Origin of the sequence: Variovorax paradoxus, assembly GCF_000834655.1 — a bacterium.
GTDB classification, from domain to species: Bacteria; Pseudomonadota; Gammaproteobacteria; order Burkholderiales; family Burkholderiaceae_C; genus Variovorax; species Variovorax paradoxus_F.
On record NZ_JXQQ01000030.1, the window covers coordinates 55,120 to 109,179 of the forward strand.

Genomic DNA, 54,060 nt, shown 5'->3' on the forward strand with positions numbered 1-54,060 from the left:
GAGATCGTTGCCGATGAAGTTCTTGCCGCGCGCACCGCCTTGGGCGTGGAGCAGCATCTCGCGGGCTTCGTCGTCGCCCACGCCGTAGTCGGCGAAGCGGGTCTTCACGCCCAGCGATTCGATGAAGGCCGCCAGTTGCTGCGGCGCCTCTGCGAGCGGCATGCCGAGCGCTTCGCGCAGCACCGCATCGCGGTCGGCGCGCCGGCCGATGGCGCGCTCCAGCACCATCGGCAAGAGGAACGAGCAGGCGATGCCGTGCGGCAGGCCGTAGCGCAAGGTCATCTCGTAGGAGATCGAATGCGCGAGCGCCGTCTTGGTGTTGGAGAACGCCATGCCGGCCTTGAGCGCGGCGAGCGCCATGCGGCCCCGCAGCTCCACGTTGTCGAGCTGGCCCATCAGCTGCGGCAGCACCTGGAGCGTGTCGCGCACGGCCGAGACGGCGAAGGTGTCGGACAGCGGGTTCGCATTCACGTTCCAAATGGCTTCGAGCGCATGCGACAGCGCATCGAGCCCGCTCTGCAGCGTGACGGCCGCGGGCAACGACAACATCAGCTCCGGATCGACCACCGCATAGCGCGGCCAGGTCTCTGGCAGGTGCAGCGAATACTTCTTCTGCCGCCCGCGGTCCCATACCGTGGCCCATGGCGTGACCTCGCTGCCGGTGCCGGCTGTCGTGGGCACGGCGATCAGCATCTTGCTGCGCGTGGGCACGAAGGGCCGCTCGCCGGCAAGGCCCGCCACGAGATCGGCAAAACTCGCCGCATCGTTCGCCACCATGAGCGCCTTCGCGGTGTCGATGGCGCTGCCGCCGCCGACCGCGATGAGCACCTCCACATCCGCATGCTTCTGCCAGAACCACTCGTAGAGACCTGCCAGTTCGGCGACGTCCGGGTTAGGCCGTGTCTGGTCGATGGTGCAGGCCAATGCGCCCTGCAGCACCGACTCCAGCCGGCCGAGCAGGCCGATGGCGCGGGCCTCCGGAAAGGTCACCAGCGCAGCGCGGCGGCCGTCGAGCAGTTTCGGCAGGGACGACAGGACCCCTGCCCCGTACACGCTCTGTACGGGGTTGTGATAGTTGGCGCTCATGGATGTCTCGTCAGGTAGCGGCGGGTGCCGCGGGGATTGCGTGGTTCAGTGCCAGGTCGAAGATGTCGAAGTTGCGCAATCGCCGCTTCGGATCGAGCCCCTGCAGCTTCCGGTTGAACAGCAGCGGCACCTTCTGCTCGGAAAGCCCGCCGTGCGAGCGCAGCGGCACCGTGAGGCCGCTCAGGTCGTGCTCCGAGGCGCGCGTGCCGATCACGGCGAGGTGGTCCGACACCACCACGAGATCGCCGATGCGGTCGGGCGGCAGCTCGAAACGCTGCGCGGCCTCTTCGCGTGTGAGCACCTGCTCGATGCCGTCGGTGGCCTGCAGCGCCTCGACCAGCGCGGTCGCATCGACACCCGCTTCGAGATAGACGGTCGCGAACGAACCGAGCGCGCCGTGATGCACGACGTATGGATCGGTGATCGGCAGGATCACCCGGCCGCGCCCCGCACCGAGGCGCGCGTCGAGCACTTCCTGCAGGAACACGATGCGCGGGTTGCCGGCCGCATCGGTCTTGGGGCTCATGCCGTGGTCGGCGGTGAGCGCGATGGTCGCGCCCAGCGCGTCGAGCTGCGCGAGGTAGCCGTCCATCATGGCGTAGAAGTCGTTGGCGCCGGCCGTGCCGGGCGCGCACTTGTGCTGCACGTAGTCGGTTGTCGAGAGGTACATGAGGTCGGGCCGCTCGGCCTCCAACAGCTTCACGCCGGCCGCGAACACGAACTCGCTCAGGTCCGCGCTGTAGACCGAGGGCACGGGCTTGCCGACCAGCGCCAGCACGTCGTCGATGCCGCCGTTCGCGCGCGTCGCCTGGTCGGCTTTCTCCGCCGAGAAGCAGATGCCTTCCATGCGGTGACCCAGGAGCGTGCGCAGCTTGTCCTTGGCGGTGACCACCGCGACCTTCGCGCCGGCCTTGGAGAACACCGCCAGCAGCGTCTCGGCGCGAAGGTAGGCGGGGTCGTTCATCATCACTTCCTTGCCTTGCGCCGTATCGAGGAAGTAGTTGCCGCAGATGCCATGCACCGAGGGCGGCGCGCCGGTCACGATCGAGAGGTTGTTCGGGTTCGTGAAGCTGGGCACCACGCAGTCGCCCACCAACGAGGTGCCCGAGCCGCCCGCGGCCAGCATCTTCTTCAGGAAGGGCGCGACGCCGGCCTGGATCGCCTGCGTGATGTAGTCGGGCTCGCAGCCATCGACGCACACCACGACGACGGGCTGCGAAGGCGACCTGTAGCTGCGGCCGTTCACCGAGATGCCCGAAAGGGCCGGCGTGTCTGTCATTGATGCGCTCCTTGTTGAATCCATGCGCGCAACTTGGTCGACAGGTAGTCGGCCGTCATCACCATGACGACGATCACCAGGATGCAGGTCGCGGTGTCCTGGTACTGGAAGAGCTTCATGCTCCCCACCAGTTCGAAGCCGATGCCGCCCGCGCCCACCATGCCCAGCACCGTGGCCTGGCGCAGGTTGGTCTCGAAGCGATAGACGATGACGCCGATCCACGCGGTCACCACCTGCGGGATCACGCCGAAGATGATGGTCTGGATCGGTCCCGCACCGGTGGCGCGCAGCGCCTCGAGCGGGCCCTGGTCGATCTCCTCGATCGACTCGGCGAAGAACTTGCCGAGCATGCCCGCGCCATGCAGCGCCAGGGCCAGCACGCCGGGGAACGGCCCGAGGCCCACGGCCGCCACGAAGATCAGCGCGAGGATGATCTCGTTGATGCCGCGCGTGATGTTCAGCACCTGCCGCATCGCATGGAACACCGCGATGTTCGGCGAGATGTTGCGCGCCGCGAAGAAGCACAGGGGCACCGCGAGAATCACCGACAGCAGCGTGCCCCAGAGCGCGATCTGCACCGTCTCGATGGCGGGCTTCACGAGGCGCTGCATGAACTCCCAGTTGGGCGGCAGCATGCGGCCGAGGAAGTCGGCGATCCACGGCATGCCCTTGGCCAGTTCGCTGAAGCTGACCTGGCTGCCGATGGCCGCCCACCACATGACGGACAGCAGGGCCAGTCCGGCAAGGGCGTACTTCCACCAGCCCGGGTTTCCGCCGCTCTTGGCGACCAGCAGGTTGTAGCGTCCGATGGCGATCATGATTGCTCCAGGGCGAGTTGCTGGGCGGGGCGTGCGGTGGCCACGGGCGTGGCTGCAGGCGATGCGACGGGTGCCGGTGGCTCGATCGGACCGTCTTCGAGGCCGCCCGGGTAGATGCGTTGCAGCACTTCCTCGGTCAGTTCGTCGGGCCGGCCTTCGAACACCACGCGGCCTGCAGCGACGCCGATCACGCGCTGCGCGAATTCACGGGCGTAGTCCACCTGGTGCAGGTTGCAGATGACGGTGATGCCCGCTTCGCTGCTGGCCTGCTTCAGGTAGTTGAGCACCTTGCGCGAGGTCTTCGGGTCGAGGCTCGCGACGGGCTCGTCGGCCAGGATCACCTTGGGCTGCTGCGCCAGCGCACGGGCGATGCCCACGCGCTGCTTCTGGCCGCCCGAGAGCGTGTCGGTGCGCAGGTCCGCCTTGTGGTCGAGCTCCACGCGGCGCAGGCATTCGCGGGCGATGGCGATGTCCTTGGCGGGAAAGATCTGGAACCACGAGGCGATGGCGGGCATCGAGCCGAGCCGCCCGGTCAGCACGTTCTTGAGCACCGACAGGCGCGGCACCACGTTGTAGTGCTGGAAGATCATCGCCACGTCGCGGCGCACCTTGCGAAGGCCGGCGCGGTCGCCGCGCGAGCGCTCGCCGTCCACGTGGATCTCGCCCTCGCTCGGCTCGGCAAGGTGGTTGATGCAGCGAAGCAGGGTGGACTTGCCCGCACCCGACGCGCCGAGGATGACGACGAACTCACCCTTGGCGACCGTGAGGTCGACACGGTGCAGCGCGGTGAAGTCGCCGTAGCGCTTGCACAGGCCCCGGATCTCGATCATTTCATCTTCCTCAGGTCGAGGTTCAGCACCTTGGCCGTGTCGCGGATGATGTTGTAGGCCGCGTCGTTGGTCGGGTGGAAACCGTTGAGCTCGCCCTGGTCGGACCAGGGGATGTTCTTCACCTGCAGGAAGGCGGCCTGCACGCGGGTCTTCAGGTCCGCGGGCAGGTCCTTGCGCCACACAGTGGGCGACTCGGGGATCGGGTCCGACTTCCACACCTCGACCAGGTCCTCGCGCTTGACGAGACCTTTGGAAACGGCGGCATCGAGAATGCGGTCGGCAATGGCCGCGGCGTCCACCTTCTTGTTCTGCACCGCGATTGCGCTCGAGTCGTGCGAGCCCGAGAAGATCACGCGGCCGAAGTCCTTGTCGGTGGCGAAGCCCAGCTTCATCAGCCCGGCCTTGGGGAACAGGTGGCCCGAGGTCGAGCTCGGATCGACGAACGCGAAGGTCTTGCCCTTGAGGTCGTTCACCGTCTTGATGCCGGTGTCCTTGTGCGTGACGATCTGGCTGTAGTAGAAGGTGCGTCCGGCCTTCTTGGTTTCGGCGACCGCGAAGGCCTCGATGTCGGCGACGGTCGCGCCCAGCACGTACGAGAACGGGCCGAGGTAGGCCACGTCCAGACGCTTGGAACGCAGCGCCTCGATCACGCCGTTGTAGTCGGCCGCCACGAAGGGCTTGACCGCGAATCCGAGGGCCTTGGACAGCATGTCCATCATGGCCTGGCTGTTGGCGATCATGGCGCGCGAATCCTCGGAAGGAATCAGCCCGACAGTGAGAACCTGCTGTGCCCGTGCCATCGGCACGAAGGCGGACGCTGTGACGGCGGCAGTGCCGAACAGCAACTTTCTGCGCTTCATCATGGTTGTCTCCAGTGGTCTGTGTTGCATGAATTCCTCCTGGTGGTTTCGAAGGGCAAAAGCGCCCGTTCCGAGTCTTCCAGTGCTTCGTGTCGTGGTCATGACAACGAGAGGATTTCGGGACGTCCGGCGTATGTCTGTGGCTGCCTGGTCCGTCTTGAAGCGAAGTAAATCACCGAGGCATGTATCGAACAAATTCAATTTTTTTCGATGATCTATATACTGAACCTATAGATTCAAAGGGTCTTCCCCATGCGCCTCACGCAGTTGCGTTCCTTCTATGCCGTGGCCCGCGAGGGCAGCTTCACCAAGGCGGCCGACCACCTGCACGTGAGCCAGCCCACCATCACCACGCAGGTGCGGTTTCTCGAGGAGGCCTACCAGGTCGAACTCTTCCACCGGCGCGGCCGGCGCGTGCAGCTCACTGAAATCGGCGAGCAACTGATGCAGCTCGCCCAGCAGATCTTCAGTCTCGAAGGCGATGCGGTCGCGCTGCTCGGCGATGCCGGCACGCTGCGCACCGGCCACCTGCGCGTGGCGGCCGTGGGGCCGTACCACGTGACCAAGATGCTGGTCGACTTCAGCCTGCGCTACCCCGGCGTGAAGGTGACGGTGAGCACCGGGAATTCGCAGGACGTGCTCGACAGCCTGGTGGACTACAGCGCCGACGTCGGCGTGCTCGCGCAGATCGTGCGCGACGACCGCTTTCTCTCGGTGCCCTTCAGCCAGCACCCGGTCGTGATGTTCGTGCCGTCGACCCACCGCTTCGCGCGGCGGCGCAACATCCGGCTCGCGGAGCTGCAGGGCGAACGGCTCATCATGCGGGAAGAAGGATCGACCACGCGCAAGGCGCTCGAACTGGCGCTCGCCAAGGCGAAGGTCGAGGTCGATGTGGTCATGGAGATCAGCAGCCGCGAGGTGATCCGCGAAGCCGTGGCGCAGGGCCTGGGCATCGCGGCGGTGTCGAGCGTGGAGTTCGTGCCGAGCCCCGACCTGCGCATGGTCGGATTCAGCGACACCGAGATCTTCACGTACGCGCACGTGCTGTGCCTGGCCGAGCGGCGCGAGATGCGCATGGTGAGCGCCTTCTTCGACACGCTGGTGCCGGCCATCGAGGCCCGCAAGCGCAAGGCCTGAACGACCGCGCGTTCAGCCGCGCGGATGGTGCGCCGCGTGCAGTTGCTTCAGCCGCTCGCGCGCCACGTGCGTGTAGATGGTGGTCGTCGAGATGTCGGCATGGCCCAGCAGCAGCTGCACCGCGCGCAAGTCCACGCCGTGGTTCAACAGATGCGTGGCGAAGGCGTGCCGCAGCGTGTGCGGCGACAGCGGCACATGGATGCCCGCCGCCGCGGCCTGCTTCTTCACGATGATCCAGAACATCACGCGCGTCATGCCGGCGCCGCGTGCGGTCACGAAGAGGTCGGGCGTCTGCTGGCCATCGAGGATCGCGGGACGCGACTCATCCAGATAACGCTCGATCCAGCGCCGCGCCTCGCCGCCGAAGGGCACGAGGCGCTCCTTGTTGCCCTTGCCCAGCACGCGCAGCACGCCGTCGTTGAGGCTCATGTCGATGACCTTGAGCGCCACCAGTTCGCTCACGCGCAGGCCGCTCGCATACATCACCTCGAGCATCGCGCGGTCGCGCAGGCCCAGCGGCGTCTCGACGTCGGGTGCGGCCAGGAGGTCGTCGACCTGTTTTTCCGACAGCGTCTTGATGGCACGCGGCATCTGCCGCGCGGGTGCGAGCCGGATCGTCGGGTCCGCCGCGATGCGGCGCTCGCGCAGCGCCCAGCGGTAGTAGCGCTTGAACACGGTGAGCCGCCGGTTGGCCGAGGTGGCCTTGCCCTTGGTCGAGAGACGCACGCCCATGTAGGCCTGCACGTCGGACTCCCCTGCTGCATTCAGCGCGACGCCGCTGCGTTGCTTGCCCAGCCACTGGGAAAACAGTGCGAGGTCGCGGCGGTAGGCGGCCAGCGTGTTCTTCGAGAGGCCGTCTTCGAGCCAGAGGGCATCGATGAACTCGTCGATCTCGGGGGTGGGTGCGGCGGCGGCCTCGGTCATGCGGTGCAAGATAACAAAAAGAAAAAGCCGCCCGGAGCGCGGGCGGCTTTCGTGGGGCAGGAGCAGATCAGTCGAGCTTCAGGTTCTGCTTCTTCACGACCTGCTTGTAGACCTCGTACTCGGCCTTGATCTGCGCCGAGAACTGCTCGGGCGTGTTGGCCACGATCAGCGAGCCGGTGTCTTCGATGCGCTTCTTCACGGCCGGATCTTCCACCGCCTTCTTCACGCCGGCGGCGACCTTGTCGACCACGTCCTTGGGCAGGCCCTTGGGGCCGAGGATGCCGTAGTAGGCCATGCGGTTCACCGGCTCCAGGCCCACTTCCTTGAAGGTCGGCACGTTCGGCAGCGCAGCCAGGCGCTGGGGCGCCGACACCACGATCGGAATCAGCCGGCCGCTCGTGATGAAGGGCATGGCCGAGGGGATGTTGTCGAACATGATCGGCACCTGGCCGGCCACCACGTCGTTGAGCGCCGGGCCCGCGCCGCGGTAGGGGATGTGCGTGACGAAGGTGTTGGTCAGGCTCTTGTAGAGCTCCATCAGCAGGTGGCCGATGCCGCCGGTGCCCGACGAGGCGTACGAGTACTTGCCGGGGTTCTTCTTCAGCTCGGCGACGAACTCGGCGTAGTTCTTGGCCGGGAAGCTCGGGTTCACCGCGATGATGTTCGGCGTGGCCGCGATGTTGGTGATCGGCGTGAAGTCGTTGATCGGGTCGTACGGCGTCTTCGGGTTGATGGCCGGATTGGCGGCCGTGCTCGAGACGGTGGCCACGCCCAGCTTGTAGCCGTCGGGCGCCGCGCGTGCGGTTTCGGCCGCGCCGACGATGCCGCCGCCACCGGCGCGGTTGATCACCACCACCGGCTGGCCCAGGATCTTGCCCAGCGGATCGGAGATCACGCGAGCCACGATGTCCGTCGTGCCGCCCGGAGCGAACGGCACGCTCAGTTCGACAGGCTTGTTGGGATAGCCCTGTGCAAAGCTCTGGCCCGCGACTGCGGCCAGGGCGACTGCCCCCATCAGGGCGCTCCATTGACGACGTTGCATCGAATAACTCCTTGATTTGACTGACTCCGCCTGGCGGATGTCGAAAAAAGCGAAGCCCGGATGCTAGCGGCTCCGGCGTGCACCTCATGCTCTGGATTACCCATGGTCCGTGCGGTTTATGCTCGAAACGGTGAACTACGCGCAGCTGCTCTTCCCCGACTTCTCCCTCATCGCCATAGGCTGGCTCCTGTGCCGCTACACCGCCCTGGACCGCCGCGTGTGGGACCAGGTCGAGAGCCTGGTCTACTACTTTCTATTTCCGGTGCTGCTGTTCCATTCGATCGTGCGCAGCCCGCTCGACTTCGCCGCCACCTCGAGCCTGCTGACCGCGGGCGTGGGCATCGGCCTGTGCGGCATCGCGCTGGCCTACGCCCTGCCCTACGTGCCGGGCATCGGCCCGCACATCGACCGGCGCGACCATGCCGCGAGCGCGCAGGTCGCATTCCGCTTCAACTCCTTCATTTGCCTCGCGCTGGCCGACCGGCTCGCGGGCCCCGAGGGCCTCTTGCTCATCGCGGTGCTGATCGGCGTGTGCGTGCCGATGTTCAACATCGCGGCCGTGTGGCCGATGACGCGCCACGCGCAGACCGGCTTCGTGCGGCAACTGGTGCGCAACCCGCTCATCGTCGCGACGGTCGCGGGGCTGCTCGCGAACGTGCTGGGCCTCACGGTACCGAACTGGCTCACGCCCACGCTCACCCGCATCGGCGCCGCATCGCTCGCGCTCGGCCTCCTGGCCGCGGGCGCGGGCATGCAGTTCGCGACGCTCGGGCGCGGCAAGGTGCTGGCGGTGTCGGTGCTGGCGATACGGCACCTGATCCTTCCGCTGGTCGCATGGGGCCTGGCGCGCGCATTACGTCTCGATGGCGTGCAGGCGTCGGTGCTGATGGCGTTCTCTGCCGTGCCGACGGCGTCGAGCGCCTATGTGCTCGCGGCGCGCATGGGCTACAACGGGCCGTATGTGGCGGGGCTGGTGACGCTGTCGACGGTGCTGGGGGTGGCGAGCCTGCCGTTCGCACTGGCCTTGCCGCGATGACTCAGCGCTGCAGCAGCGCTGGCACCGCCGAGGCCAGCATCGCCACGCCCGACAACGTCAACAGGCCGAGCACGAGCTTGCGAAACGCCACCTCGCTGATCCCGATGTAGAGCCGTGCGCCGAGCAGCACCGGCACGGCGACGGCGACCGCCACCAGCCCCAGCAGCGGCACCATCGACGCCGCGATGCTCCCGCTGGACAGGTGAATCGCGAACGCCACGATCAGCATCGAGAGATTGAAGTTCTGGATCACCGCGCGTTGCGTGTCGCGCTGGAAGCCGCGCAATGTGCACCAGAGCGTCGGGATCGTTCCCGAGAAGCCTCCGATGCCCGCCATCGCCCCGCCGATGGCGCCGACGATGCCATCGGCCACGCGGCCGCCGAAGGTGATCTTCGGCAGGTGCTGCGACATCAGCATCGCCGGGCACCACAGCACCAGCAGCGCACCCAGGCACACCTTGAAGACCACGAGATCGAGGTGCGGCAGCAGCCACACGCCGAACGGCACGCCGACGAGGCCGCCGAGCACGAACGGCCACAGCAAGGATTTGTCGAAGGATCGGCGCACGGTGACGGCTGCGATCACCTGCCCCGTCAGCGCGCCGAAGAGTGCGAGCACCGCGGCCAGCTGCGGCTCCAGGGTCCAGGCCCAGACCGACATCGCGACCAGCCCGAATGCAAAGCCCGACAGGCCCTGCACGAAACCCGCCAGCACGGCGCCGACGATCACATGGACATACAAGGCTTGCATGCGGCCGATGATAGAAGTCGCCGCATTGCGCCCGCCTCGGCGGACGCTCCCGCAAACGTCAGGCCGAGGCCGGCACCAGTGCCGTGCGGCGCACGCGCGTCACGTTGAACGCGCTTGCGATCAACACGCCCTGCACCAGCGCGAGGCCGACGATCACGCTCGTGTACTGGCCGTGGTCCATCAGGCGGCCGAACACCAGCGGCGCGAGCGCCTGGCCGATGTCGAGCCCCGCGTACACCACGCCGTAGACGCGGCCGGTGGCGTTCGGCGGGGTCGAGCGCTTGACCAGCAGGTCGCGCGACGGCCCGGCCACGCCAGAGACGAAGCCCATCGCGCCGAACAGCACCGGCACGAGGATCGGCGGGAACTGCGCGAAGGCCAGCACCAGCGCGAGCGCGGCCGCGATGCCGAAGCCCGCACCCACGATGCGTTCGCAGCGCGACGGATCGGACGCAAGGAAGCCGCCCACCACCATGCCGGCAGCGCTTGCCACCATGTAGACCGTGAGGCACACCGCCACCAGCGCCACCGGCACTGCGTGCAGATGGCCCGCTGCCACCGGCGCGAAGGTCTGCACCACGCTGATCACCGCGGCATAGAAGAAGAAGAAACCGAAGCACATCCACACGGCCGGGATGCGCAGGAAGTCGAACTCGCCGCCGATCGGCGCCGGCTCGCCCTGCCCCGTGGCCTTGTGCACGGCCGCAACGTCGAGCGACAGCACGCTGCGGTAGACCCACAGGACCAGCAGCACCACGATGGCCAGCACGCCGGCCGAGGCCAGCGCCACGCGCCACGAGAACGCGATGGCGATCGGCACCACGAACGCCGGCGCGAGCGCCCAGCCCAGGCTGCCGGTGATGCCGTGCACGCTGTAGGCGTGGCCCAGTCGCGTGGGCGCGACCTTGCGGTTGAAGAGCGTGTAGTCGACCGGGTGGAATACGCCGTTGCCGATGCCGCCGACCACGGCGCACACCAGCAGCATCCAGTAGCTCTGCGCCATCGCGTAGCCGAAGGCGGCCAGCCCGAGCGCGCCAAGGCCCACGAACAGCACCGGGCGCGGGCCCATCTTGTCGACGATGAAGCCCGAGGCCGCCTGCACGATGCACGAGACCACGAAGAACACCGTGAGCACTGCGCCCAGCTCGGTGTAGCTCACGTTGAACGCGTCCTTGAGCCAGGGAAACAGCGGCGCCAGGATGAGCTGGCTGAAGTGGCTGATCGCGTGCGCCAGGCCGACGAGGCCGATGAGCTTCGCGTCGGAGCCCAAGGAGTTGGCGGGGGACGAAGGGGGTGTGGTGGACGCGTGGGAAGACATGGATTGCTACAAAAAACCGGGGCAGGCCCCGATGCTATGCCCCCGGGGCGCGGCAGAATGGCGATACGGCGACAACATTTGTCGAAACCATGCCACGCGCCTCCTCCACCGTTTTCCAACCCTCCCCGGTCACCAGCGTCGCCTCGCTCACGCCGCACCTCTATGCGCCGGACGCGGTGCGCCCGCTGCGCGCCAAGGAGCACTTCCTGAGCGCCGACACCTTCGTCGAGCTGCACCAGCATCCGTGGCCGCAACTGACCTTCTCCACTCGGGGCGTGATCCGCCTGAGCACCGAGGACGGCAGCTACATCGTGCCGCCCTCGCGCGCGCTCTGGGTGCCGGCGAACATGCCGCACAGCATCATGCTCATCGAGGACGCCGAGCTGCGCACCATCTACCTGCACGCCTGGCTCGCGCCGGCCTGGGAGAAATGCGAGGTGCTCGAGATCAGCCCGCTGATGCGCGCCCTGATGCTCGCGCTGGACACCACGCCCGACGGCCTGCCGCCCACCGATCCCCAGGCGCCGCAGCGCGAACGCATGATCGCGCCGCTCCTGGTCGACGAGATCGAACGCGCCACGCAGATCCGCATCGACGTGCCGCTGCCCACCGACAAGCGGCTGCGCCAGCTGTGCGAGGCGCTGCTGCGCAACCCCGCCGACCGCTCCACGCTGGCCGAGCGCGCGGCCACTATCGGCGCGAGCGAGCGCACGGTGGCGCGGCTTTTTCGCGACCAGCTGGGCATGAGCTGGCAGCAATGGCGCCAGCAGGCGGTGATGGCGCATGCGCTGCCGCTGCTCGCGCGCGGCATGGCGGTGAGCCAGGTGGCGGCCGCCAGCGGCTATGCCACCGACAGCGCGTTCTGCGCGATGTTCAAGGCAGCCACGGGGCGCTCGCCGACCTCGTTCCAGCACAAGAAGCGGTCGGCCGTTCCTGCCTGAACTGCCGCCCCAACCGTTCGGCGCCCGGGGGCTTCACGACCCTCTGGCAAGATCGGCGGGCCCGAAAAACCACGGACCTCCCCTCGAACCGCCCATGTCATCGCCTCCCCGACCGCAGACCTGGACCGCCGACATCGGCCTGCGCATTCGCCGCCATTTCCTGCTGAAGGCGGTCGGGACCACGGTCTTCACCTGGCTGTTCTTCATCGGCTACTTCCACCTGCTGAGGAACCCCTCCTTCCCGGTCGCGGTGATGCCGCTCACGGCGCTGGACCACCTGATTCCGTTCCAGCCCTACACGCTGGGCGCCTACCTTTCGCTCTGGGTCTACGTGGGCGTCGCGCCGGGGCTGCAGCTCACCTTCCGGGAGCTGGTGGTCTACGGGTTGTGGATCGGCGGGCTGTGCCTCACGGGCCTGGCACTCTTCTATTTGTGGCCGACGCAGATCCCGCCGCTGCCCATCGACGCCTCGGGCTACCCCGGCTTCGCAATGCTGCAGGGCGTGGACGCGGCGGGCAACGCCTGTCCGTCGATGCACGTGGCCGTGGCGATCTTCACCGCGCTCTGGGTCGAGCACCTGCTGCGGCAGGCCGGCGCGCCCGTCGTGCTGCGCGTCATCAACTGGACATGGTTCGCCGCCATTGCCTACTCGACGCTGGCGGTCAAGCAGCACGTGGTGCTGGACGTGGTGGCGGGCGCGCTGCTGGGCATGGCGTTCGCCTGGCCCTCGCTGCGCTGGCGCCCGGGCAAGCGTTTGCGAGAGGATTCCCCTCCGGTCGGAGCGGATATCATTGGCCATCACTGACCAACACAGGCCGAGCGAGGAAGGGATCGACCCCATGGCACGCCCCGCAAGGATTGCCATCGATCGACGGCGGCACAAGACGACAGGCATCGCACGATGAGTTCGCTGAAGGAATTGCAGGACCTGATTCACGAGAAGTACGGCATCGAACCGTCCAAGCTCGACCCCCACGCCTCGATGCGCGAAACCGGCGGTCTCGATTCGCTGGCGCTGGCCGAATTCCTCTTTGCCATCGAAGACCACTTCGGCATCACCATGCCCGACGAGGACGCGAGCATCGACACCCTGGCCGAGCTCGCGCAGCTGGTCGACAAGGTTCGGGCCGCGAAGGTCGCGTGAACCACCACGAGGTTGCCGTCACCGGGCTGGGCGTCCTGGCGCCCCACGGCGACGAGCCCGGCGCGCTGTTCGATGCGCTGCTGCAGGCCCGCTCGGCCATCCAGCCCGTCTTTCCCGAATTGCCCAAGCCGGCCGCCGCCGCGACGGTGGCCTTCGACGAGACGCGCTGGTTCACCAAGCTGCAGCTGGCCGGCGTCGACCGCGTGAGCCAGCTCGCCGTGGCCGCGGCCGATCTCGCGCTGCACGATGCGAACCTGCCGCTGGCAGATGTCGACCTGGAACGCGTCGGCGTGTACGCCGGCTGCGGCATGGGCGGTGCAGCGGCGCTCGAGGCGGCCTACCGCGGCAACGGGCGCGTGTCGCCACTCACCATTCCGGCTTTCATGCCCAACGCGCCCGCGGCCCACGTGGCGATGCGCAACGGCGTGCTCGGCCCGGTGCTCACCTACTCCGTCGCCTGCGCGTCGTCGTCGGTCGCCATCGCCGAAGCGGCCAAGGCCATCCAGCGCGGCGAGGTCGACATCGCCATTGCCGGCGGCAGCGAGGCGCTGATCGTGCCGGGCGTCGTGCTGGCCTGGCAGGCGATGCAGACGCTGGCCACCTTCCAGCCCGGCGAGGCGGCCGGCGCGGTGCGGCCGTTCGCGAGCGACCGCAGCGGCTTCGCACTGGGCGAAGGCGCGGCCTTCCTGGTGCTCGAATCCGCCGAGCGCGCGCGCCGCCGCGGCGCCCGCAGCTACGCCACGCTGGCCGGCTGGGGCTTGAGCAGCGATGCCACCCACCTCACCAAGCCCGACGCACCGGGCCAAGCGCGCGCGCTGCGCCAGGCGCTGCGGCAGGCCGGCCTGCAGCCGCGCGACGTGGGCTACTGCAATGCGCACGGCACCGCCACGCGCATCGGCGACGTGGTCGAGCGCAATGCGCTGGCCGAGGTGTGGGGCGACCATTTCGAGGGCCTGCGCGTGAGCTCCACCAAGGCGCTGCACGGCCACATGCTTGGCGCGGCGGGTTCCATCGAAGCGCTCATCACGGTGCTCGCGCTGCACCGGCGGCAGTTGCCGCCCAATGCGAACTGCGGCGAGATCGATCCGGCCTGCCAGATGAACCTCGTCGCGCAGGACGACAGCGCCGCACCGGCGCTCGAGGCCGCCATGAGCAACTCCTTCGCCTTCGGCGGCACGAATTCGGTGCTGCTTTTCCGACGCGCCGATTAAGCCGCCGGCTGCGACGCGGCACCCGCCTCGCAAACCCATTCCACGAACGCCTCCGCCAGCGGATCGGCCGTGCGGTTGGGTGCCATGAACACGCTGTAGCCGCGGCTCGACGGCGCCCGGTGCGCACACGCGAGCAGCAGTTCGCCCGAGCGCAGCTCGCGCTCCACGTAGTACGCCGGCACCAGCCCCACGCCGAGATCGGCACGCACCGCCGCGACGAGCGAAGAAAAGAGATCGAAGCGATGCCCCGCGACCAGGTTCTCGGGCGGCCGCGCGTGCGGGGTCTGCGCGAACCATTCTTCCCACGCGCCCATGCGCGTGCGCAGCTGGAGCAGCGGCGCGGCGCGAAAGTCGCCGCGCGCCATGGCGGCCCGGCCCTTCGCGCGCGGAGCGCACACCGCCACGCAGAACTCGCCCATCAGCGGCCGCGCATCGGCGCCGGGCCACACTGCGTCGTCGTACTGCACGCCCACGTCGAACGGCATGTCGGCCATGTAGAGGTCGGTCGGAAACACCTGCAGGTGCAGGCTGCAGCCCGGGTTCTGCGCGATGAACTGCGGCAGCAGCGGCGTGAGCCAGCCCTCGGCCAGCACCGGCACCGCGCCCACGATCAACCGCAGACCGTCGACGCGCTGCGCCATGGCTTCGAGCGTGTGGTTCTGCAGCCGCATCAGGTCGCCCGCGATCTGGCCGTGGTAGCGGCGCCCGGCGTCGGTGAGCTCGGTGCCGCGCGCGGTGCGCTGCACCAGCCGCACGCCGATCTGCGCTTCGAGCAGCCGCAGCTGCTGGCTCACCGCGCTGTGCGTGAGGCACAGCTCTTCGGCTGCCTTGCCCACGCCATGGTGGCGCGCGACCGCATCGAAGATCAGCAGCGCTCGGGTGCTCGGAATATGGCGGCGCATGGCGGTGTTCGTAAGAAAAACTGACAACGCCAAAGATTAAACCAGAGCAGGCCGCTGGCTCGACCATAAGAATTGCTGACGGCGCCGCGCCGGCCGCGCTCTCTTCACCTTCAAGGACAACCCACCGCCATGCCCCGCCCTGCGACATTCCGCCTTGCCCCGATCGCCCTCGCCCTGGCCCTGGCCTGCACCGCCGCGCTCGCCCAGGCGCAGAACGCCGCCGTCGCTGCCACGCCCGCGCAGGTGCGCCCCGAGATCGACAAGGCCTACACCCAGCTGATGGCGGCGCCCGCGATCCAGAAACTGCTCGACGCGGTCAAGGCCGACCACGAGCGCTCGGTCGAAGACCTGAAGATGCTCACCGAGATCGAAGCGCCCCCCTTCAAGGAGCAAAAGCGCGCCGAGGCCTTCCTCGCGCGCATGAAGGCGCTGGGCCTGGCGGACGCGAAGATCGATGCCGAAGGCAATGTCGTCGGCCTGCGCAAGGGCACGGGCAACGGCCCGAAGCTGCTGATTTCCGCGCACCTCGATACGGTGTTTCCCGCCGGCACCGACGTGAAGGTGAAGGAGCGCGACGGCAAGCTGTACGCTCCCGGTATCTCCGACGACACACGCGGCCTCGCCGTGCTGCTGTCGTGGCTCAAGGTGCTCAACGACAACAAGATCCAGACCGTGGGCGACCTCCTGATCGTCGGCAACGTCGGCGAGGAAGAGCTCGGCAACCTGCGCGGCATCAAGGCGATCTTTCGAGACCACCTCGACATCGACGGCATGGTCGGCCTCGAGCCCGCACCCGACGGCACGGTGCTGATGCTGGGCACGGGCAGCCACCGCCACGAGGTCACCTTCAAGGGCCCGGGCGGCCACAGCTTCGGCGCCTTCGGCCAGGTGCCGAGCGCCATCCACGGCATGGGCCGTGCGATCGCCAAGATCGCCGAGGTGCGCACGCCGACTTTCCCCAAGACAACCTTCACCGTCGGCACCGTGGGCGGCGGCACGTCGGTCAACACCATCGCGCCGGACGCACGCATGGCCATCGACATCCGCTCCGACGAAATGGCGCCGCTGCTGGAGACCGAGAAGAAGATCCTCGCGGCCATCGACGAAGCTGTCGAGGAGGAGAACAAGCGCTGGAACGTGACGACCCTGAGCGTGAGCCGCAAGCTCATCGGCGACCGGCCGGGCGGCCGCACGCAATCGGACACGGTGATCGTCGAAGCGGCCACGCGCGCGAACAGCGCCTTCGGACACAAGACCCTGCTGACGGGCGCGAGCACCGATGCCAACGTGCCGATGTCGCTGGGCATCCCGGCCATCATTGTCGGCGCCGGCGGCAAGACGGGCGGCTTCCATGCGCTGTCGGAGTGGATCGATGTGACCGACGGCTGGAAGGGCGCGCAGAACTCGCTGGTCACGGTGCTCGGCCTCGTGGGCGTGCAGGGCACCAGCGCACCGCTGCTGGAAAAGCGAGCGCCGCGCAAGAACTAGGCGGGCACCGCGGGGCACCCTGCCCGGGACACTCCGGTATGCTGGTGGGCGCTTCCATCCATGCTCGCCAAGGAGACCATCATGCATGCCCGCTCCACACTCATTGCCATCGCCCTGCTCGCCGCAGGCGCCTCGGCGCAGGCCAACGACCTGCTCGACCAACTGAAGGAAAGGGCCGGCGCTGCCGCCAGTTCGCAAGGCGGCAATTCCTCCAGCTCCGGCCTCGGCAACCTCGGCTTCAAGATGCCCGCAATCGGCTCCAGCACCATCGGCAGCGCCGCCGGCGTGCTGCAGTACTGCGTGAAGAACAACTACCTCGGCGGCGATGCGGCCTCGGTCAAAGACAAGCTGCTGGCCAAGATCACCGGCCAGAAGCAGCAGGAAAAGAACTTCGAAAGCGGCGCGAAAGGCTTGTTGAAGGGCGGCGACGGCCAGACGCTCAACATGAAGATCCTGTCGTCGAAGGTGAAGGAAAAGGCCTGCGACTACGTCCTGAAGAACGCCACTTCGCTGATCTGACCTGACAGCGCCTTCGCATGGCCTCCGCGCGGCGCACCGCGCATGTGCTTGCTTGTTTCTCCCCGTGCGCGCGTAACGACTCCATGACCCCGGCTGCCTCCCCCACGTCCCTGCGCCAGCGCCTCGCGCGCTGGGTTCCTTGTCTCGCATGGCCCCGCCCTTCCGGGGCGCTGCTGCGCAGCGAGGCGATGGCCGGCATCACCGTGGCGCTGATGGTCATTCCGCAAGGCGTGGCCTATGCGGCGCTCGCCGGCATGCCGCTCGTGACCGGCGTGTACGCGGCGCTGTTCCCTGCCTTGATCGCGGTGATGTTCAGCTCGTCGCAGCGGCTGTCGGTCGGGCCCACGGCGCTCACCAGCCTTTTGGTCGGCGCCTCGCTCGCGCCGCTCGCCGTGGCGGGCAGCGCCGAGTGGGTGGCGATGGCGGTGTGGCTCACGCTGATGTCCGGCACCATCCAGATCGTGCTGGGCGCGGGGCGCTTCGGCTGGTTGCTGCGGCTGGTCAATTCGCCGGTGCTGATCGGCTTCACGCAAGGCGCGGCGGTGCTGATCGCGATCTCGCAGTTGCCGTCGCTGCTGGGCTTCACCGGTCGCACCATTCCGCAGGTGCTGCAGGGCGGGCCGCTGCCCGACCTAGTGGCGATCGCCTTCGGCCTCGGCAGCATCGCGGTGCTGTGGCTGGGCAAGCGATTCATGCCGCGCTTTCCGACCACGATGGCGCTGGTGGCCGGCGCCGCGGCCATCAGCTGGGGCATCAACTACGCGCTGCGCGGCGGCGCGGTGGTCGGCAGCCTTCCCTCGGGGCTGCCCTCTTTCTACTGGCCCGGCCTGCTCCCCCTGGGCACGTTCAGCGCACTGGTGCTGCCCGCCTTGATGATCACGCTGGTGAGCTTCCTGGAGACCGCCTCCAGCGCCAAGGTCGACAACGCGCGCGCCGGCACGCTGTGGAACGAAAACCAGGACCTGATCGGCCAGGGCCTGGCCAAGCTGGCCTCGGGCTTCACCGGCGCGTTCCCGACCAGCTCGTCGTTCTCGCGCTCGGCCATCACGCTCTATGCAGGCGCGCAGACCGGCTGGGCGACGCTCTTCAGCGTGGTGGTCGTGGCCGGTGCACTGCTGTGGCTGATGCCGCTGCTCTATCACGTGCCGCAGGCGGTGCTGGCGGCCGTGGTGGTCACGGCCATCCTCGGGCTAGTGAAGCCCGCGAGCTTCACGGCACTGTGGCGCGTCTCGCGCATCGAGGCGGGCATCGCCTTCGGCACCTTCGTGCTGACCATCGCGACCGCGCCCAGCATCTACTGGGGCGTGCTCGGCGGCCTGCTCGCGAGCATGGCGCACTACATGTACCGCCACCTGCATCCGCGCATCATCGAGGTGGGCCTGCACCCGGACGGGAGCCTGCGCGACCGCAACCTCTGGAAGCTGCCGCCGCTCGCGCCGCAGCTCTATGCGCTGCGCATGGACGCCGAACTCGACTTCGCCTCGGCCTCCACGCTGGAACGCGCGCTCACCGTGGCGCTGGCCGAGCGCCCCGACCTCACCGACGTGTGCCTCTTCGCGCAGCCCATCAACCGCATCGACATCACCGGTGCCGAGGTGTTCGGCTCGATCCGCAGGATGATGGAATCCAAGGGCGTGCGCCTGCACCTGAGCGGCATGAAGCTGCCCGCCATGCAGGTGCTCGAACGCGCGGGCCTGCTCGCGCCGGGGCCGATGCTCTTCAGCTACCGCACCGATGGCGAGGCGCTCGCGGCGCTGATGCCGCGCATCGAAGTGCCCATCGAGGCCGAGACCGCAGGCTGACGACAGAGGCACCGGCCCCATGAAGACCACCATCGAAGAACTCGTCGCGTTTCGGACGGTGGTGGACGCCGGCTCGATCACCGCCGCCGCCGAGCAGCTCGGCCACACGGTCTCGGGCATCAGCCGCGCGCTCAGCCGGCTCGAGCAGAAGCTGGACACCACGCTCCTGCGCCGCACCACGCGGCGCCTGGAACTCACCGAGGAAGGCGCCGCCTTCCTGCAGCGTACCCGCGCGATCCTCGATGCCATCGACGATGCCGAGGAGCAGATGGCCGCGCGCCGCGAACAACCGGCCGGCCGGCTGCGCGTGAACGCCGCCTCGCCCTTCATGCTGCACGCCATCGTGCCGCTGGTGCCCGAGTTCCGGAAGCTCTACCCGCAGATCAGCCTGGAACTGGACACCGACGACCTGCCCATCGACTTGCTGGAGCGCCGCACCGACATCGCGATCCGCATCGGCCCGCTGCGCGACTCCACGCTGCACGCGCGGCCGCTCGGCACGCACCGCCTGCGGGTGCTCGCAAGCCCGGCGTACCTGGAGGCGCACGGCAAGCCGCGCAAGGTGACGGATCTGGCCGATCACGCGCTGCTGGGTTTTACCCAACCCGAATCGCTCAACCGCTGGCCGCTGCGCGGAGAGAACGGCATCCACGGCGACGAATGGCCCATCGCGCCCACGCTCGCCGCATCGAGCGGCGAAACGCTGCGCCAGCTCGCGCTGGCCGGCGCGGGCATCGTGTGCCTGGCGGATTTCATGACCGCCGCCGACCGCGCGAGCGGCGCGCTGGTGCAGGTGCTGGCCAAGGAAACGGTGGACGTGCGCCAGCCGGTGAATGCGGTGTACTACCGCAACACGCAGCTGTCGGCGCGGATCACTTCGTTCTTGGATTTCCTCACGCAGCGCATGACTTGAGCGAAACGCTCACTTCGGCTGGGCCGGCACGAAGCGCTCCACCGCCGCCGACTTGATCTCGTACCCGCTCACGCCCATGTCCGCCGACGCATAGCGCGCGGCCTTCAGGATGCCGCTGACCTTGACCGTGTCCATCGCGTGCAGGCCCTTGAAGGCCTGGTCGGCGATCACGTGCACGATCTGGTTGGCGGGCGGGGGCGGGGTGTGGATGCAGGCGCCGAAATACGGCACGAGGAGGAATTCGCGGATGCCGTCCTGCGTGTTGTCCAGCGGGACGACGAAGCCCGAGAGCTTGGCCGCGGTGCCGTCGAGCGCCACGTTGACCGGCGCGTTGTCCCAGACGGCGCGCATCTCGTCGAGCATCTGGATGGCGCGCGGGTCGTTGTCGCGCAGGGCCTCCAGGCTGATGTTGCGGTAGCGCTTGGTGGGGTCCCAGCTCTTGGGGATGAGCTCGTCCCACTTGAGTTCCGGCGCCGCAGAGACGTTCGCACCTCCGGCGGTCGCGGAGCCGGGCCCGCAGCCGGCGAGCCCGAGGGCTGCGAGCGACAGGAACAGCGCCGTCAGGGCGCGCGAGAAGAAGGCTGTCATGGCGTCAATTGTGCTTGGAAGATGTTTCAGACCCATAACGCGGGGGCGAGTTGCCCCTTTTTCAGGCAAATGGCACAAATTCCGGCCGCCGCGCCAGAATGCCGCACCACGACAACGAGGAGATCCGCATGGCAGCTACTGGATGGCTGGGACTCACGTCCCTGGGTATTGTTCACACCGCGATCAGCCTGATCGCCGTCTTCGCGGGGATCGTCGCCCTGCTGCGCTACAAGGAAATCACCCTGCGCACCGGCTGGGGCCAGGTCTTCGTCTGGACCACGGTGCTCACCTGCCTCACCGGCTTCGGCATCTTCCAGCACGGCGGCTTCGGAAAGCCGCATGTGCTGGGCATCGTGACGCTGCTTGCGCTTGCGGCAGGTGCGCTGGCCGGCCGGGGGCGCCTTGGAAAGCACTCGCGCTACATCGAAGCCATCGCCTATTCGGCAAGCTTTCTCTTCCACTGGATACCGGCCTTCACCGAGACGCTGACGCGGCTCCCGCTGGGCGCGCCGCTGCTGAAGGATGCCGAGGCGCCCGAGCTCAAGGCGATCACCGGCGTGCTGTTCGTGCTGTACCTGATCGGCGTGGCGCTGCAGGTGCGGCGGCTGCGCGGCACTGCCGGCGCGAACCCGCTGGCGGCGACCACCGGCGCCTGAACCTCAGGTGCCGGTAAAGCGCGGCGGGCGCTTCTCGGCCCATGCGCGCTGGCCTTCGCGCAGGTCGGCGGAACCGGCCGCACGGGCCATGTCGCGCTGCAGCGCCTCTGCATCGAGCGTGCCGCGCGCGATGTGGTTCAGGTGCTTCTTCATGCCGACGAGCGGAATCGGCGCCATGCCCGCGAGGGTTGCGGCCAGGCGCTGCCCCGCCGCCGCCAGCTCGGCCGCGGGCACCAGGTGCGTGAGGAAGCCGATCGCCTTGAGTTCCTGCGCATCGATGCGCTCGGCCGTGAGGAACAACCGCTTCGCGTTGTCCAGCCCCAGCCGCGTGACGTAGCGCTCCAGCCCGCGCCGGTAGAAGTGCAGCCCGAGCCGCGCGGCCGGCATGAACATGTCCATGCCCGGCACGCCGAGCCGGAAATCGCAGGCAAGCGCGAAATCGGTGGCGCCGCCGTAGACGCTGCCCTGCATCAGGGCGAGCGTGACGGGGCGGGCGTCTTCGATCGCATTCACCACCTCGTCGAACGCCACGTCGCGTGCTGCGCCGATGCGCCCGATGTCGTAGCCGCTGCTGAAATACTTGCCCTCGGCCTGCAGCACGAGCACCAGCACCTCGGGTTTCGCATTCACTTCCTCGATGTATGCGTCGATGGCCGCGAGGTCGTCGGGCTCGAGCCGGTTGGCCTGCCCGGGGCGGCGCAGCGTGATGCGCGCGACCGCGCCGTCGATCGTCAGTTCGGGAATGCCCATGCTCAGCGTCCTTTGAAAACCGGTATGCGCTTGTCCATGAAGGCGCGGCGTCCCTCGCGGTAATCCTCGCTGTCGAAGCAACGATTGACCAGCACCTCGATCGCCTCGGCCTCGGGCGTGGCCGAGTAGCGCTCGAAGGCGCGCACCGCGGCCTTCGCCGCATGCACCGTGAGCGGCGCGTTGCCCGCGATGCCCTGCGCATAGGCGCGCACCTGCTGCAGCAACTGGCCCTCGCCGGCGATCGTGTTCACCAGGCCGATGCGCAACGCCTCGTCGGCCGCGAGAAAGCGCGCGCTGAACAGGATGTCCTTCGCCGCGGACGGCCCCACCAGCCGTGCGAGCGCCGCGATGCCCGCGTATTCGTAGCCCAGCCCGAGCTTGGCCGCCGGAATGCCGAAGCGCGAGCCGGCGGTGGCGATGCGCACATCCGCCGTGAGCGCCAGCGCAAGCCCGCCGCCGATGCAGAAGCCCTCGATCATCGCGACCAGCGGCTTGGTGAGCTGCACGAGCCCGAGCTGCCCGCGCGCGGCGATCTTCCCGTAGGCCTCCTTCTGTTCGGCGTTGGCACGGAACTGCTCGAACTCCGAGATGTCGGCGCCGGCCGCGAACGACTGGCCGCCGGCCCCGCGCATCACGACCACGCGCACCTGCGCATCGGCCTCGAAGGCTTCGGCCGCATCGGCGAGGCCCTGCCACATCTCGAGCGATACCGCGTTGCGCCGCTCGGGGTTGTTGAAGGTGAGCCAGCCCACGCCGCCTTCGACCTCGGCCACGATCTTCGAGGTCGACAGCGGCAGGCGGCGTGCGTCGGACGCGACAGGCGCGATGGGTGCCGTGCGATCGTTCATGCCACGGCTCCTTCGGCGCGCATCGCCTCGATGGCGCTGTCGTCGTAGCCCAGTTCCTGCAGCAGCACGTCGCTCTGTTCGCCGGGGTCGGGGCCGGCCAGGTGGAAGCGAACGGGATGCGGCACGGCCGAGAGGTTGATGGGCGAGCGCAGCAGCGCGATGTCGCCCAGCACCGGGTGCCGGGCGGGCCGCGTCATCGCGAGATGCCGAACCTGCGCATCCTCGAAGGCCTGCCCGATGTCGTAGATCGGCCCGCACGGCACACCCGCGGGGTTGAGCCGCGCCACGAGTTCCGCCGTATCGAGGCGCGAGGTGATCTCGTCGATGTCGGCGTCCAGCTGCGCGCGGTGCGCGAGCCGCGAGGCTGCCTCCTGGTAGTGGGGATTGGCCAGCAGCGAGCGCGCATCGAGCGCCTCGCAAAAGCCCGCCCACATGCGTGCCGTGGTTGCCGCGATGTTGACCATGCCGTCGCGCGCGCGGTAGGTGCCCATGGGTGCGAGCGTGGGGTGCGCGTTGCCCTGCTGCTGCGCCACCTCGCCCTCGACCGTGTAGCGCGCGCCCTGGAAGTCGAGCTTGTTGAGCATGCTCTCGATCAGCGAGGTGTGCACCCATTGCCCCTGACCCGTGTGCTCGCGGTGCAGCAGCGCGAGCAGGATGCCCTGCCCGAGGAACATGCCGGCCGTGGTGTCCGAGATGGCGATGCCCACGCGCACCGGCCCGCGCCCCGGCTCGCCGGTGACCGAACTCAGCCCGCACATGCCCTGCACGATCTGGTCGACGCCGGGCCGGTCGCTGTACGGTCCGTCCTGCCCGAAGCCCGAGATGCTCGCCAGGATGATGCGCGGGTTGATGCGCTGCAGCTGCGCGTAGGTCAGGCCCAGGCGCTCCTTCACGTCGGCGCGGAAGTTCTCCACCACCACGTCGCTGCGCGCGATCAGCCGCGCGAGCACCTCGGCGCCGCGCGGCGACTTCAGGTCCAGGCACAGGCTGCGCTTGTTGCGGTGCAGGTTCTGCTCGTCGGAGCCGCGGCGGCGTCCGGTGACGGAGCCGCGGTCCTGCGCGGGCGGCGGATCGACGCGCGTCACGTCCGCGCCCCAGTCGGCCAGGAGGCGCACGGCCACGGGGCCCGCGCGGGCGATGCTCAGGTCCAGCACCTTGTAGCGGGACAGCGGGAATTCGGTGGGCTCGATGTCGGTGTCAGGCATGGCGATGTGCTTTCGGTGTCGGTGTGGTTCCGCCCGCGCGTCAGCGCGCGGCCCAGTAGGTGCGGAAGGCCTGGCGCGGATCGTCCTGTGCGCGCGTGCGGCTGCTGTCTCCCTCGAAGACGAGCGTGCCGCGCCGCGCGGCGGTGTAGGCGGGCCACTGCGGCGTGCGCGGGTTGTTCGGGTCGCCGGTGGCTGCGAACGCGACCCACGCGCCGGCGAGCTGGTCGGCCAGCCGCACGCTCTCGGCGCTCGGGCCGTTCAGTCCGTTGCGGATGTCGTGCAGGCTCGGCCCGATGTCGGTGCCGTGGGGCGCGCCGTAGCGCCCGCCGTACGCCGGGCTCGGGATCTTCCAGAGGTACGCGTAGGCCGGCGCGGCACCCGCGGCCGACTTGCGCGCGGCCTGCACCTCGGCCGCCCGGCGGAAGGTCATGTCGGTGTCGATGCGCGCCTGCAGCACGTAGGGCGATGCGGCCGGGTCTTCGTCGCGGTACATCGCGACCAGCCGGCGCGCATCGGCGCCCACGCGGGCCTCGGCGAACTTCAGCAGGTCCGCCTCGCTGGCGCTGAAATCGATCCGCCGGTAGGCGCGCTCGTCGAGCGTGGTGCCCACGATCATCGGCACCTCGGCCGAGAGCGCGGGCGCGTCGGGGTCGAAGGGATGCCGCGCGATGGCCACGCCGTCGAGCGCCGGAGAAAAGGCGCGCGGCGCCTCCCCCTTGGCGCGGTCGGCGTTCTCCATCGTCACCTGCGCCGCGAGCAGCGTCTGCATCGGCAACGCCTGCAGGCGGGCGACCGGGTCCTTGCCGAGGCCCAGGGTTGCGACGAACGCATCCGTGGCCTGGCGCGAGGCTTCCTGCGGCGTCACGCGCAGGCCCGAGCCGCTCATCACGCCGGCGCGGTGGAAGAGCCCGCGCGCCGAGGGCATCGCCATCAGCACGCTGGTCTTGAGGCCGCCGCCGGACTGGCCGAACACCAGCACGCGCGAGGGGTCGCCGCCGAAAGCCGCGATGTTCTCCCTGATCCAGCCGAGCGCTGCGACGATGTCGAGCATGCCCACCGCGCCCGAGGGTGCCATCCGCGCATCGCCCAGCGCCGACAGGTCGAGAAAACCGAAAGCGCCGAGCCGGTGGTTGAGCGTGACCACCACCGCGTCGCCGAAGCGCGCCAGCATCTCGCCGTCGAACTGCGGCGAGTTGCCCGAGCCCGCGTAGTAGCCGCCGCCATGCAGGTGCACCATCACCGGCCGCTGGCCGCGGCCCGAGGGCGAAGCCGAGGGCGTCCAGATGTTCATCACCAGGCAGTCCTCGCCCATGCCGCCCGGTTGCAGGTCGTACATGATGAGGTCGGCATAGGCGCGGCGCCGGTCGGCCGGCATCTGCGGCGCGTAGTTGCCGTAGGCGGTGGCATCGCGCACGCCGGCCCAGCGCGCCACCGGCACGGGCGGCATGAAGCGGTTGGCACCCGAGGTGTCGGCGCCGTAGTGCATGCCCTTGAACACCGCGATGCCGCCGGACATGAGCCCGCGCAGGCGGCCGTTGGCGGTCTCGACGACGGGGAAGATCTCGCCCTCGGTCGTTGCGCGCGCGCCCTTGGCGCACCACAGCGCACCGGTGGCGGCGGCCGCGCCGAGAAGGCCGCGGCGGTTGAGGAAAGGCGTTGCCTGCGGTTGCTGCTGCTTCGTCACGTCGGTGGTCTTCCTGTTGTCGTTGGGTGGGTTCGCCATCAGCTCACGACGGCCACGCCGCGCGGGTCCAATGACAGCGCCGATTCGTGCCCGATCTCCAGCACGCTCGACGGCGGCGCGTGCACCTTGAGCGTGTCGCCGCCGCCCAGCGGCTGCACCACGTAGTCCCAGTACTCGCCCAAGTAGGTGCGCGAGACGACGGCCACCCGACCCATGGGCAGCGCGCCCAGCACGTCCGTGCCGAGGTAGAGCGACTGCGGGCGGATCGACACGCGTGCATCGGCGCGGTCGCGCGCGGCCTCGTCCTGCACCGGCACCTCGCCGTGCAACCCGTCCAGCGTGATGCGGCCCGCGCGCAGCGTCGCGCTCACGAGGTTGGTGCGGCCGATGAACCCGGCCACGAAGGGCGTGTGCGGGCGGTTGTAGAGGTTCCACGGCGTGTCGATCTGCTCGAGCCGCCCGAGGTTGAGCACCGCGATGCGGTCCGAGATGGTCATCGCCTCCGACTGGTCGTGCGTGACGTAGACCGTGGTGAAGCGGAATTCGTCGTGCAGCCGCCGGATCTCGTTGGCCATTTCCTCGCGCAGGTTGGCGTCCAGGTTCGACAGCGGCTCGTCGAGCAGCAGCACTTCGGGGCGCACCACCATCGCGCGCGCGAGCGCCACGCGCTGCTGCTGGCCGCCCGAGAGCTCGGCCGGATAGCGATGCGCCAGGTGCCCGAGGTGCACCACCTCGAGCATCTCGTCCACGCGCCGCCTGGCCTCGGCGGCGGGCGTGCGCCGCACCTCCAGGCCGAAGCCCACGTTCTGCGCGACGGTCATGTTCGGCCAGATCGCGTAACTCTGGAAGATCATCGACATGCCGCGGTGCTCGGGCGGCACCGTGCGGCCGGCGCCCGAGATCTGCTGCCCGTTCATCTCGATGGCCCCGGCCGTGAGCTCGATGAAGCCCGCGATCATGCGCAGCGTCGTGGTCTTGCCGCAGCCCGAGGGTCCCAGCAGCGTGACCAGCTCGCCCTGGCGCAGTTCGAGGCTCAGGTCGTTCACCACCGCGGTGGTGCCGTAGTTCTTGTGGATGTTCTTCAGTTGAAGCTTGGACATGGCGTCGGTCTTTCTTTCTCTCGGTCTTTCAGGGCCTGCGCAACATGAAGTCGCGCCCGGCGATGCGCATGCCCGCCGCCACCACGAGCGTGGTGATCACCACCAGCACCACCCCCATCGCGGCCAGCGTCTCGTAGTTGCCCTGCTCGCTCAGGTCGAGCGTGAGCACCGAGACCACGCGCGAGGCGGGGCCGGTGAGGAACACGGCCGTGGAAAGCTCCTTCGTGCAGATCACGAACACCAGGATGAAGACGCCCACCAGCGTGGTCTTGAGCAGCGGAAACACCACCCGCGCGAGCACCGTGATGCGCCCGCCGCCGAGCACGCGCACCGCCTCCTCCAGTTCGGGGTTGAGCGAGCGCACCGCCGCCGCGCATGCGGTCACCGCGATGGGCAGGAAGCGCGTGGTGAAGGCCACCACGATCAACGCGCCCGTGCCGTAGAGCGAGAACGGCGGCCCGGCGTACGCGGCGTAGAGGCCGATCGCCAGGATGAGCCCGGGCACCGCCACCGGCGCGAGCGCCAGGAACTGCACCACGCCGGGCCACGGCGTGATGCGCCGCTGCACCGCATAGGCCACGCACAGCCCCATGAGCACGCAGACCAGCGCGGTCGCGCCCGAATAGAGCACCGTGTTCACGATGGCCTCGCGCACCGTGAGCTGCTGGAAGAAGATGTCGTGGTAGTTGGCGAGGGTGAGGTTGCCCTTGGCCACGCCGCGGCCCCACGCCTTGGAGAGCGATGCGAGCACCAGGATGGCCAGGGGCATCACCACCGTGAGCAGCGACACCAGCGCGGCATAGGCGAGCAGCGGCCACTTCCACCAGCCGATGTCGAACGGCCGGCGCTCGCCGCCCTTGCCCGACACCGAGACGAACCCCTTGCGCGAGAGCAGCTTGCGCTGCACCCAGAGCATGACCACCGTGAGCACCAGGATCGGCATGGAGAACGCCGCCGCCTGCTCCACGCGCAGCGGGTATTCGAAGAACGACACGATCTGCGTGGTGGCGAGGTTGATGCCCGCCGGAATGGCGATGAGCGCGGGCGTGCCGTACAACGCCACCGACTCCAGGAAGATCAGAATCGCCGCGCCCACGATCGATGGCATCACCAGCGGCAGCGTGACGCGCGCGAGCGTGCGGAACTTGCCCGCGCCGTGGATCGATGCGGCGTCTTCCAGTTCGGTGGAGATGAGGTCCAGCGCCGACTTGGTGAACACGTAGATCAGCGGGAAGGTGTAGAGCGCGATGACGAACGCCAGGCCCCAGAAGCTGTAGATGTTGAACGGGCCCCTGTCGCCGCCGGTGCCGCCGAATGCCTCCAGCCACAGCCGGTTGAGCCAGCCCGCGTTCGGCCCCGCCAGCAGGATCCATGCGATGGCGCCGAGGAAGTTCGGCATGACGAACGCCGCCAGCACGCCCATGTGCGTGAGGTTGCGGCATGGCATGTTGGTGCGCGAGACGGCCAGTGCGAGCGGCACGCCCAGCGCGAGCGCGAGCGCCGTGACCGCGCCGCCGAGGTAGAGCGAATTGAGCAGCGCCTGGAGGTTGCGGCTGCGCCCGAGGGCGCTCGTGTAGTTGCGCAGCGTGGCGCCGCCGTCGGCGGCGCTGAAGCTGTCCCACACCAGCCGCAGTATCGGGTTGGCCACCAGCAGCACCAGCACGACGACCAGGATGCCGAAAAGCCAGAGCGCAGGGTCGGCCAGCCGCGAGGGCACGGCCGCGCGCACCGCCTGTGCCGATGGCGGCGCCACCGCCTCAGACGCCGAAAGCATCGCGCCACAGGTCGATGACTTCGGGCACGCCGTCCACCGACTCCTGCGGGTCGGGGCGCAACGCGGTCTTGCTGTCGTCCAGGCCCAGCACGCCGGGGCGCGGCTTGGCGCCCGCGCGCTTGGGCACGCCGAAGCGTTCGATCGAGAGCTTGTCGACGTCTTCGCTGCCGAGCAGCCACTCCATGAAGAGCTTGGAGGCGTTCGGATGCGGCGCGTTGGCCATGATGGCCGAGGGCGAGAGCATGAGCACCGGCCCCTCCTTGGGCGCGACGATCGCGAGCGGGTTGCCCTTGTCGGCCATCATGGCCGCGAGATTGATCGGGCCCGCGCCGATGGAGCGCTCGCCCGAGGTCACGGTGGTGACCGTGTCGATGATCGAGCGCCCCACTTGCGGCTTGTTGGCCGCGAGCTTCTTGAACCAGCCGTCGCCATAGAGCTTGCGCATCTCGATGGCCCAGACGCCCACGAAGCCGCTGAAGCCCGGATGGCCCACCGAGGCGAGGCCGCGCCATTTCGGATCGACGAGGTCGTTCCAGCTTTTCGGTGCGTCCGCCGCCTTGACCTTCTGCGTGTTGTAGACGAGCCCGACCATCGCGACGCTGGCCACGTGGTAGTAGCCGTCGGGGTCGAGGTTCTGCAGCCGCTTGTCCATGGTGGCGGAGGCCGCGGGCACGTACCTGGCGAGCAGCTTGCGCTTCTTCAGGTCCAGGTAGTGCGCGATGTCGGTGGAGGAGAAGACGTCGCAGTTGGCCGTCCTGGCCTTCAGGTCCTGGTTCAGACGCTGGAACGCAACCTGCGCGGTGGTGCGCACGACGTTCACCTTCACGCCGGGGTAGCGCGCGGTGAAGGTGCGCGACATGAGCTCGGCGTCTTCGGAGGGCAGGTAGACGATGTACCAGGTGAGCTCGCCCTCTTTCCTGGCTGCTTCGTGCAGCGCGTCGAGCGAAGCGGTCTGGGCCCGGGCGTCGAGCCACGGGGCGAGCGCGGCCGCCGAGGCGGCGGCGCCGGCCAGGGCATGGAAATGACGTCTGTTCAGTTGCATGAATGTCTCCATGGCCGGATCTGTGGATGAATGCGCCGGCTCTTCTTCAGTGTATTCATAGACCTTATAAAAATACATATCTCGTTTCTACGTATTTTTATAAACCGCTTGCGTGCACGATGATGTTTAGAATCCAGCGCATCGGAGACGCCTTTCATGCACCCATCGCCACGCATCAACCTCAGCGACAAGATTCGCGCCGCCCTCGAGGCGGAAATCACTTCCGGCCAGCTGACGGCCGGCTCCCGCATCGACGAGCAGGCGCTCATGGACCGCTTCGAGGTGTCGCGCACGCCGGCGCGCGAGGCGCTGCTGCAGCTCATGTCGGCCGGCCTGGTGACCACGGTGCCGCGGCAGGGCGCGGTGGTGGCGAGCCTGTCGCTGCCGGAGTACGTGGCGATGCTGGAGATCCTCATGGAGCTGGAAGGCCTGGCCGCCCGACTCTCGGCGCGGCGCATGCCCGCGGTGCAGCGCAAGCAGCTCGAGCAGGCCGACCAGGCCTGCCGCGACGCCGCCGCGAAAAACGACGCCGAGCTCTACGGCGCGGCCAACCGCAGCTTTCACGAGATCATTTACGACGGCAGCCTCAACGAGGTACTGGCCCGCCAGCTGCGCGCGATGCGGCTGCGCATGCGGCATCCGCAGCGCACCCTCTTCGACCGGCCGGGACGCATCCGCAATTCGCTGGTGGAGCACAAGCAGGTGGTCGAAGCCATCCTGAACGGAGACGAGGACGCCGCCTACCGCGCGATGACCGGCCACATATCCAGCGGCGGCAACGTGTATGCCGATGCCATCGCCAGCATGCCGCACGGCGTGCCGGTGGCGGCGCCCGTCGCCACGCCCGAGGTGGCCGCCGATGCGCTGGCCGTCACGCGGCGCGCCGCGGGCGGGCGCAAGCCGGCGGCCAAGTCGACCACCAAGGCCTGAGGCGCATGCGCACGCAGGCCATCCGCATCCAGGCCCACGGCGGGCCCGAGGTGCTCGAACAGGTGGAGGTCGAGGTGGGCGAGCCCGCAGCAGGCGAAGTCCGCATCCGGCAGTCGGCGATCGGGCTGAACTTCGCCGACATCTACCAGCGCCGCGGCTCGCACGGGCCGCATGCGGTCACGTCGTGTCCGGTCGTCCTCGGCGCGCAGGGCGCGGGCGTCATCGATGCAGTGGGGCCGGGCGTGGATGCAATCGATGCGGCGCTGCACGTGGGCCAGTCGGTGGCGTATTTCCACCCCGGCGCCTACCAGGCGGTGCGCAACATCCCGGCACACCGCGTGGTGCCGCTCCCGGCGGGCATCTCCGAGGAGGTCGCGGGCGCCACGCTGCTGCGCGGGCTCACGGCCGAGTACCTGCTGCGCCGCCTCCATCCCGTCAAGCCCGGCGAGGCAGTGCTGGTGCACGCGGCGGCCGGCGGGATGGGCGTGATCCTCTCGCAGTGGGCGCGCGCGCTCGGGGCGACAGTGATCGGCACCGTCGGCTCCGCGGCCAAGATGGCGACGGCGCGCGCGCACGGCTGCCACCACGTCATCGACTACCGCAGCGAGGACTTCGTGGCGCGCACGCTCGAATGCACCGGCGGCCAGGGCGTGTCGGTGGTCTACGACGCGGTCGGCAAGGACGTGTTCCTGCCCTCGCTCGATTGCCTCAGGCCGCTGGGCATGGCGATCAACTACGGCACCGCGTCGGGCGACGTGGAGGCCTTCGACCTGCAGCGGCTGCATGCGAAATCGCTGAGCGTGTCGCGCCCCACGCTGCGCACCTTCATCGCCGATGCGGCCGACCTGCGGCGCGGCGCGGCGGCGCTTTTCGACGCGGTGCTCGGCGGCCACGTGAAGCTCGAAGTGGGCCACCGCTACCCGCTCGCCGAGGCGCGCCGGGCGCACGAAGAACTCGAGAGCCGCGCCACCACCGGCGCCGCGGTGCTGATTCCCTGAAGGACACCTTCGCCATGAAGCTCTATCACGGCTGGCTCTCCAGCGCGTCGCGCCGCGTGCGCCTGTGCCTCGCCGAAAAAGGCCTCGACTACGAGAGCATTCCCATCGACATGGGCAAGCAGGAACACCACTCGCCCGCCTACCTCGCGATGAACCCGAACGGCGTGGTGCCGGCGCTGCGCCTGGACAACGGCGCCTCGCTCTACGAGAGCTCGACGATCTGCGAATTCCTCGACGACCTGCATCCGCAGCCGCCGCTGCGGCCCGCCGAGGCATACGACCGCGCGGTGATGCGCAATTTCGTGCGCTGGACCGACGAGAAATCGCTGCCGCACCTGCTGATCCTCAACTGGAGCATCGCGCTGCAGCCCGGCGCGAGCCGGTGGAGCGACGAGCAACTCCAGGAGCGCCTGGCACGCATTCCCACGCCCGAGCGGCGCGAGGCATGGAGCCGCATCGCGCGGCAGCCGTACACCGAGGATGAAAAAGCCGCGGCGCTCGAGAAGCTGCTGGCGCTGCTCGGCAAGATGGAAACGATGCTGGACAACAGCGGCGACTGGCTCGTCGGCGGTGCCTATTCGCTGGCCGACATCGCAGCCGTGCCGTTCGTCGCGCGCATCGCGGAGCTTGCGCCGGATGCCCTGTCCAGCGAGCGCTGCCCGCGCACGGCCGGATGGTGGGCACGCATCCAGCAGCGCCCCGCCTTCGCCCTTGCCCGCTTCGATCGCTTCGATGCCGCGCTACGGCAGCGCGACGCGGCTGCGGCGCTCAGTCCTGAACCCGTCCGCGCAGGCTCTTGATCTGCGCGCGCTGGCTCTTGCCTTCGAGCCGGCGCTGCTTCGAACCGTAGGTCGGCTTGGTCGCGCGCCGCACGCGCGGCGGCGTGGCCACGGTGTCGATCACCGCCTGCAGGCGCGCGAGCGCATCGGCGCGGTTCATCTCCTGCGTACGGTGCTGCTGCGCCTTGAGCACCAGGACGCCTTCCTGCGTGATGCGGCTGTCGCGCAGCGCGAGCAGCCGCTCCTTCACATCGGCCGGCAGCGAGCTCGCAGGAATGTCGTAGCGCAGGTGCACCGCGCTGGACACCTTGTTGACGTTCTGCCCGCCCGCACCCTGCGCTCGTATGGCGCTGATCTCGACCTCGTCAGGATCGATCAGCAGGGGTGGGCGGAGCATGGGGTCAGACCCGTTCGAAGACGGCGGCAATGCCCTGCCCGCCACCGATGCACATCGTGACCAGCGCATAGCGCCCGCCGGTGCGGTGCAGCTCGGCGATCGCCTTGGTCGTGATGATCGCGCCGGTCGCGCCCACCGGATGGCCGAGCGAAATGCCCGAGCCGTTGGGGTTCACCCTGGCGGGGTCGAAGCCCAGTTCCTTGATGACCGCGCAGGCCTGCGCGGCGAAGGCTTCGTTCGACTCGATGACGTCGAAGTCGCTGACCTTGAGCCCCGTGCGTTCCAGCACCTTGCGGGTCGCCGGCACGGGGCCGATGCCCATGTACGCGGGCTCGACGCCTGCGTGCGCATAGCCGACGAGGCGCGCCAGCGGCTTCAGGCCCAGCGCCTTCACGCGCCCGCCGTCGGCCAGTACCACGGCAGCCGCGCCGTCGTTGATGCCCGAGGCGTTGCCGGCGGTGACGAGGCCGTCCTTCTTGAACGCGGGCTTCATCTTGGCAAGCGTGTCGACGGTGGTGTCAGCGCGCACGTGCTCGTCGGTGTCGAACAGCACGACGCCCTTGCGCGTCTTGACCTCGACCGGAACGATCTGCTCCTTGAAGCGGCCCGCGGCAATGGCGGCGGCGGCGCGCTGCTGGCTGGCCACGGCCAGCTCGTCCATCTGCTCGCGCGTGATGCCGTAGCGCGCGGCCACGTTCTCGGCGGTGATGCCCATGTGGATCTTCTCCCACGGGTCGTGCAGGATGCCCAGCATGTAGTCGACCAGCACCGCATCGCCCATGCGCGCGCCGTAGCGGGCCGAGGTGTCGAAGTACGGGCCGCGGCTCATCGACTCCGAGCCGCCGCCGATGGCGATGTCGCAATCGCCCAGCGCAATGGCCTGAGCCGCCGAAACGATGGCCTGCAGGCCGGAGCCGCAGAGGCGGTTGACGTTGAAGGCCGGCGTCTCGATGGGGCAGCCCGCGTCGATGGCGGCCACGCGGCTCAGGTACGCGTCCTTCACGTCGGTGGGAATCACGTTGCCCATCACCACATGGCCGATGGCGTCGGGCGCGACGCCGCTGCGTTCGATGGCGGCCTTGACGGCGGTGGTGGCCAGTTGGGTGTTGGGTACGTCCTTCAGCGCGCCGCCGAAGGTACCGATGGCGGTGCGGGCGGTGCCGACCACGAAGATGTCGCGTTGGGTCATGGAAACGTCTCTCCTGGATGAAGGCGCCCCGCCGACGGCGGCGTGCGCTGGGAGGACGATTTTGACGGCGAACGGCGCGACGGACTGTCGCGCGCGGGGAAACCGGCGCCGGTCAGCCGCGCGAGACCGATTTCGGCGAGACGTCGGTCACGTCGCTGGCGCTGCCGCGGATGCGCTCGGGGCGCACCACCGACTCGCCGCGCGCACGCGCGTTGGCAACGTCGGCGGCGGTGGGCTCGGCCTGATTTGCCGCATTGCGAAACCGGTCGAAGCCCGAGCGCGGGTTGAAGCGCCCGCCCATCGAAGCGACCCAGGGCGTCACGGGCTTGCCCGTGAGACGCGCCCAGGCGTAGCGCACGCCCCACACGGCCGCCAGCAGCATGACCGCGACGGCCAGGCTGGCCGCGAACACCAGCCCCAGGAGCAGAAGAATGACGCGAAGAATGAAGTTCATCATCCGACTTTAGGCCGAAGCAGCCGCCGTTGGTTCCCCGCCCTTGGTGAACGAGAACTGGCCCGGCGACTGGATCGGGTCGGTGTTGACGTCGATCGTGTCCTTCGGCCCGAAGCTGCCGTCGAGCAGCAACTTCGAGAGCGGGTTCTCGATGCGCTGCTGAATCGCACGCTTCAGAGGCCGCGCACCGAACACCGGGTCGAAGCCGACCTTGGCGATCTCGGCCAGCGCCGCGGGCGACACCTCCAGGCCCAGATCCATCTTTGCGAGACGCGCCTTGAGCACCTTCAGCTGGATCGCGGCGATCGATTCGATGTTCTTCGCGTCGAGCGCATGGAACACGACCGTCTCGTCGATGCGATTCAGGAACTCGGGGCGGAAGTAGTTCTTCAGCTCGTCCCACACCGCTTCCTTGATCTCTTCGGAAGGCTTGCCCACCATGGCCTGGATGATGGGCGAGCCGATGTTGCTCGTCATCACGATCACGGTGTTCTTGAAGTCCACGGTGCGGCCCTGGCCGTCGGTCAGGCGCCCATCGTCGAGCACCTGCAGCAGCACGTTGAAGACGTCGGGGTGCGCCTTCTCGACTTCGTCGAGCAGCACCACGCTGTAGGGCTTGCGGCGCACGGCTTCGGTGAGGTAGCCGCCCTCTTCGTAGCCCACGTAGCCCGGCGGCGCGCCGATGAGGCGCGCCACCGAATGCTTCTCCATGAACTCGCTCATGTCGATGCGGATCAGGTGGTCTTCGCTGTCGAAGAGAAAGCCCGCGAGCGCCTTGCACAGCTCGGTCTTGCCCACCCCCGTGGGGCCGAGGAACAGGAACGAACCCGTGGGGCGGTTGGGGTCGGAGAGGCCCGAGCGCGAGCGGCGGATCGCATTCGCGACCGCACCGATGGCCTCGTCCTGGCCGACCACGCGCTCGTGCAGCTTGTCTTCCATCACGAGCAGCTTGTCTCGCTCGCCCTGCATCAGCTTGGCGACCGGAATGCCGGTGGCGCGCGCCACGACCTCGGCGATTTCTTCCGCGCCGACCTGGGTGCGCAGCAGCGTGGGCGCGCTGGACTTGCCCTTGCTCGCCTCGCTGTCCTCGGCTTCCTTCAAGCGCTTCTCGAGCGCGGGCAGCTGGCCGTATTGCAGCTCGGCAACCTTGTTGAAGTCGCCCTTGCGCTTCCATTCCTCGATCTGGAACTTGATCTTGTCGACCTCTTCGCGCACATGCGCGCTGCCCTGGGCCTGGGCCTTCTCGGCCTGCCAGATCTCGTCGTAGTCGGCGATTTCCTTCTGCAGCTTGGCGATCTCGTCCTCGATGAGGTTGAAGCGCTTCTGCGAGGCCTCGTCCTTCTCGCGGCGCACGGCTTCGCGCTCGATCTGCAACTGGATCAGGCGGCGGTCGAGGCGGTCCATGACCTCCGGCTTGGAGTCCATCTCGATCTTGATCTTGGCCGCGGCCTCGTCGATCAGGTCGATGGCCTTGTCGGGCAGGAACCGGTCGGTGATGTAGCGGTCGGAGAGCTCGGCCGCGGCCACGATGGCCGGGTCGGTGATCTGCACGCCGTGGTGCACTTCGTATTTTTCCTGCAAGCCGCGCAGGATCGCGATGGTGGCTTCGACGCTCGGCTCGCCCACGATGATCTTCTGGAAGCGGCGCTCCAGCGCGGCGTCTTTCTCGATGTACTTGCGGTACTCATCCAGCGTGGTGGCGCCCACGCAGTGCAGCTCGCCGCGCGCGAGCGCGGGCTTGAGCATGTTGCCCGCGTCCATCGCGCCCTCGGCCTTGCCGGCGCCGACCATGGTGTGCAGCTCGTCGATGAAGACGATGGTCTGGCCTTCGTCCTTCGCGAGTTCATTCAGCACGGTCTTCAGGCGCTCCTCGAATTCGCCACGGAACTTGGCGCCCGCCAGCAGCGAAGCCATGTCGAGCGACAGCACGCGCTTGCCCTTGAGCGAATCGGGCACCTCGCCCGCGACGATGCGCTGCGCCAGGCCCTCGACGATGGCGGTCTTGCCCACGCCGGGTTCGCCGATGAGCACCGGGTTGTTCTTGGTGCGGCGCTGCAGCACCTGGATGGCGCGGCGGATTTCCTCGTCGCGGCCGATGACCGGGTCGAGCTTGCCCAGGCGCGCCCGCTCGGTCAGGTCCATGGTGTATTTCTTGAGCGCCTCGCGCTGGCCTTCGGCATCGGCGCTGTTCACGCCCTGCCCGCCGCGCACGGCGTCGATGGCCGATTCGAGCGACTTGCGGCTCAAACCGTTTTCTTTCGCGATCCTGCCGACGTCGGACTTGCTGTCAGCCACGGCCAGGAGGAACAACTCGCCGGCAATGAACTGGTCGTTGCGCTTGATGGCCTCCTTCTCGGTGGCCTGCAGCAGCTTGCCCAGGTCGGGGCCGACCTGCACGATGTCGTGGCCCTGCACCTGCGGCAGCTTCTTGATGGCTGCCTCGGCCGCCTGCACGAGACCCGGCACATTGACGCCGGCACGCTCCAGCAGGGCACGCGGGCCGTCGTCCTGGCGCAGCATCGCGACCAGCAGGTGGGCCGGCTCGATGTAGGCGTTGTCGTTGCCGAGCGCCAGTGTCTGCGCGTCGCTCAGCGCTTCCTGAAATTTGGTGGTGAGTTTGTCTTGTCGCATGGTGGTATTCCTGCATTCAAAATAGGGCCGTTCGGGCACGATTCAAGGTTGTAAATCGGGTCTGCACCGTGGGCACGGGTATTGCACGGTGCCTCGCACCTTCCTGCCGTAGGCATTTCTCTCTCTCGAATGGAGTCGATCATGGTTTTTTCAATGCAGCGCGTTCAGCCGGTCCGCCGGGCGATCAGCGCCAGCCTCTTTCTAGCCGCGATGGGCCTGTGCGGCCTTGCGCAGGCGCAAAGCGGCACGCCCATCCGCCTGCTCGTGGGCTTTCCGGCCGGCGCGGGCACCGACGCCATTGCACGCACACTGGGCGAAAAACTCAAGGACGTGCTGGGCGTGCCGGTGGTGGTGGAGAACCGCGCCGGTGCGGGCGGCCAGATCGCCGCGACGGTGCTGAAGTCTTCGCCCGCCGACGGCCACACACTGTTCCTCACGCACGACCACACGATCTCGATCCTGCCGCAGGTGGTGAAGAACCCCGGCTTCAACCCCGCCACCGACTTCGTGCCCGTGGCCGGCTTCGCCACCTTCGCCAACGTGCTGGCCGTCTCGGGCGGCACGCCGGCCAAGAGCATCGACGAGTACGTGAAGTGGGTCCGCACCGCCAAGGGCGGGAAGGAAACCATCGGCATCCCCGCGCCCGCGTCGATTCCCGAATTCCTCGTGAAGATGATCTCGGACAAGTACAAGATCGACGTACAGCCCGCGCCCTACCGCGGCAGCGCCCCGATGACGGCCGACATGCTGGGCAACCAGATCACCGCGGGCATCGCCTCAGTGCCGGACTTCATCGAGAACCACAAGGCCGGCAAGGTGCGCATCGTGGCCTCCATCGGCGCCAAGCGCCAGGCGGTGATCCCGAACGTGCCGACCTTCACCGAGCTGGGCTTCTCGAACCTGGAAGACCTGCCCTACTACGGCATCTTCGCGCCGGTGGGCACGCCGCAGCCGATCATCGACAAGTACGGCGATGCGCTGCAGAAGGTGCTGGCGATGCCCGATGTGAAGCAGAAGCTCACGACGATGGGCCTCACGGTCGGCTACGAGCCGCAGGGCCAGTTCGCGGGCCGCGTGCGCACGTACACGCAGACCTGGGAACGCATCATCCAGGCCAGCGGCTTCAAACCTCTTTAAGCGTTCGGGGCGCTGATGCCCCAACGCGCCAGAGCCGCGTCGTCGCTGACGCGCGCATCGACCCAACGGGCGCCTTCGGGCGTTTGTTCTTTTTTCCAGAACGGGGCCTGGGTCTTCAGGTAGTCCATCAGGAACTCGCAGGCCTCGAAGCTCTGGCCGCGGTGGGCCGAGACCACCGCCACCATCATGATCTGGTCGAGCGGCTGCAGGAGGCCCACGCGATGGATCACGCGGGCGCCGAGGATGTCGAAGCGCTTGTGGGCCTCGTCGATCATGGCCTCGATGGCCTTCTCGGTCATGCCGGGATAGTGCTCCAGCTCCATCGAGGCGACGGTGCTGCCGTCGTTGCGATCCCGCACCGTGCCGATGAAGCTGCAGACGGCGCCCACGCGCTTGTCGCCCGCGCGCAACGTGGCGAGCTCCTGGCTCAAGTCGAAATCGGCTGTCTGGATCGAAACACGCGCAACGCTCATGTCCGGATTGTGGCATCGCGATAGACTGCATCCATGCCTTGCCTCGCCACGCTCTCCTCGGTGCTTTCGCACCCCGGGAGCCGTTGCGCGCGCCAGGGCAGCAAAGCCAAAAAACCAAAGCTCGTCTGACCGGAGCTGCGGTTCCGTCGTCGGATGAGCGACGGAACCTGCCAAGAGGCTTTGACCCCCTGCATGGTTGTGCGCGCATCGGACGGTGGTTCTTTCCATCGGTTGATTCCTGAAAGGAAACCTGCGTGCCACAACAACAACCCGCCTCCCCCACCCCTGATTTTTCGGGTCTCTGGATTCCGCTCGTCACGCCGTTTCGCGACGGCGCGGTCGACCATGACGCGCTCGCTGCGCTGACCCGCCGGCTTGCGGCCGACGGCGTGGCCGGCTTCGTGGTCTGCGGCTCGACCGGCGAAGCCGCCGCGCTCGACGAAGCGGAGCAACTGGCTTCACTCGACACGGTCCTGGCCGCTGCCGGCGGCCTGCCGGTCGTCATGGGCCTCTCGGGCTACCACCTGGGCAAGACGACGGCCTGGGTGCGCAAGCTCTCGGAACGTCCACTCGCGGGCCTGCTGGTGCCCGCGCCTCACTACATCCGCCCGTCGCAACCCGGCCTCGTCGAATGGTTCCGCGCGATCGCCGACGCGAGCGCGGTGCCGGTGCTGATCTACGACATTCCCTACCGCACCGGCGCCACGCTCTCGCGCGAGACGCTGCTGGCGCTGGCCGCGCACCCGCGCATCGCGGGCATCAAGGACTGCGGCGGCGACATGGCCAAGACACGCGCCCTGATCGCCGATGGCCGGCTGCAGGTGCTGTCGGGCGAAGACCACCAGATCTTCTCGACAGTGGCCGAAGGCGGCGTGGGCGCCATCGCAGCAAGTGGTCATGTGCAGACGAAGCGCTTCGTGCAGGTGCTGCGCCTCCTGGCCGACAACCGCGTGGCTGAAGCGCGCGCCGAATGGCAGCCGCTGCAGCCGCTGATCGAGATGCTGTTCGCCGAATCGAACCCCGGCCCGGTGAAGGCGCTGCTGGCGCAGGGCGGCGCGATGCGCGACGAGCTGCGCTCTCCGATGACGCGCGCCTCCGACGGCCTGCGCGAGCGCCTAGTGGCGCTGGACGCGCGGCTCAGCCGCCCGTAACCGGAGGGAAGAACGCGACTTCGCAGCCTTCGTGCAGGGCTGCGGCTTCGTCGCTCATGACCTGGTCGAGCGCCATGCGCACCGCCCGGCCGCGCGCGAGGGCGGTGGCGTGAGCCCCGCCGCGTGCGATGAGTTCGTCGCGCAGCGCAGCGAGCGTTTCGGCGCGGGTGTCCACGGTTTCGTTGCTGCTGGCGAGCGCCTCGCGCACCGAGGCGAAATAACGGATCTGGACCTTCATGGGAATGTCAGGCGAGCAGCGAGGCGAAGGGAATGAAGTTCACGGTGTCGCCCGACTTGATCGTCTGGCCCGAAGGGTTGTCGACCACGCCGTCGCCCCAGACCATCGAGGTCAGCACGCCCGAACTCTGGTTGGCGAACAGGTCGAGCCCGCCGGACGCGTTGCGCCGTGCGCGCAGGAACTCGCGGCGCTTGTCGGCGCGCGGCCAGTCGAAATCGGCGCGCATCTGCACGGCCTCGGGCGTCACGCGATCGGCGCCCTGCAGCGTCAGCAGGAAGGGGCGCACAAGCATCAGGAAAGTCAGGAAGCTCGACACCGGGTTGCCCGGCAGCCCGGTCACGTGGCACACGCCCAGCCCGTTGCTGCGCGCGATGGACCCGTAGGCGAAGGGCTTGCCCGGCTTCATCGACAGCGACCACAGTTGCAGCTCGCCGAGCGTCTGCAGCGCGGCGCGGATGTGGTCTTCCTCGCCGACCGAAACGCCGCCGGTCGTGATGATCAGGTCGCTCGACTCGGCCGCATCTCGCAGTGCCGCGATGGTGGTCTCGCGGTTGTCGGGCACGATGCCCAGGTCGTTCACCTCGCAGCCCAGCCGGTGCAGCAAGGCGCGCATGAAGAAACGGTTGGAGTTGTAGATCGCGCCGGGTTTCATCGCATCGGGCGCGACCTCGCCGGGCATCACCAGCTCGTCGCCGGTGGAGAGCATGGCCACGCGCGGCTTGCGGGCGACCTGCAACTTGTGAAAGCCGACACTGGCCGCAAGACCCAGCGCCGCGGGCGTGAGGCGTTCGCCCTTCTTCAGCACGATGTCTCCGGAAGCCACGTCCTCCCCCGCGCGGCGCACCCACTGGCCGGCCGCCGGAACGATCGCAATGCGCACGGAACCCAGGCCGCCTTCCTGCGGCGTGGCGGTGGTGTCTTCCTGCATCACGACCGCGTCGGCACCCTCGGGAATCTGCGCGCCGGTGAAGATGCGCGCCGCGGTGCCGGCCGCGAGCGGCGTGCCGACGGTGCCGGCGGGAATGCGCTGCGTCACCTGGAGCACGGCGCCGGGCGTGGCGCAGTCGGCCGCGCGCACCGCATAGCCGTCCATCGCGCTGTTGTCGCGCGGCGGCACGGTGAGGCCGGAGACGAGGTCCTGCGCGAGCACGCGACCGTCGGCGTCGAAGGTGACGACGCTCTCGTCGGGAAGCCTCGGCACGGCCTTGGCCAGCAATTGCGCGATGGCATCGTCCAGCGGCATCAGCGGGGGCCGCGCGTTGGACGCGGAGAACGGAACGGGTGTGTCAGCCATGGTGTTCCGGGTTGTACTCGAAGCGCTCGCCATTGGCGATGAGCCACTGCGCGATGGCCTCGGCGTCGTTGAGGTCGAACAGCTGCCGCTCGGTCAGCGACGGCAGGCTGCGGGGTGCATCGGTGGCGACGGCGGTCACGAACGGATCGTCCGTGTAGAGCACGGGCCGAAGCGCCTCGCCCGCCTCGGGCAGGCGCCAAACCTCGACCTTGAGCACGTCGCTGTGCCGGAAGCCCTCGACCAGCACCCAGTCTGCAGCCGGGTGCAGCTCGGCCAGCAGCTGGTGCACGCTGAGTTCGACCGGGGTTTCGAACTCGCGCATCACCGCAAGTCGCTTGTCGGAGGCGACGACCACCTCGAAGGCGCCCGCCTCGCGATGGCGGTAGGTGTCCTTGCCGGGATGGTCGATGTCGAATTTGTGGTGCGCGTGCTTGACCACCGAGACGCGCTGCCCCAGCCGCTTGAGCACGGGGATCAGCTTTTCGACCAGCGTGGTCTTGCCCGCGCCCGAGTAGCCGGCGAAACCGACGACTTTCATGCCGACTCCCTGTGGCGATCAGTCACAGTTTTGCGCGATATAGGCCTTCACAGCCTCGGCGTCCGCCGGCAGCTTGACCACGCGCTTGGGTAGCGCCTCGATCCCTTCGAACTTCGCCGGCCGGTCAGGTTCGTGACCCAGGGCCTCGACGATCGTGGCGGCGAACTTGATCGGCAGCGCGGTTTCGAGCACCACCATCGGCACGCCGGGCACCAGAAATTCGCGCGCGGCCTTCAGGCCGTCGGCTGTGTGCGGATCGACCAGCGTGGCAAAGCGCTTCTCTGTGTCGCGGATCGTGGCCAGGCGGTCGGCGTGCGTGCTGCGGCTGCTCTGGAAGCCGAAGCGTTCGGCGGCCTGCCCGAAAGCCGGGTCTGAGCTTAAGTCGAAGCGGCCTTCCAGGCCCAGGTCTTCGACGAACAGCTTGCGCAGCTTGGCGGCATCGCGGCCCACCAGGTCGAACACGAAGCGCTCGAAATTGCTGGCCTTGCTGATGTCCATCGACGGGCTGGAGGTCTCGTGCGTGTCGGCCGCGCCGCGCACGCGGTAGATGCCGGTGCGGAAGAACTCGTCGAGCACGTCGTTCTCGTTGGTGGCGACCACCAGCGTCCGGATCGGCAGGCCCATCATGCGCGCCACGTGGCCCGCGCAGACGTTGCCGAAGTTGCCCGAGGGCACGGTGAAGCTCACCGGCTTGTCGTTGCTCGCCGTGGCCTGGAAGTAGCCCGCGAAGTAATAGACGACCTGCGCGAGCAGCCGCGCCCAGTTGATCGAATTGACCGTGCCGATGCGGTACTTGCGCTTGAAGCCCAGGTCGTTCGACACCGCCTTCACGATGTCCTGGCAGTCGTCGAACACGCCGGTGATGGCGATGTTGTGGATGTTCTGGTCCTGCAGGCTGAACATCTGCGCCTGCTGGAACGGGCTCATGCGGCCGTCCGGCGAGGTCATGAAGACGCGCACGCCCTTCTTGCCGCGCATGGCGTACTCGGCCGCGCTCCCGGTGTCGCCGCTGGTGGCGCCCAGGATGTTGAGTTCCGAGCCGCGGCGGGCCAGTTCGTACTCGAACAGGTTGCCCAGGAGCTGCATCGCCATGTCCTTGAAGGCCAGCGTGGGGCCGTTGGACAGGGCTTCGATGTACACGCCGTCTTCCAGTTCGCGCAGCGGCACGATCTCGTCGGTGCCGAAGACCTCGGAGGTGTAGGTCTTGGCGCAAATCGCTTTCAGGTCGGCCGGCGCGATGTCGTCGATGTAGAGCGAGAGGATCTCGAAGGCCAGTTCGGCATACGGCAGCTCGCGCCATTTGGCGAGCGTGGCGGTGTCGACCTGCGGGTACTTTTCCGGCAGGTACAGGCCGCCATCGGGCGCGAGGCCCTCCAGGAGGATTTCGCAGAAGCGCTTGCGGTCGGGGTGGCCGCGGGTGCTCAGGTAGTTCACTTCAACTCTTCCTTGCGGATGCGCACGATCGGCTCGAGCACGGTCGGCAGCGCCTGAAGCTCGGCCAGCACGTCATCGACGGTGCCTTCGCGCGCGTCGTGCGTGAGGATGATGAGGTCGGTCTGCGTGGAACCCTCGCCGCCCACTTCGTCGGCTTCGCGCTGCAGCACCGCGTCGATGCTGATGCCGGCGGTGGCCAGGAGGCCCGTCACCTTGGCGAGCACGCCGGCCTGGTCGGCCACGCGAAGGCGCAGGTAGTAGCTCGTGACGACCTCGGCCATGGGCAGCACCTTCAGGTCGCTCATCGCATCGGGGTGGAACGCCAGGTGCGGCACGCGGTGTGCGGCGTCGGCCGTGTGCAGGCGGGTGATGTCGACCAGGTCGGCGATCACCGCGCTGGCGGTCGGCTCGCTGCCGGCGCCCTTGCCGTAGTAGAGCGTGGTGCCGACGGCATCGCCGTGCACGACCACCGCGTTCATCGCGCCTTCGACGTTGGCCAGCAGGCGCTTGGACGGCACGAGCGACGGATGCACGCGCAGCTCGATGCCCTTGGCCGTGCGCTTGGTGATGCCCAGCAGCTTGATGCGGTAGCCCAGCTGCTCGGCGTACTTGATGTCCTGCGCGGCGAGCTTGGTGATGCCTTCGATGTGGGCCTTGTCGAACTGCACTGGGATCCCGAACGCGATGGCGCTCATCAGCGTGACCTTGTGGCCGGCGTCGACGCCTTCGATGTCGAAGGTAGGGTCGGCTTCGGCGTAGCCCAGGCGCTGGGCTTCCTTCAGCACGGTGGCGAAGTCCAGGCCCTTGTCGCGCATCTCGGACAGGATGAAGTTGGTCGTGCCGTTGATGATGCCGGCCAGCCACTGGATGCTGTTGGCCGTGAGGCCTTCGCGCAGCGCCTTGATGATCGGGATACCGCCGGCGACGGCCGCCTCGAAGGCCACCATCACGCCCTTGGCATGCGCGGCCGCGAAGATCTCGGTGCCATGCACCGCGAGCAGCGCCTTGTTGGCCGTGACCACATGCTTGCCGGCCGCGATGGCTTCGAGCACCAGCTGCTTGGCGACGCCGTAGCCGCCGATCAGTTCGATGACGATGTCGATCTCGGGGTTGGCAATGATCTCGCGCGCATCGGCCACCACCTTGACGCCTTCGCCGGCCACTTCGCGGGCACGGGCGGTGTCCAGGTCGGCCACCATCGTGATCTCGATGCCGCGGCCGGCGCGGCGCTTGATTTCTTCCTGATTGCGCTGGAGCACCTTGAAGGTGCCGCTGCCGACCGTGCCTGCGCCGAGCAAGCCTACTTGGATGGGTTTCATTGGGAGAGTCGCGCTCATGGCGTTGATGGTTTGGATGGGGGGCAGCCTTCAGGCAGCGACGGCAAGGCGACGGCACATGCCGCCGCCAGCGGATTTCACTTTCCCGTCTTGCGGCGCAGGCGGTACTGCTCCAGGAACTTCGCGATGCGGTTGATGGCCTCGCGCAGGTCGTCCTCGTGGGGCAGGAACACGATGCGGAAATGGTCCGGCGTGGCCCAGTTGAAGCCGGTGCCCTGCACCAGCATCACGCGCGTTTCCTTGAGGAGCTCGAGGAAGAACTGGCGGTCGTCGGCGATCGGATAAACCTCGGGGTCGAGCCTTGGGAACATGTAGAGCGCGGCGCTCGGCTTGACGCAGGTCACGCCCGGAATGGCGGTGATCAGTTCGTAGGCCAGGTCGCGCTGGCGGCGCAGGCGCCCGCCGTCGCAGACCAGGTCGTTGATGCTCTGGTAACCGCCCAGGGCCGTCTGGATGGCCCATTGGCCCGGGACGTTGGCGCACAGGCGCATGTTCGAGAGCATGTTCAGCCCCTCGATGTAGTCCTGGGCTGCACGCTTGTCGCCCGAGACCACGACCCAGCCCGCGCGGTAGCCGCAGGAGCGATAGCTCTTGGAGAGCGAGTTGAAGGTGAGCGTAAGCACATCGGTCGACAGGCTGGCGATGGCGGTGTGCTTGACGCCGTCGTACAGCACCTTGTCGTAGACCTCGTCGGCGAAGATCACGAGGCCGTGTTCGCGTGCGATGGCCACGATGCTCTTGAGCAGCTCGTCGGAATAGAGCGCGCCGGTCGGGTTGTTCGGGTTGATGACCACGATGCCCTTGGTGCGGGGCGTGATCTTGGCGCGGATGTCCTCCAGGTTGGGCATCCAGCCGTTGGCCTCGTCGCACAGGTAGTGCACCGGCGTGCCGCCCGAGAGGCTGGTGGAAGCGGTCCACAAAGGGTAGTCGGGGGCCGGCAGGAGCAGTTCGTCGCCGTCGTCGAGCAGCGCGTTCGTGGACATGGCGATCAGCTCGCTCGCACCATTGCCCAGGTAGATGTCGTCCAGCGTGACGCCGGCAATGCCCTGCTTCTGGGTCTCGTGCATCACCGCCTTGCGCGCGGCGAAGACGCCCTTGCTGTCGGAATAGCCCGCCGAGTTCGGCAGGTTACGGATCATGTCCTGCTGGATTTCCTCGGGCGCATCGAAGCCGAACACGGCCAGATTGCCGATATTGAGCTTGATGATCTTCTGGCCGTCCTCTTCCATCTGCTTGGCGGCGTCCATGATGGGACCGCGGATGTCGTAGAGGACGTTGGCCAGCTTGGCCGATTTCTTGAGCTGCTTCAAAAGGCCCTCCCGGGCGTGTTTACTCGAGGGTCAAAGGCCCCTGCAGGCCTCGTGTCACTGGGGAAAACCTATAATTTGACCACAGTTCCCAGCGACCAGATGAAGCTCCAGCCCGACAAATCCGACGCCCAGTCCCTCACCGCACACGGCCCCGGCTGGGTCGCGATCAACAACGAAAAGGTCGAGGGAAGCGTGGTGGTCGGCTCCCGTGGCGAGCGTTTCGAGTGGAACTGCACCCGATTCGACGAAATCGGCCCGGAACATTTCGCGCAACTGGCGGGATTGGGGGCCGAACTGATTATTTTCGGCAGCGGAACCCGCATCCGCTTTCCGCAGCCCGCCTGGCTCCAGCCCCTGATGGCGCAGCGCACCGGCGTAGAGACCATGGACACCCCGGCGGCCTGCCGGACCTACAACATCCTGGCCGGCGAAGGCCGGCATGTGATCGCTGCCCTGCTGGTCGAGAGCCCGTCGTCTGACTGAGAGGGGTATTTTCGGGGTAAAATAGCGGGTTGCGAACAGGCCAGCTACCCCAAAGTTAGCAACGACCAATCCTCCGCGCATCGAGTCGGCCCCGAAGAACTCGATCCACGGAATCTAACGGAGAAAACAAGTTTCATGGCGATCGTTGTCAACAAACCCATTCCTGAATTCGACGCCAACGCCACGGGCGGCCTCAAGGTCTCGAATACCTCGCATCTCGGCCACGTGCTGGTCATGTATTTTTACCCGAAAGATAACACCCCGGGTTGCACCACCGAAGCCATGCAGTTTCGCGACCGCTACAAGGACTTCGAAAAGGCCGGTGCCACCGTTTTCGGCGTCTCGCGTGACAACATGAAGTCGCACGACGAGTTCAAGGCCAAGCTCGAGCTGCCCTTCGAACTGATCGCCGACACCGAAGAAAAAATGTGCCACATGTTCGGCGTGGTCAAGAACAAGATCATGTACGGCAAGAAGGTCAAGGGCATCGAACGCAGCACCTTCCTGATCGGCGCCGACGGCATCCTGAAGGCCGAATGGCGCGGGCTCAAGGTTCCGGGTCACGTCGACGACGTGCTCAAGGCAGTCAAGGCGCTCAAGAAGGCCGCCTGATCGCAGCAAGAAGTGCCAGCTTGCGCTTTGCGCGATTTGCGTGGGGAATGCCCAACGCAGCGCGTAAAAGCAGCAAAGAGCCTCTGGCGCATCAACTGCGGTGTGCATAATGGCTTCATGCCGTTGAGCTCCACGACCGCATCCCCCGAACAAAGCCGCCTTGGTCTTCAGGCGGCTTTTTCGTTTTCTGGTTTCCACTTTCCTGCGAGCGACCTCCCACATGCCATTGCCTCCCGCCCCCACGAAACGCGCCGCATTGCTCTCGCCGGACGCGATCGACGCGCCCGCCCGGTCCTCGCACAGGGGGTCGCGACGATCCGGCGACCAGCGCGCTGACGAAACCGCCTCGAACGGCCCGCAGCCGCTGGAGTTGTTCGACAACCTGAATTCCGAAGCAGCCGGCGGCGGCGAAAACGCGCGTCCGTCGCGCCGCGCCAAATCCCGGCCGGCCCCTGCCCCCGCTCCCGCTCCGCAGCAACAGGCCGCCATCCAGGTCGAGACGCGGGTTCCCACGGCGCCCGCCCCGGTCCATGCGCCGGCGCCCGCAGCGGCCGCGCCCCAGGCTCCGGCGCGCCCCAAGCGCAGCAAGTCGAGCGGTCCGGCCAAGCTGTTCGTGCTCGACACGAATGTGCTGCTGCACGACCCGATGTGCCTGTTCCGGTTCGAGGAACACGACATCTTCCTGCCGATGATCGTGCTGGAAGAGCTCGACGGCCACAAGAAGGGCACCACCGAAGTCGCCCGCAACGGCCGCCAGACCAGCCGCACGCTCGACGCGCTGGCCGGCGCGCAGGACGCGGACATCGACAAGGGCCTGAAGCTGGACACCACCGGCCACCGCGAAGCCGGCGGGCGCCTGTTCTTCCAGACCGCGCCGCTCGACTACTCCCTGCCGATCAGCCTGCCCCAGGGCAAGGCCGACAACCAGATCCTGGGCGTCGTGCACGCGCTGCGTGACGAGTACGCCAAGGACCGCCCGGGCAAGCCGAAGCAGGAAGTGGTGCTGGTGTCCAAGGACATCAACATGCGCGTCAAGGCTCGCGCACTGGGCCTGGCCGCCGACGACTACCAGAACGACAAGACGCTGGAAGACGGCGACTTGCTCTACGCAGGCTCGCTCGCCCTCCCGCCTGACTTCTGGACCCGCCAGAGCAAGACCGTCGAGAGCTGGCAGAGCGGCAGCAACACCTTCTACCGGATCAGCGGCCCGCTGGTGCCCAACCTGTACATCAACCAGTTCGTCTTCTTCGAGGCGCCCGGCGAGCCGAGCATGTACGCGCGCGTCACCGAGATCCGCGACAAGACCGCAGTGCTCAAGACGCTCAAGGACTACAGCTCGGGCAAGAACGCGGTCTGGGGCGTGAACACGCGCAACCGCGAGCAGAACTTCGCGATGAACCTGCTCATGGACCCGGAGATCGACTTCGTCACGCTGACCGGCACCGCCGGCACCGGCAAGACCCTGATGGCGCTGGCCTCGGGCCTCACGCAGGTGCTGGACGACCGCCGCTACACCGAGATCATCATGACCCGCGCGACGGTGAGCGTGGGCGAGGACATCGGCTTCCTGCCCGGCACAGAGGAAGAAAAGATGGGCCCCTGGATGGGCGCACTGGACGACAACCTCGAGTTCCTGGCCAAGGGCGACGGCGGCGGCGCCGGCGAGTGGGGCCGCGCGGCCACCAACGAGCTGATCCGCAGCCGCATCAAGGTCAAGAGCATGAACTTCATGCGCGGGCGCACCTTCCTGAACAAGTACGTGATCATCGACGAGGCGCAGAACCTGACGCCCAAGCAGATGAAGACGTTGATCACGCGGGCCGGCCCGGGCACCAAGATCATCTGCATGGGCAACCTCGCGCAGATCGACACGCCGTACCTCACGGAAGGCTCTTCGGGCCTGACCTTCGCGGTCGACAAGTTCAAGGGCTGGCCGCACGGCGGACACATCACGCTGGCGCGCGGCGAACGCTCGCGCCTGGCCGACTTCGCCAGCGACGTGCTCTAAAAATCAAGTAAGCCAACCAAGCCCGCGCATGCTCCCCTGGAGCATCGCGGGCCTTTTTTTTTTTCGCCCCGCAATGACAGGCTCCTGACAAGACGTTGTCAGGAGGCGGCTCGCACCATCGAGGCTCCTTCCACACACGACGAAAGAGAACTCCTCCATGCAGAACGCGATCACCTGGTTCGAGATTCCGGTCAGCGACCTGGACCGTGCCCAGGCCTTCTACGAAACCGTGCTGGCGCGCAAGCTGCGCCGCGAAAGTCTCGGCGGCGAGGCCCTGGCTATTTTTCCGTACGACGCCCCAGGCGTCGGCGGCGCCTTGCAGGCGGGTGCAGGAGCCGCTGCGCGCGCGGGCGGGAGCATCCGCATCTACCTCGATTGCATGCCCAGCCTCGACGCCGCGCTCTCACGCGTCGAGGCGGCCGGCGGGCAGATCGTGGCCCCCAAATCCGCGCTGCCGCCGGGCATGGGTTTCATCGCCCACCTGCGCGACACCGAAGGCAACGAAGTCGGCCTGCACGCCCTCGCCTGAAGCACCATGGCACAGCGCAACTGGATCGCCGTCGCGAGCGCCGACCATGCCCGGCGCGGGCGTGACCACAAGCCGCTTGGCTTCATGCAGGTCGGCCACGGCAAGCCGGGCCCGCTCAAGCGCGTCGCCGCGGGCGACCGCGTGGCCTACTATTCGCCGGCAACGGTCTTCGGCGGCACGGACAAGCTGCAGAGCTTCGTGTCGATCGGCATCGTGCTGCCCGGCGAACCGTACGAATTCGACATGGGTGGCGGCTTCACTCCCTGGCGCCGCGACGTGAGCTATGCGGCCTCGCACGAGGCGCCCATCGCGCCGCTGATCGAGCGCCTGGCCTTCATCGAGACGCCGAAGCAGTGGGGCTACAAGTTCCGCTTCGGCATGTTCGACGTCACCGACGCGGACATGGCGTTGATCGCCCGGACCATGAAGGCAGACCTGAAGATGCTCGCCCTTTGAACTGAACCATCCAAACATCGCAGATACAAGAGAAAGAGAAGGAGAAGAAGCCATGGACCCCACTCGCCAACACAACGATGCCTTCCGGGTCGCCGGCCTCACGGCCCGCACGACCAACCGCGAAGAAAGCGATCCCGCCACGGCCCGCATCGGTGCGCTGTGGGGCCGCTTCTTCGGCGAGCAGACCTACGAGTCGACGCCGCACCGCACGAGCGACACGCGCATCTTCGGCGTCTACTCCGCCTACGAATCCGATGCCCATGGCCCGTTCGACATCTCCGTCGGCGTGGCCGTCTCGGACGGGGCGGACAGCGTGGCCATCGAGGCCGGCGACTACCTGGTATTCAATGGCCAGGGCGAGATGCCGCAGATGGTGATCGCCACCTGGCAGCGCATCTGGCAGTATTTCGAGGCGCACCCGGAAATCGTGCGCCGCTACCGCAGCGATTTCGAAGCCTACGATGGGCCGGACAAGGTGGCGATCCACATCGGAGTCTCCGCAATTTCATGAGCATGAAGAAGAGCTGGCGCGACAGGCTCGCCAGCTACCCGCACCTGCCGACCGTCAAGGAGATCCCTTCGCCGATGCGAAAGCGCCATGGCGAAGGGACCATCGCCACGCCCTCCCCGCGCGAGGTCGAGGAGGCGATGCGCGGCGTGCCCGAGGGCCGGCTCGCGACCGTGATGGGCATAGGCGAGGACATCGCGGTGCGCCACCGCGCCACCATCGGCTGCACCGTGACCACGGCCATCTTTGCGCACATGGTCGCGCACGCCGCCGAGGATTCGAAAGCGGAAGACCGTACGCCGTACTGGCGCACCCTCAAGATCGGCGGCGAACTCAACCCAAAGTACCCCGGCGGCATCGAAGCGCAGATGGCCAGGCTCGAAGCCGAGGGCCACACGGTCGTGCAGCGCGGCAAGCGCTACTTCGTCGAGGACTTCGCCAAGAAGCTCTCCAGAACGCGCTGATGCGACGCGCCGACCGCCTCTTCCAGCTCGTGCAGCTCATCCGAGGGCGCCGGCTCACCACGGCCGCGTTTCTTGCGCAGCGCCTGGAGGTCTCGGAGCGCACGGTGTACCGCGACGTGGCCGACCTGCAGCATCAGGGCGTGCCGATCGAGGGCGAAGCCGGCGTGGGCTACCGGCTGGGTGTGGGTTTCGAACTGCCGCCGCTGATGTTCACGCAGGATGAGGCTTCGGCGCTCGTGGCTGCGGCGCGCCTCGCGCAGAGCTGGGTCGATCCGGCGCTGGCGCGCGACATCGAATCGGGGCTTGGCAAGATTCTCTCGGTGCTGCCGCCGGCCGCGCGCGTCTCGGCGGAAGCGCTGGCGCTCTATGCGCCGGCGCTGGGGCTGGACGACGTCATGGGTGCCCGGCTGCAGGCCTTGCGCGAGGCCGTGCAGGCGCGTCAGAAGCTGCGCCTCAATTACCGGGACGTGTCGGGCGATGCCAGCGAGCGCACGGTGCGGCCGCTCGGCTGCTTCTATTGGGGGAAGGTCTGGACGCTCTCGACCTGGTGCGAACTGCGCAACGACTTCCGCGGCTTTCGCGTCGACCGCATGGACGCGGTCGAAGTGCTGCCCGATCGATTCCGCGACGAACCGGGCAAGACGCTGGCCGACCTGCTGCGCCAGGTGAAGGCCCAGCAGGTCGAGACGACGCCACCGGACCCCCAGACATGGGCGTCGAAGTCCGAAGGTCCTTCAGCGTCTTGACCTCGCTACGCTCACGTCAGTACTGATCGCTGTGGCTGTAGCCTTCCAGGTTCTCGAACTTGGTGATCGGCTTCAGGAAAGCCAGCTTGACAGTGCCCGTAGGGCCGTTTCGGTGCTTGCTGATGATCACCTCCGCCACGCCCGGCTCCTTGCTGTTCTTGTCGTAGTAGTCGTCGCGGTAGATGAACATGATGATGTCCGCGTCCTGCTCGATGGCGCCAGATTCGCGCAAGTCGCTCATCATGGGGCGCTTGTCGGTGCGGCTTTCCACGCCACGGCTGAGCTGAGAGAGCGCGATCACCGGGCATTTGAGCTCCTTGGCGAGCATCTTCAGGCCCCGCGAGATTTCACCCACGGCCGTTGCACGGTTCTCGTCGCCGCTCGAGCTGGTGGACATGAGCTGCAGGTAGTCGACCACGATCAGGCCCAGGCGCCCGTACTGGCGCGCGAGCCGGCGCGCATTGGCGCGCAGTTCGCTGGTCGAGAGGCCCGGCGTCTCGTCGATGTGCAGCGACACGGTGCGCAGCTTCTCGATGGCTTCGGTCAGGCGCGGCCACTCCTCGTCGCTGAGCTTGCCGGTGCGCAAGTGGCCCTGGTCGATGCGGCCGATCGAGCCGACGATACGCACCGCCAGCTGCGACGCGCCCATTTCCATCGAGAACACGGCAACGGGCAGGCCTTCGTTGAGCGCCACGTGTTCGGCGATGTTGATCGCCAGCGAGGTCTTGCCCATCGAGGGGCGCGCGGCCAGCACGATCATGTCGCCCGGCTGCAGGCCCGAGGTCATCTTGTCGAAGTCATGGAAGCCCGTGCGCACGCCCGTGATGTCGTTCGGGTTCTCGGCCATCTCGGTCACACGGTCGAGCAGTTCGACCACCAGGGCGTCCATGCTCTGGAAGCCCTGCTTCATCCGCGAGCCTTCTTCGCCGATGTTGAAGATCTTCTGCTCGGCTTCGTCGAGGATCTTGTCGACCGGCTTGCCCTGCGGGTTGAAGGCGTTGGTCGCGATCTCGTCGCTGGCCGAGACGAGCTTTCGCAGGATCGAGCGCTCGCGCACGATCTCCGCATAGCGCCGGATGTTGCTCGCGCTGGGCACGTACTGCGCGAGCGAGTTCAGGTAGACCAGACCGCCGATATCGTCGGCCTTGCCCAGGCTCTGCAACCGCTCGAAGACGGTGATGACGTCGGCCGCCTTGCTGGCATTGATCAGTCCGCCGATGGCGGCGTAGATCAGCTTGTGCTCGTGACGGTAGAAGTCGTCGTCGACCAGCAGGTCGCCCATGCGGTCCCAGGCGCCGTTGTCGAGCAGCAGGCCACCGAGCACGCTCGATTCGGCCTCGATGGAGTGCGGCGGAATGCGCAGTTGGGCGATCTGGCGGTCGGCCGACGCATTACCGTCGGAGTAGGAGAAAACGGCGGACATGGACTTCCCTTGCAACCCTGCATGCTAAGCCGCGCACGGCGCTGCGCCTGTGGACAAGGTTGTTAATAAACAGTGATCTTCCGGTGCAACGCGCCGGAAAACTGAGGCGGGCGTCGCTGGGCCGCCCCAACGCGAGCCGCACGGGCCCGTCGGGGGGGTGTTACGCGCAGCGAAAAGCCTGGGGGCAACGTTCGCAAAAAGAAAAGCCGCCCGGAGGCGGCTTTTGCGGCAGCGCACGAGGCGCCACGAACGATCAGGCGGTTTCGCCGTAGACCGTCACGGTAATCTCGACGACCACGTCGGTGTGCAGCGCAACAGCCACGGTGCTGTCGCCGACGACCTTGATCGGGCCGTTGGGCAGGCGCACTTGCGACTTGGCAACCTTGTAGCCTTGCTTGCCCAGCTCTTCGGCGATGTCGCCGTTGGTGACCGAACCGAACAGACGGCCGTCGACGCCGGCCTTTTGCGTCAGCTTGACGGTCGTGCCGCCGAGCTTTTCGCCTTGGGCTTGCATTTCAGCCAGCTTGGCGGCCGCAGCCTTTTCGAGTTCGGCGCGCTTGGCTTCGAATTCGGCCTTGTTGGCAGCGGTGGCGCGACGGGCGCGGCCCGACGGGATCAGGAAATTGCGTGCGTAACCGTCCTTGACCTTGACGATTTCGCCGAGGGTGCCGAGGTTGACGACCTTGTCCAGAAGAATGACTTGCATGGTGTCGGCTCCTTAGACGCGGTGTTGGTCGCTGTACGGGACCATGGCCAGGAAGCGTGCGCGCTTGATGGCGGTGTTGAGCTGGCGCTGGTAGATCGCGCGCGTGCCGGTCAGGCGTGCGGGGATGATCTTGCCGTTTTCGCTGATGAAGTCACGCAGCGTGTCGATGTCCTTGTAGTCGATTTCC

56 protein-coding genes (2 of these 56 cut by a window edge) are annotated in these 54,060 nt (G+C 67.8%); 24 read left to right on the forward strand and 32 right to left on the reverse strand.

What is annotated here, in order from left to right:
- The 5 genes in view from psrA to phnD are tightly spaced (at most 10 nt apart) and all read right to left on the reverse strand, a layout consistent with a single transcriptional unit that may run on beyond the window.
- Positions 1-1,086: the 5' portion of an iron-containing alcohol dehydrogenase PsrA gene (psrA, locus tag RT97_RS14490; RefSeq protein WP_042579492.1), read on the reverse strand. The gene continues 18 nt to the left of window position 1, outside the view; the window shows 1,086 of its 1,104 coding nt (coding positions 1-1,086); it begins with the start codon at positions 1,084-1,086; the stop codon falls past the left edge of the window.
- 10 nt (positions 1,087-1,096) lie between these two features.
- Entirely contained in the window at positions 1,097-2,365 is a 1,269-nt protein-coding gene (gene phnA / locus RT97_RS14495) for a phosphonoacetate hydrolase (protein WP_042579493.1), read from the reverse strand.
- Complete coding sequence (gene phnE / locus RT97_RS14500) at positions 2,362-3,183, reverse strand: phosphonate ABC transporter, permease protein PhnE (RefSeq protein ID WP_052810660.1); 822 nt, start codon at positions 3,181-3,183, stop codon at positions 2,362-2,364. Before phnE ends, phnA begins: the two co-directional genes overlap by 4 nt.
- The gene (phnC, locus tag RT97_RS14505) at positions 3,180-4,013 is read right to left on the reverse strand and encodes a phosphonate ABC transporter ATP-binding protein (RefSeq protein WP_042579494.1); all 834 of its coding nucleotides are present in this window, start codon (positions 4,011-4,013) and stop codon (positions 3,180-3,182) included. Before phnC ends, phnE begins: the two co-directional genes overlap by 4 nt.
- On the reverse strand, positions 4,010-4,873 hold the full coding sequence (gene phnD, locus RT97_RS14510) for a phosphonate ABC transporter substrate-binding protein (protein ID WP_052810665.1): 864 nt from the start codon (positions 4,871-4,873) through the stop codon (positions 4,010-4,012). The genes phnC and phnD overlap by 4 nt, the downstream gene beginning before the upstream one ends.
- Positions 4,874-5,125: 252 nt before the next feature.
- On the opposite strand from phnD, the gene RT97_RS14515 reads away from it, so the two are divergent.
- Positions 5,126-6,010, forward strand: coding sequence for a LysR substrate-binding domain-containing protein (locus RT97_RS14515; RefSeq protein WP_042579495.1), 885 nt, complete (start codon positions 5,126-5,128; stop codon positions 6,008-6,010).
- Positions 6,011-6,022: 12 nt separating this feature from the next.
- Here the strand turns inward: RT97_RS14515 and xerD are convergent, their stop codons facing one another.
- Both xerD and RT97_RS14525 read right to left on the reverse strand, forming a co-directional pair.
- Entirely contained in the window at positions 6,023-6,934 is a 912-nt protein-coding gene (gene xerD, locus RT97_RS14520) for a site-specific tyrosine recombinase XerD (RefSeq protein ID WP_042579496.1), read from the reverse strand.
- 67 nt (positions 6,935-7,001) lie between these two features.
- Positions 7,002-7,976 carry a tripartite tricarboxylate transporter substrate binding protein BugE gene (locus RT97_RS14525; RefSeq protein ID WP_042579497.1) on the reverse strand — a complete coding sequence of 325 codons (975 nt, stop codon included), beginning with the start codon at positions 7,974-7,976 and terminating at the stop codon, positions 7,002-7,004.
- A 118-nt stretch (positions 7,977-8,094) separates the two neighbouring features.
- Between RT97_RS14525 and RT97_RS14530 the strand changes: the two genes are divergently transcribed.
- Complete coding sequence (locus RT97_RS14530) at positions 8,095-9,012, forward strand: AEC family transporter (protein ID WP_042579498.1); 918 nt, start codon at positions 8,095-8,097, stop codon at positions 9,010-9,012.
- A 1-nt stretch (position 9,013) separates the two neighbouring features.
- Here RT97_RS14530 and RT97_RS14535 read toward each other — a convergent pair whose 3' ends face one another.
- Both RT97_RS14535 and RT97_RS14540 read right to left on the reverse strand, forming a co-directional pair.
- Entirely contained in the window at positions 9,014-9,763 is a 750-nt protein-coding gene (locus RT97_RS14535) for a sulfite exporter TauE/SafE family protein (protein ID WP_042579499.1), read from the reverse strand.
- A gap of 58 nt (positions 9,764-9,821) precedes the next feature.
- Positions 9,822-11,081: an MFS transporter gene (locus RT97_RS14540; RefSeq protein WP_042579500.1), complete on the reverse strand. Its 1,260-nt coding sequence runs from the start codon at positions 11,079-11,081 to the stop codon at positions 9,822-9,824.
- Between the two features lie 89 nt (positions 11,082-11,170).
- Here RT97_RS14540 and RT97_RS14545 point away from each other — a divergent pair, with 89 nt between their 5' ends.
- The 4 genes from RT97_RS14545 to RT97_RS14560 all read left to right on the forward strand — a co-directional run bounded on the left by RT97_RS14545 (position 11,171) and on the right by RT97_RS14560 (position 14,377).
- On the forward strand, positions 11,171-12,022 hold the full coding sequence (locus tag RT97_RS14545) for an AraC family transcriptional regulator (RefSeq protein ID WP_042579501.1): 852 nt from the start codon (positions 11,171-11,173) through the stop codon (positions 12,020-12,022).
- 94 nt (positions 12,023-12,116) lie between these two features.
- Complete coding sequence (locus RT97_RS14550; protein ID WP_042579502.1) at positions 12,117-12,827, forward strand: phosphatase PAP2 family protein; 711 nt, start codon at positions 12,117-12,119, stop codon at positions 12,825-12,827.
- Between the two features lie 96 nt (positions 12,828-12,923).
- Complete coding sequence (locus RT97_RS14555; RefSeq protein ID WP_042579503.1) at positions 12,924-13,166, forward strand: acyl carrier protein; 243 nt, start codon at positions 12,924-12,926, stop codon at positions 13,164-13,166.
- Positions 13,163-14,377 carry a beta-ketoacyl-[acyl-carrier-protein] synthase family protein gene (locus RT97_RS14560; RefSeq protein ID WP_042579504.1) on the forward strand — a complete coding sequence of 405 codons (1,215 nt, stop codon included), beginning with the start codon at positions 13,163-13,165 and terminating at the stop codon, positions 14,375-14,377. Before RT97_RS14555 ends, RT97_RS14560 begins: the two co-directional genes overlap by 4 nt.
- Here RT97_RS14560 and RT97_RS14565 read toward each other — a convergent pair.
- Positions 14,374-15,279: a LysR substrate-binding domain-containing protein gene (locus RT97_RS14565; protein ID WP_042579505.1), complete on the reverse strand. Its 906-nt coding sequence runs from the start codon at positions 15,277-15,279 to the stop codon at positions 14,374-14,376. The genes RT97_RS14560 and RT97_RS14565 overlap by 4 nt on opposite strands.
- Before the next feature lie 129 nt (positions 15,280-15,408).
- Between RT97_RS14565 and RT97_RS14570 the strand changes: the two genes are divergently transcribed.
- From RT97_RS14570 to RT97_RS14585, 4 genes are all read left to right on the forward strand, one after another.
- Positions 15,409-16,767: a M20/M25/M40 family metallo-hydrolase gene (locus tag RT97_RS14570; protein ID WP_042579506.1), complete on the forward strand. Its 1,359-nt coding sequence runs from the start codon at positions 15,409-15,411 to the stop codon at positions 16,765-16,767.
- Positions 16,768-16,848: 81 nt separating this feature from the next.
- Positions 16,849-17,286 (forward strand): DUF2501 domain-containing protein, encoded by a 438-nt coding sequence (locus RT97_RS14575; protein ID WP_042579555.1) that lies wholly within the window; start codon positions 16,849-16,851, stop codon positions 17,284-17,286.
- An 83-nt stretch (positions 17,287-17,369) separates the two neighbouring features.
- Complete coding sequence (locus RT97_RS14580) at positions 17,370-19,088, forward strand: SulP family inorganic anion transporter (protein ID WP_042579507.1); 1,719 nt, start codon at positions 17,370-17,372, stop codon at positions 19,086-19,088.
- Between the two features lie 19 nt (positions 19,089-19,107).
- A complete protein-coding gene (locus tag RT97_RS14585; protein WP_042579508.1) occupies positions 19,108-20,001 on the forward strand; it encodes a LysR family transcriptional regulator in 894 nt (297 codons plus the stop codon).
- Positions 20,002-20,010: 9 nt separating this feature from the next.
- Here RT97_RS14585 and RT97_RS14590 read toward each other — a convergent pair whose 3' ends face one another.
- A complete protein-coding gene (locus RT97_RS14590; RefSeq protein WP_172672207.1) occupies positions 20,011-20,589 on the reverse strand; it encodes a DUF3299 domain-containing protein in 579 nt (192 codons plus the stop codon).
- A gap of 128 nt (positions 20,590-20,717) precedes the next feature.
- On the opposite strand from RT97_RS14590, the gene RT97_RS14595 reads away from it, so the two are divergent.
- On the forward strand, positions 20,718-21,245 hold the full coding sequence (locus tag RT97_RS14595) for a hypothetical protein (RefSeq protein WP_042579509.1): 528 nt from the start codon (positions 20,718-20,720) through the stop codon (positions 21,243-21,245).
- Positions 21,246-21,248: 3 nt separating this feature from the next.
- Here the strand turns inward: RT97_RS14595 and RT97_RS14600 are convergent, their stop codons facing one another.
- Genes RT97_RS14600 through RT97_RS14630 form a run of 7 tightly spaced genes read right to left on the reverse strand, consistent with a single transcriptional unit; the run spans position 21,249 to position 29,648 of the window.
- Positions 21,249-21,995 carry an enoyl-CoA hydratase/isomerase family protein gene (locus tag RT97_RS14600; RefSeq protein ID WP_042579510.1) on the reverse strand — a complete coding sequence of 249 codons (747 nt, stop codon included), beginning with the start codon at positions 21,993-21,995 and terminating at the stop codon, positions 21,249-21,251.
- 2 nt (positions 21,996-21,997) lie between these two features.
- On the reverse strand, positions 21,998-22,843 hold the full coding sequence (locus tag RT97_RS14605) for an enoyl-CoA hydratase (protein WP_042579511.1): 846 nt from the start codon (positions 22,841-22,843) through the stop codon (positions 21,998-22,000).
- A complete protein-coding gene (locus RT97_RS14610) occupies positions 22,840-24,048 on the reverse strand; it encodes a CaiB/BaiF CoA transferase family protein (RefSeq protein ID WP_042579512.1) in 1,209 nt (402 codons plus the stop codon). Before RT97_RS14610 ends, RT97_RS14605 begins: the two co-directional genes overlap by 4 nt.
- Positions 24,049-24,088: 40 nt before the next feature.
- Positions 24,089-25,771, reverse strand: a complete 1,683-nt coding sequence (locus RT97_RS14615) for a carboxylesterase/lipase family protein (protein WP_080898300.1) — start codon at positions 25,769-25,771, stop codon at positions 24,089-24,091.
- Positions 25,771-26,832 carry an ABC transporter ATP-binding protein gene (locus tag RT97_RS14620; protein WP_042579513.1) on the reverse strand — a complete coding sequence of 354 codons (1,062 nt, stop codon included), beginning with the start codon at positions 26,830-26,832 and terminating at the stop codon, positions 25,771-25,773. The genes RT97_RS14615 and RT97_RS14620 overlap by 1 nt, the downstream gene beginning before the upstream one ends.
- Before the next feature lie 28 nt (positions 26,833-26,860).
- Positions 26,861-28,606, reverse strand: coding sequence for an ABC transporter permease (locus tag RT97_RS14625; protein ID WP_042579514.1), 1,746 nt, complete (start codon positions 28,604-28,606; stop codon positions 26,861-26,863).
- On the reverse strand, positions 28,590-29,648 hold the full coding sequence (locus RT97_RS14630; RefSeq protein ID WP_042579558.1) for an ABC transporter substrate-binding protein: 1,059 nt from the start codon (positions 29,646-29,648) through the stop codon (positions 28,590-28,592). Before RT97_RS14630 ends, RT97_RS14625 begins: the two co-directional genes overlap by 17 nt.
- Positions 29,649-29,804: 156 nt before the next feature.
- Here RT97_RS14630 and RT97_RS14635 point away from each other — a divergent pair, with 156 nt between their 5' ends.
- Genes RT97_RS14635 through RT97_RS14645 form a run of 3 tightly spaced genes read left to right on the forward strand, consistent with a single transcriptional unit; the run spans position 29,805 to position 32,376 of the window.
- Positions 29,805-30,578, forward strand: coding sequence for a GntR family transcriptional regulator (locus RT97_RS14635; RefSeq protein ID WP_042579515.1), 774 nt, complete (start codon positions 29,805-29,807; stop codon positions 30,576-30,578).
- A 5-nt stretch (positions 30,579-30,583) separates the two neighbouring features.
- Positions 30,584-31,576 carry a quinone oxidoreductase family protein gene (locus tag RT97_RS14640; RefSeq protein ID WP_042579516.1) on the forward strand — a complete coding sequence of 331 codons (993 nt, stop codon included), beginning with the start codon at positions 30,584-30,586 and terminating at the stop codon, positions 31,574-31,576.
- Positions 31,577-31,590: 14 nt separating this feature from the next.
- Positions 31,591-32,376 carry a glutathione S-transferase family protein gene (locus tag RT97_RS14645; protein WP_042579517.1) on the forward strand — a complete coding sequence of 262 codons (786 nt, stop codon included), beginning with the start codon at positions 31,591-31,593 and terminating at the stop codon, positions 32,374-32,376.
- On the opposite strand, the gene arfB is transcribed toward RT97_RS14645, so the two are convergent.
- The 4 genes from arfB to clpB all read right to left on the reverse strand — a co-directional run bounded on the left by arfB (position 32,345) and on the right by clpB (position 37,026).
- Positions 32,345-32,752: an alternative ribosome rescue aminoacyl-tRNA hydrolase ArfB gene (arfB, locus tag RT97_RS14650; RefSeq protein ID WP_042579518.1), complete on the reverse strand. Its 408-nt coding sequence runs from the start codon at positions 32,750-32,752 to the stop codon at positions 32,345-32,347. The genes RT97_RS14645 and arfB overlap by 32 nt on opposite strands.
- 4 nt (positions 32,753-32,756) lie before the next feature.
- Positions 32,757-33,941, reverse strand: a complete 1,185-nt coding sequence (locus RT97_RS14655) for an acetyl-CoA C-acyltransferase family protein (RefSeq protein ID WP_042579519.1) — start codon at positions 33,939-33,941, stop codon at positions 32,757-32,759.
- Positions 33,942-34,053: 112 nt separating this feature from the next.
- A complete protein-coding gene (locus RT97_RS14660; protein WP_437184098.1) occupies positions 34,054-34,395 on the reverse strand; it encodes a hypothetical protein in 342 nt (113 codons plus the stop codon).
- A 9-nt stretch (positions 34,396-34,404) separates the two neighbouring features.
- Complete coding sequence (gene clpB / locus RT97_RS14665) at positions 34,405-37,026, reverse strand: ATP-dependent chaperone ClpB (RefSeq protein ID WP_042579521.1); 2,622 nt, start codon at positions 37,024-37,026, stop codon at positions 34,405-34,407.
- 141 nt (positions 37,027-37,167) lie between these two features.
- Between clpB and RT97_RS14670 the strand changes: the two genes are divergently transcribed.
- Positions 37,168-38,163: a Bug family tripartite tricarboxylate transporter substrate binding protein gene (locus RT97_RS14670; RefSeq protein ID WP_042579559.1), complete on the forward strand. Its 996-nt coding sequence runs from the start codon at positions 37,168-37,170 to the stop codon at positions 38,161-38,163.
- Here RT97_RS14670 and RT97_RS14675 read toward each other — a convergent pair.
- On the reverse strand, positions 38,160-38,636 hold the full coding sequence (locus RT97_RS14675) for a molybdenum cofactor biosynthesis protein MoaE (RefSeq protein WP_042579522.1): 477 nt from the start codon (positions 38,634-38,636) through the stop codon (positions 38,160-38,162). The genes RT97_RS14670 and RT97_RS14675 overlap by 4 nt on opposite strands.
- A gap of 254 nt (positions 38,637-38,890) precedes the next feature.
- Here RT97_RS14675 and dapA point away from each other — a divergent pair, with 254 nt between their 5' ends.
- On the forward strand, positions 38,891-39,787 hold the full coding sequence (dapA, locus tag RT97_RS14680; protein ID WP_042579523.1) for a 4-hydroxy-tetrahydrodipicolinate synthase: 897 nt from the start codon (positions 38,891-38,893) through the stop codon (positions 39,785-39,787).
- Here dapA and RT97_RS14685 read toward each other — a convergent pair.
- From RT97_RS14685 to RT97_RS14710, 6 genes are all read right to left on the reverse strand, one after another.
- Positions 39,774-40,025 (reverse strand): MoaD/ThiS family protein, encoded by a 252-nt coding sequence (locus tag RT97_RS14685; protein WP_042579524.1) that lies wholly within the window; start codon positions 40,023-40,025, stop codon positions 39,774-39,776. The genes dapA and RT97_RS14685 overlap by 14 nt on opposite strands.
- A 7-nt stretch (positions 40,026-40,032) precedes the next feature.
- On the reverse strand, positions 40,033-41,319 hold the full coding sequence (locus RT97_RS14690; protein ID WP_042579525.1) for a molybdopterin molybdotransferase MoeA: 1,287 nt from the start codon (positions 41,317-41,319) through the stop codon (positions 40,033-40,035).
- The gene (gene mobB / locus RT97_RS14695) at positions 41,312-41,857 is read right to left on the reverse strand and encodes a molybdopterin-guanine dinucleotide biosynthesis protein B (RefSeq protein WP_042579526.1); all 546 of its coding nucleotides are present in this window, start codon (positions 41,855-41,857) and stop codon (positions 41,312-41,314) included. The genes RT97_RS14690 and mobB overlap by 8 nt, the downstream gene beginning before the upstream one ends.
- A gap of 18 nt (positions 41,858-41,875) precedes the next feature.
- The gene (thrC, locus tag RT97_RS14700; protein WP_042579527.1) at positions 41,876-43,291 is read right to left on the reverse strand and encodes a threonine synthase; all 1,416 of its coding nucleotides are present in this window, start codon (positions 43,289-43,291) and stop codon (positions 41,876-41,878) included.
- On the reverse strand, positions 43,288-44,610 hold the full coding sequence (locus tag RT97_RS14705) for a homoserine dehydrogenase (RefSeq protein WP_042579528.1): 1,323 nt from the start codon (positions 44,608-44,610) through the stop codon (positions 43,288-43,290). The genes thrC and RT97_RS14705 overlap by 4 nt, the downstream gene beginning before the upstream one ends.
- 95 nt (positions 44,611-44,705) lie before the next feature.
- Positions 44,706-45,938, reverse strand: coding sequence for a pyridoxal phosphate-dependent aminotransferase (locus RT97_RS14710; RefSeq protein WP_042579529.1), 1,233 nt, complete (start codon positions 45,936-45,938; stop codon positions 44,706-44,708).
- Positions 45,939-46,037: 99 nt separating this feature from the next.
- Here RT97_RS14710 and RT97_RS14715 point away from each other — a divergent pair, with 99 nt between their 5' ends.
- From RT97_RS14715 to RT97_RS14750, 8 genes are all read left to right on the forward strand, one after another.
- Complete coding sequence (locus RT97_RS14715) at positions 46,038-46,421, forward strand: Mth938-like domain-containing protein (RefSeq protein WP_042579530.1); 384 nt, start codon at positions 46,038-46,040, stop codon at positions 46,419-46,421.
- Positions 46,422-46,556: 135 nt separating this feature from the next.
- Positions 46,557-47,033: a peroxiredoxin gene (locus RT97_RS14720; protein ID WP_007830801.1), complete on the forward strand. Its 477-nt coding sequence runs from the start codon at positions 46,557-46,559 to the stop codon at positions 47,031-47,033.
- A 220-nt stretch (positions 47,034-47,253) separates the two neighbouring features.
- Entirely contained in the window at positions 47,254-49,041 is a 1,788-nt protein-coding gene (locus tag RT97_RS14725; protein WP_042579531.1) for a PhoH family protein, read from the forward strand.
- 157 nt (positions 49,042-49,198) lie between these two features.
- A complete protein-coding gene (locus tag RT97_RS14730) occupies positions 49,199-49,570 on the forward strand; it encodes a VOC family protein (RefSeq protein WP_042579532.1) in 372 nt (123 codons plus the stop codon).
- Between the two features lie 6 nt (positions 49,571-49,576).
- Positions 49,577-50,026 carry an EVE domain-containing protein gene (locus RT97_RS14735; protein WP_042579533.1) on the forward strand — a complete coding sequence of 150 codons (450 nt, stop codon included), beginning with the start codon at positions 49,577-49,579 and terminating at the stop codon, positions 50,024-50,026.
- Between the two features lie 52 nt (positions 50,027-50,078).
- Complete coding sequence (locus RT97_RS14740; protein ID WP_042579534.1) at positions 50,079-50,537, forward strand: GyrI-like domain-containing protein; 459 nt, start codon at positions 50,079-50,081, stop codon at positions 50,535-50,537.
- Positions 50,534-50,998: an MGMT family protein gene (locus tag RT97_RS14745; RefSeq protein WP_042579535.1), complete on the forward strand. Its 465-nt coding sequence runs from the start codon at positions 50,534-50,536 to the stop codon at positions 50,996-50,998. Before RT97_RS14740 ends, RT97_RS14745 begins: the two co-directional genes overlap by 4 nt.
- On the forward strand, positions 50,998-51,744 hold the full coding sequence (locus RT97_RS14750; RefSeq protein WP_042579536.1) for a helix-turn-helix transcriptional regulator: 747 nt from the start codon (positions 50,998-51,000) through the stop codon (positions 51,742-51,744). Before RT97_RS14745 ends, RT97_RS14750 begins: the two co-directional genes overlap by 1 nt.
- Before the next feature lie 16 nt (positions 51,745-51,760).
- Here RT97_RS14750 and dnaB read toward each other — a convergent pair whose 3' ends face one another.
- The 3 genes from dnaB to rpsR form a co-directional block, all read right to left on the reverse strand.
- On the reverse strand, positions 51,761-53,167 hold the full coding sequence (gene dnaB / locus RT97_RS14755; protein ID WP_042579537.1) for a replicative DNA helicase: 1,407 nt from the start codon (positions 53,165-53,167) through the stop codon (positions 51,761-51,763).
- A 253-nt stretch (positions 53,168-53,420) separates the two neighbouring features.
- Positions 53,421-53,873, reverse strand: coding sequence for a 50S ribosomal protein L9 (rplI, locus tag RT97_RS14760; RefSeq protein ID WP_042579538.1), 453 nt, complete (start codon positions 53,871-53,873; stop codon positions 53,421-53,423).
- Positions 53,874-53,885: 12 nt separating this feature from the next.
- Positions 53,886-54,060, reverse strand: the 3' portion of a protein-coding gene (rpsR, locus tag RT97_RS14765; protein ID WP_007830781.1) for a 30S ribosomal protein S18. The gene runs 107 nt beyond the window's last position; only the last 175 of its 282 coding nucleotides appear in the window; its start codon lies off the right edge, out of view — the gene reads right to left on this strand; it ends in the stop codon at positions 53,886-53,888.

Excerpts from the sequence above, each read along its gene's own strand:
- phnA (WP_042579493.1), bottom strand. The coding sequence starts at position 2,365 with ATGACAGACACGCCGGCCCTTTCGGGCATCTCGGTGAACGGCCGCAGC.
- phnE (WP_052810660.1), bottom strand. The coding sequence starts at position 3,183 with ATGATCGCCATCGGACGCTACAACCTGCTGGTCGCCAAGAGCGGCGGA.
- phnC (WP_042579494.1), bottom strand. The coding sequence starts at position 4,013 with ATGATCGAGATCCGGGGCCTGTGCAAGCGCTACGGCGACTTCACCGCG.
- phnD (WP_052810665.1), bottom strand. The coding sequence starts at position 4,873 with ATGAAGCGCAGAAAGTTGCTGTTCGGCACTGCCGCCGTCACAGCGTCC.
- RT97_RS14515 (WP_042579495.1), top strand. The coding sequence starts at position 5,126 with ATGCGCCTCACGCAGTTGCGTTCCTTCTATGCCGTGGCCCGCGAGGGC.
- xerD (WP_042579496.1), bottom strand. The coding sequence starts at position 6,934 with ATGACCGAGGCCGCCGCCGCACCCACCCCCGAGATCGACGAGTTCATC.
- RT97_RS14525 (WP_042579497.1), bottom strand. The coding sequence starts at position 7,976 with ATGCAACGTCGTCAATGGAGCGCCCTGATGGGGGCAGTCGCCCTGGCC.
- RT97_RS14530 (WP_042579498.1), top strand. The coding sequence starts at position 8,095 with ATGCTCGAAACGGTGAACTACGCGCAGCTGCTCTTCCCCGACTTCTCC.
- RT97_RS14535 (WP_042579499.1), bottom strand. The coding sequence starts at position 9,763 with ATGCAAGCCTTGTATGTCCATGTGATCGTCGGCGCCGTGCTGGCGGGT.
- RT97_RS14540 (WP_042579500.1), bottom strand. The coding sequence starts at position 11,081 with ATGTCTTCCCACGCGTCCACCACACCCCCTTCGTCCCCCGCCAACTCC.
- RT97_RS14545 (WP_042579501.1), top strand. The coding sequence starts at position 11,171 with ATGCCACGCGCCTCCTCCACCGTTTTCCAACCCTCCCCGGTCACCAGC.
- RT97_RS14550 (WP_042579502.1), top strand. The coding sequence starts at position 12,117 with ATGTCATCGCCTCCCCGACCGCAGACCTGGACCGCCGACATCGGCCTG.
- RT97_RS14555 (WP_042579503.1), top strand. The coding sequence starts at position 12,924 with ATGAGTTCGCTGAAGGAATTGCAGGACCTGATTCACGAGAAGTACGGC.
- RT97_RS14565 (WP_042579505.1), bottom strand. The coding sequence starts at position 15,279 with ATGCGCCGCCATATTCCGAGCACCCGAGCGCTGCTGATCTTCGATGCG.
- RT97_RS14570 (WP_042579506.1), top strand. The coding sequence starts at position 15,409 with ATGCCCCGCCCTGCGACATTCCGCCTTGCCCCGATCGCCCTCGCCCTG.
- RT97_RS14575 (WP_042579555.1), top strand. The coding sequence starts at position 16,849 with ATGCATGCCCGCTCCACACTCATTGCCATCGCCCTGCTCGCCGCAGGC.
- RT97_RS14580 (WP_042579507.1), top strand. The coding sequence starts at position 17,370 with ATGACCCCGGCTGCCTCCCCCACGTCCCTGCGCCAGCGCCTCGCGCGC.
- RT97_RS14585 (WP_042579508.1), top strand. The coding sequence starts at position 19,108 with ATGAAGACCACCATCGAAGAACTCGTCGCGTTTCGGACGGTGGTGGAC.
- RT97_RS14590 (WP_172672207.1), bottom strand. The coding sequence starts at position 20,589 with ATGACAGCCTTCTTCTCGCGCGCCCTGACGGCGCTGTTCCTGTCGCTC.
- RT97_RS14595 (WP_042579509.1), top strand. The coding sequence starts at position 20,718 with ATGGCAGCTACTGGATGGCTGGGACTCACGTCCCTGGGTATTGTTCAC.
- RT97_RS14600 (WP_042579510.1), bottom strand. The coding sequence starts at position 21,995 with ATGGGCATTCCCGAACTGACGATCGACGGCGCGGTCGCGCGCATCACG.
- RT97_RS14605 (WP_042579511.1), bottom strand. The coding sequence starts at position 22,843 with ATGAACGATCGCACGGCACCCATCGCGCCTGTCGCGTCCGACGCACGC.
- RT97_RS14610 (WP_042579512.1), bottom strand. The coding sequence starts at position 24,048 with ATGCCTGACACCGACATCGAGCCCACCGAATTCCCGCTGTCCCGCTAC.
- RT97_RS14615 (WP_080898300.1), bottom strand. The coding sequence starts at position 25,771 with ATGGCGAACCCACCCAACGACAACAGGAAGACCACCGACGTGACGAAG.
- RT97_RS14620 (WP_042579513.1), bottom strand. The coding sequence starts at position 26,832 with ATGTCCAAGCTTCAACTGAAGAACATCCACAAGAACTACGGCACCACC.
- RT97_RS14625 (WP_042579514.1), bottom strand. The coding sequence starts at position 28,606 with ATGCTTTCGGCGTCTGAGGCGGTGGCGCCGCCATCGGCACAGGCGGTG.
- RT97_RS14630 (WP_042579558.1), bottom strand. The coding sequence starts at position 29,648 with ATGCAACTGAACAGACGTCATTTCCATGCCCTGGCCGGCGCCGCCGCC.
- RT97_RS14635 (WP_042579515.1), top strand. The coding sequence starts at position 29,805 with ATGCACCCATCGCCACGCATCAACCTCAGCGACAAGATTCGCGCCGCC.
- RT97_RS14640 (WP_042579516.1), top strand. The coding sequence starts at position 30,584 with ATGCGCACGCAGGCCATCCGCATCCAGGCCCACGGCGGGCCCGAGGTG.
- RT97_RS14645 (WP_042579517.1), top strand. The coding sequence starts at position 31,591 with ATGAAGCTCTATCACGGCTGGCTCTCCAGCGCGTCGCGCCGCGTGCGC.
- arfB (WP_042579518.1), bottom strand. The coding sequence starts at position 32,752 with ATGCTCCGCCCACCCCTGCTGATCGATCCTGACGAGGTCGAGATCAGC.
- RT97_RS14655 (WP_042579519.1), bottom strand. The coding sequence starts at position 33,941 with ATGACCCAACGCGACATCTTCGTGGTCGGCACCGCCCGCACCGCCATC.
- RT97_RS14660 (WP_437184098.1), bottom strand. The coding sequence starts at position 34,395 with ATGAACTTCATTCTTCGCGTCATTCTTCTGCTCCTGGGGCTGGTGTTC.
- clpB (WP_042579521.1), bottom strand. The coding sequence starts at position 37,026 with ATGCGACAAGACAAACTCACCACCAAATTTCAGGAAGCGCTGAGCGAC.
- RT97_RS14670 (WP_042579559.1), top strand. The coding sequence starts at position 37,168 with ATGGTTTTTTCAATGCAGCGCGTTCAGCCGGTCCGCCGGGCGATCAGC.
- RT97_RS14675 (WP_042579522.1), bottom strand. The coding sequence starts at position 38,636 with ATGAGCGTTGCGCGTGTTTCGATCCAGACAGCCGATTTCGACTTGAGC.
- RT97_RS14685 (WP_042579524.1), bottom strand. The coding sequence starts at position 40,025 with ATGAAGGTCCAGATCCGTTATTTCGCCTCGGTGCGCGAGGCGCTCGCC.
- RT97_RS14690 (WP_042579525.1), bottom strand. The coding sequence starts at position 41,319 with ATGGCTGACACACCCGTTCCGTTCTCCGCGTCCAACGCGCGGCCCCCG.
- mobB (WP_042579526.1), bottom strand. The coding sequence starts at position 41,857 with ATGAAAGTCGTCGGTTTCGCCGGCTACTCGGGCGCGGGCAAGACCACG.
- RT97_RS14705 (WP_042579528.1), bottom strand. The coding sequence starts at position 44,610 with ATGAAACCCATCCAAGTAGGCTTGCTCGGCGCAGGCACGGTCGGCAGC.
- RT97_RS14715 (WP_042579530.1), top strand. The coding sequence starts at position 46,038 with ATGAAGCTCCAGCCCGACAAATCCGACGCCCAGTCCCTCACCGCACAC.
- RT97_RS14720 (WP_007830801.1), top strand. The coding sequence starts at position 46,557 with ATGGCGATCGTTGTCAACAAACCCATTCCTGAATTCGACGCCAACGCC.
- RT97_RS14725 (WP_042579531.1), top strand. The coding sequence starts at position 47,254 with ATGCCATTGCCTCCCGCCCCCACGAAACGCGCCGCATTGCTCTCGCCG.
- RT97_RS14730 (WP_042579532.1), top strand. The coding sequence starts at position 49,199 with ATGCAGAACGCGATCACCTGGTTCGAGATTCCGGTCAGCGACCTGGAC.
- RT97_RS14735 (WP_042579533.1), top strand. The coding sequence starts at position 49,577 with ATGGCACAGCGCAACTGGATCGCCGTCGCGAGCGCCGACCATGCCCGG.
- RT97_RS14740 (WP_042579534.1), top strand. The coding sequence starts at position 50,079 with ATGGACCCCACTCGCCAACACAACGATGCCTTCCGGGTCGCCGGCCTC.
- RT97_RS14745 (WP_042579535.1), top strand. The coding sequence starts at position 50,534 with ATGAGCATGAAGAAGAGCTGGCGCGACAGGCTCGCCAGCTACCCGCAC.
- RT97_RS14750 (WP_042579536.1), top strand. The coding sequence starts at position 50,998 with ATGCGACGCGCCGACCGCCTCTTCCAGCTCGTGCAGCTCATCCGAGGG.
- dnaB (WP_042579537.1), bottom strand. The coding sequence starts at position 53,167 with ATGTCCGCCGTTTTCTCCTACTCCGACGGTAATGCGTCGGCCGACCGC.
- rplI (WP_042579538.1), bottom strand. The coding sequence starts at position 53,873 with ATGCAAGTCATTCTTCTGGACAAGGTCGTCAACCTCGGCACCCTCGGC.